Genomic DNA, 56059 nt, shown 5'->3' with positions numbered 1-56059 from the left:
ATTGCACTATCGCCTGTATTCTTCGGCGCAGGCCTCTGACAATTTAATTGTGCTTTTGCACGGCTCTGGCTGGCATGGGCTTGCTTTTGACCAGATGGCCAAGGGGCTAAGTCAGGCCGGGGTTGGAACCGTTGTGGTGCCCGATCTAAGAGGGCATGGGGGCGATCCCGCTGTGCGCGGAGACCTGTCTTATATCGGTCAGTTCGAACAAGACGTGCATGATCTGATCGTTAAGCTGCGCCAACCAGAGCAAAAAGTTACCTTGATCGGTCATTCCTCCGGTGGAGGGCTGGCGATCCGCTATGCGGGTGGGGCATTCGCATCGGATGTGGCGCAGACAGTGCTTTTGGCACCGTTTCTAAAATACAATGCACCGACAATGCGCGCCAATTCCGGTGGCTGGGCCAGACCGCTGACACGGCGGATCGTTGGGTTGTCGATGTTGAATACCGTTGGAATTACCCTGTTCAACCATCTGCCAGTGATCGACTTTGCTTTTCCACAGGAGATTTTGGACGGGCCGCTGGGGCACACAGCCACCCAAAGCTATTCCTTTCGGCTCAACCAATCCTTTGCGCCTCGAGGGGACTATTTGCTGGACGTCTCGAAACTCCCGCGGTTCTTGCTCTTGGTGGGAGAAAAGGACGAGGCATTTTTGGCGCATGAGTTTGAGCCCACGATGTCAGCGGCATCGGACAAAGGGAACTATGTCGTGCTTGAGGGGCTTTCTCACTTGGACATTCTGTATAGCGATGAGTTCGTCGAACGCATTGGGGAATTTGTTGACGGGGCGGGTGCACAATAGGCCCGGTCCAGTCGATGACGCGGCAGGGCCTATTGGCAAAATTCTGACAGGGGGGCGCAGTAGCCGCAATAATGCAGTCAGGCTGAGCCTACAAAAAAATGCCCTCCCTTTGCCAAATTAGTTGTTGGCAATGCCAAGATCGGACTGGGTCTTGCCAAAGTAAACGTTAAGCATTGTCTCTACGAAGCCGTGAACGGGCTCTCTGGCATCTAGCCACATAGTTTCCTTACGTAGGGTAATTTCAGCGTTTCGTCGGGCTTTGGCCAAATGCACAGCACGACCAAATTGACTGCTGTTTCGGCCGTGAATGAAAACCGTTTCTAATATTTCACATCGTCCGCCAAACTCAGCGATACCAATGCCTTGCATACGAGCGTAAGTGCGCTCTTCTTCCCCATCAATGTGAACAGGACCTTGGCATGCTTGAATCCCTTCTTTGAATAATGACTTGGCACGAGCATCGCCAATCACTGAAATTTTTTGAAGGTCTTTAGCCATCTCAGCGACAAACGGGTTTGCCCTAGACTGAGAGATGAAAATGGCCTCTTGCGCCAACAAATTGACATGCAAAAGGGTTTCCAGTTGCAGGTAGATTTCATCCGATACGTAATCTGGTTGCTCGGTCAGGTAGTGGACCAGCTTTGCGTGGGCGCTTCGGGACGCTGGAAAGGCATCTATGAGCCCCTCTGGTTTCCCGTCGTTTCCCCAGACGGCAATGTGATCGACGATACCTTGCACATCGGCCGACAGTTCAGCCAACGTGTGATTTCCAAGCAGGGCTAGAAATTCAGAGCGCATGGCGCGCATTTCAGCTCTCAAGTCATTTATTTGGTCCTGAAGTATATTGATTTGATCCTGCAGATGACTGGTTGAACTTCTGATGGCTAAAATCGTGAATGCAGCCGAGGCAAGGACAGCAACCGCCACTGTTCCCGCTGCGGCACTTCTGGGCTGAATATCAATGATATTTCGGCAGTTCCTTTGATGTTGTCATTCCAAAATCTCCAAAAAAATAGTTTTGACTAGTCCAATGATCGTAGGGCAGGGGGTGAATTTTTCCCTAGTCTTGAAAAATCGCAAATTTCTAGTAGCGAACACGTCATTTACGACAAAAATCCCGAAACAGTGCGTCTTGCGGGGTGGGAAACCAGGTGAGCGGGCATTGGCGCGTGCTTCACAATCGCTTGAGGTCAGGTTTTCCGGCCTTTGGTGTTGCGCAATAACCCCTATCTTTGTCACAGTGATTAAAGGCAGGTAATGCACGCAAGACGTGTACGAAGACCTGACAACGACAAGGAGTGCCAAGTTGAAACCCCAAACCTTCGCTATGATAAAGGACGATGTGACACCTCTGCGCCTGTTTTGGCTCACGACGCTATCCATGGTTTTGATCTTGTCGCAATCTTTGATGGCCAGTGCGCGCGGTGCCCCCGAAAGCTTTGCCGATTTAGCCGAACGCATCAGCCCATCGGTTGTGAACATCACCACCTCGACAGTGGTGCCGGGCCGGACAGGGCCGCAGGGCATTGTGCCCGAAGGCTCGCCTTTCGAAGATTTCTTTCGCGAATTTCAAGACCGTGGCGGCGAAAACGGTGCCCCTCCGCAGCGCAGTTCTGCATTGGGTTCGGGTTTTGTGATTTCCGAAGATGGCTATGTGGTCACCAATAATCACGTGATCGAAGGCGCAGATGAAATCCTGATCGAGTTTTTCGAAGGATTTGAGCTGCCTGCCAAGTTGATCGGGACCGATCCGAACACCGACATTGCGCTTTTGAAAGTGGAAGCGGAAGAGCCGCTGAAATTTGTCAGCTTTGGCAATAGCGATAATGGCCGCGTTGGCGATTGGGTTATGGCCATGGGCAACCCGCTAGGTCAGGGTTTCTCGGTGTCTGCCGGCATTATTTCCGCCCGCAATCGCGCCCTGAGTGGGTCTTATGACGACTACATCCAGACGGATGCAGCGATCAACCGGGGTAACTCGGGCGGTCCCTTGTTCGATATGGAAGGCAAAGTGATCGGCGTGAACACCGCGATTTTGTCGCCCAATGGCGGGTCAATCGGGATTGGCTTCTCGATGGCGTCGAATGTGGTTTCCAAGGTTGTGGATCAGCTAAAAGAGTTCGGCGAAACCCGCCGCGGTTGGTTGGGTGTGCGTATTCAGGACGTCACCGATGACGTTGCCGAAGCTTTGGGTCTTGAAGATGCCAAAGGGGCGCTTGTCTCTGACGTTCCCGATGGTCCTGCCAAGGATGGCGGCATTCTGGCCGGTGACGTGATCGTTTCTTTTGACGGTGTTGCGGTTGAAGATACCCGCCAATTGGTGCGTGTTGTGGCCAATGCGCCCGTCGGGCAAACCGTGCGTGTGGTTGTGAACAGGGGCGGCGAGACGCAGACCCTGAAAGTGACGCTTGGACGGCGCGAAGAAGCCGAAGGCGCAACGCCTGCTGCGGTTGATGAGCCAGAAGAAGAGCCGTCGAAGCTTGAGCTGATGGGGCTGACACTTAGCCCTCTGACCGATGCGATCCGCGGAGAATTGCAACTGGACGAAAACGCAACCGGTTTGGCCGTGGTTGCGGTTGACGAGACCTCTGCAGCCTTTGAAAAAGGGTTGCGGACCGGCGATCTGATCACCGAAGCGGGTCAAAGCCCGGTGAAGTCGATCGAAGATCTTCAAGCCCAGATTGACGCGGCCAAAGAAGGTGGACGCAAGTCTATTCTTCTGCTGGTGCGCCGTGCGGGCGATCCGCGATTTGTTGCGCTGAGCCTGCAAGAGTAACCTCTTCCACCAGATCAAAATATCAGGCACCCTTCGGGGTGCCTTTTTTGTTGGCCGTAGGTCCATGTTTGGATTGCGGGCTGCGTTGGCCGGTTGTTGTGGCGCAGGGCTGTATGGCCTTGGAGCTTAGAGGTTGGTGCGGTCGATGGCGACCAAACCTAAACTGCGTGCGGTTTCCAATGACATTTGCCCGCTTTCCAACCCGCGCTCTTTTTGGAACTTGCGGATTGCGGCGGTTGTCGGGGCATCTATCTCACCGGTGACATTGCCTGAAAAATAACCGCGCGCTGCGAGGGCTCGTTGAGTCGAAGCCACGAAGTCCGGGGTCATTTGATAGCCGCAGGGGGCTTCAAATTTTAGCTCGCCGCGCGGCGTGACGACGCGGGCGACTGGGGCCTTGCGGTAGATTGGCGGGCGGATGACTGTGCCGTCTTCGGCAATTTCGGCCTGTACAACCTGCAGTTCGCCCATGACCTGATCATAGACCGCAGGGGTGATTTCGCGCGCCCAGCACCGGCCATCTTTGTCGGGTTCAGCTAGGGGGGGCGGGCCGATCGGGGTGGCAGCACGCGTTGCAGGCTGCGATGCGGTGCATGCAGCCAATAGCGCCAACGCGACAAGCGGGGCGGTGAAATGGGTCATTCTGCTCGGGCCTCGTGTCGTGCCTTTGTTGAGCACAGATTAACCGGTTTGGTTGGTTTCGCCAAGCGTTGGGTCCAAAAGCAGGTCTAGCATGTCGGAAATATCTTCGATTGTGTCTGCAATGACATGGGTGACACCATTGTCGCGCTGAATACGCCCGGTGACGCGCAGCATCCGGCCAGCGATGACAGCACGGCGAAAGGCTTCGTATATCTTTCGCCAGACAATAACGTTGACGACACCGGTCTCATCCTCAAGCGTTAAGAAGATCACGCCTTTGGCGGTGCCGGGACGTTGGCGCAAAATGACCAAGCCAGCCACGGTGATACGGGCACCATTTGGTGGTTCAACCAAACGAACGGCTTGCAATGCAGATGGGGGGAGGGGCCAGGGAGGTGAATGTCGCATGGGAACAAATATAGAACATGTGTGAGATTAGGCAAGTTTCCTGTGCAGTGTTCCCCTGGAAGGGCACAAAAGGGGCTGGCAGAGCGCGGGGCGGCAGACTAGATATACCGCGATTGTATATGGAGAGCGGTGAAAATGGCTAAGATCACCTATGTCGAGCATAACGGAACCAAGCATGAGGTCGATGTGGCCAATGGGCTGACCGTCATGGAAGGTGCACGTGATAATGGTGTGCCGGGGATTGAAGCAGATTGTGGCGGGGCCTGCGCCTGTTCAACCTGTCATGTCTATGTGGATCCTGCTTGGGTGGATAAAATCCCGGCCAAGGATGACATGGAAGAGGATATGCTGGATTTTGCGTTTGAGCCAAATCCCGCGCGCTCGCGCCTGACCTGCCAGATCAAGGTTACAGACGATCTGGACGGCTTGGTTGTGCAGCTGCCTGAAAAGCAGATCTAGTGATGGACGCGTTTCGGATTTGGGCGGCAATGCCTTTGGCGAGGCGCGCAAAACGGGTTTTGAAAAGGGCGCCGCGTCTGCCGCTGCGCCCTTTGGTAGGTCTGACAGGCGGCGCAAGTCTGGTGGTGAGCCTGTGTCTGGCCGGGGCTGTCGCGGCCGAAATCTCAACGGCGCGATTTGCCGATCCGACCACGCGATATCAGCACGGCGTTTTGGGAGATGCGGTTGAGTGGGGGGCATTGAAGGTTGGTGTCAAAGGCAAGACCATCACGTTTACACTGCCACAAAGCCTCGTGTTTGAAGATATAGCACCACGTCTTGTCGACGTTGATGGCGCCAGTGGGCCGGAAATTGTGGTGGTCGAATCCCATCAGGACAAAGGCGCGCGACTGGCTGTTTGGAATGAAGGGGGCCGCGTTGCTTCAACGCCCTTTATCGGCCGCCGCAACCGTTGGCTTGCCCCGATAGGTGCGGCTGATCTGGATGGCGACGGCCATGTCGAGATCGCTTATGTGGATCGCCCCCATCTGGCCAAAACCCTGCGGGTCTGGCGTTTCAAAGACGGCAATCTTTCGGAAGTGGCGTCGGAACCGGGGTTCAGCAATCATCAGATCGGATGGGACTACATCCAAGGCGGTATCCGCGATTGCGGCCTGGGGCACGAGATGATCGTGGCAAGCGGCGATTGGCAAAACGTGATGGCGGTCCGTTTCGAGGCCGGACAATTGCAAAGCAAGACACTGTCACGCTACAGTCCAAAGGCTATAACCCAAGCGATGAGCTGCCCGAAATAGCGCGTTTTTCGGGTTTTATGTATCACCGAGTGCCCGGCCTTACACGTCTGTGCGGGGGTGCGGCTGTCGCAGCTTGTCGAATAGGGCTTTGCATTTGCTGTCGAGCGGACTAATTCGGCGCTTATGCGTATTCTCTTTCTAGGCGATGTGATGGGCCGCGCAGGGCGCGCCGCTATCACCGATAATCTTTCCAAGCTGCGCGATGAATGGCGGCTGGATTTCGTTGTGGTCAATGGCGAAAACGCCTCGAACGGGATGGGCCTGTCGGGCGAACATGCCCGATTGATTCTGGATGCGGGGGCCGATGTGGTCACGTTGGGGGATCACGCCTTTGACCAAAAGGACATGCTCAGCTTTATCGAAAGCGAGCCGCGTGTTCTGCGCCCGATCAACTTTGCCAAAGGGGCACCGGGGCGCGGGGTCGGTTTGTTTAATGACCGGCGCGGGCGCAAAGTCCTGGTGTCTCAGGTTCTGGGGCAAGTGTTTATGAAGCGCGCCTTTGACGATCCGTTTTCGGCCATGGATGATGTGTTTCGCCGGCATCCCTTGGGCGGTCAGGCGCAGGCGATCTTGGTGGACATGCATTGCGAAGCCACGTCGGAAAAGATGGGCATGGGCCATTTCTGTGATGGAAAAGCCAGTCTGGTTGTCGGCACCCATACGCATGTGCCAACCGGCGATGCACAAATATTGCCCAGCGGCACCGGTTATATGACCGACGCGGGCATGTGCGGTGACTATAATTCGGTCATTGGCATGGAAAAGGCGGAACCGATGCGCCGCTTTGTCACCGGAATGGTCAAGGGACGCTTTACCCCTGCTACGGGCGAGGCAACCTTGTCCGGGGTGGTGGTCGAAACCGACGACAGGACCGGCAAGGCGACCAAAATAACAGCCGTGCGCCATGGCGGCCGATTGCAACAGGCTGGTCTATGAAATCAGTGCTGCCCTTTTTGGCCTTGATAGCCATTGGGGCCGCTTGGGGGGCAACGCAACCCTTGGCCAAAATTGCGGTCTCGGACGGCTATCGCCATTTCGGCCTCATTTTTTGGCAATTGGTGATTGGCGGCGCTTTGTTGGTTCCTTTGTGTCTGCTGCGTGGAAAACCGGTTGTTTGGGGCCGCGCCCAGATTGGCTTGTATGTCTTTGTAGCCGTTATCGGAACAGTGCTGCCGGGCATTGCCAGCTATTCGGCGGCCATCCACCTGCCCTCTGGCGTTTTGTCCATTTTGCTTAGTTCGGTCCCGATGCTTTCTCTACCAATCGCCTTGGCGATGGGCCTCGAAGGGTTTAGCCGGCGCCGGTTTTGGGGCTTGGCCCTTGGTTTGGTTGGCGTTGCCCTTTTGGTATTGCCACAGGCCAGCCTACCTGACGGCGTGCCCGTTTTTTGGATCGGTGTCGCGCTTTTGTCGTCCATTTTTTATGCGCTTGAAGGCAATGTGATAGCGAAATGGGGCACCATTGGATTGGATGCCATGCAGGTCTTGGCCGGTGCATCGTTGGTCGGTATTGTGATCAGCGCGCCACTGGCGATTTACACCGGTCAATTTATCAACCCACTCGGGCCGTGGCAGGGCCCTGACTACGCGCTTGTGGCGGCGGCGATTTTGCATGCAGGGGCGTATAGTGGGTATGTCTGGTTGGTTGGGCTTGCCGGCTCAGTGTTTGCGGCGCAAGTCAGCTATTTAGTGACATTGTTTGGCGTCACCTGGGCGATGATATTTTTGGGCGAAGGGTATTCTGGTTGGATTTGGGCAGCTTTGACGGTCATGATGGCGGGGGTTTCGTTGGTTATGCCGCGCCGTCGCGGTCTTGTGCAGGACAGGGCTGTCCGGCAAACTACGACCGTTTAAGGAACTATTGGGCACACCATGCATTTCATTGAGTTAAGTCAATCCGGTCAAGCCGGCGTCGCAATCACGGTTGTATTTGTGATGTTTGCGTTGTTTGTGCGTGAAACCTATCCGACCGAGGTTACGGCCATTGGCGGAGTCGCGGTGCTGCTGTTGACTGGCGTGCTGCCCAGTGACGTTGCGGTGGATGTGTTTTCCAATCCGGCACCATGGACCATTGCAGGTATGTTTATTGTCATGGGTGCGCTGGTGCGAACCGGCGCGTTAGATGCCTTTACCAACGTTGCACAGGCGCAGGTCCTGATCCGGCCACGCGCTGCAATGGCGGCGATTCTAGCAGTTGTTGTGGTTGCCTCGGCGTTTATGAACAACACGCCGGTTGTGGTTGTCATGCTGCCAGTCTTTGTGCAATTGGCAAAAGCCTTGGGCGTTTCCCCGTCCAAGCTATTGATCCCGCTTAGCTATGCTGCGATTTTGGGCGGAACACTGACGCTGATCGGAACGTCGACCAACCTGCTGGTTGACGGTGTTGCCAGGGCGCAAGGGATTGAGCCGTTCACGATTTTCGAGGTCACGCCGCTTGCGATCATCTTGATCATCTTTGGTCTGGCCTATTTGGCCGTTGTGGGGCGCTATTTACTACCGGACCGGACTTCGATGGCGGGCATGCTATCGGACAGAAGCCAAATGAAGTTCTTTACCGAGGCTGTCGTGCCCCCGGAGTCAAACCTGATTGGCCGCGATGTGCAGAGCGTTCAGCTGTTCAAACGCGAAGGTGTGCGCCTTATTGACGTTATTCGCGGGGATGAATCGCTGCGCCGTGATCTGAAATCTGTTGTTCTTCAGGTCGGGGATCGGGTGGTTCTACGCACACAGATGACCGAACTTTTGTCCCTGCAGCGGGACAAATCTCTCAAACGCGTGGATCAGGTTTCCGCCAAAGAAACCACTACGGTCGAGGTGCTGATTTCGCCGGGGTGTAAAATGATTGGCCGCAGTCTGGGCGCGCTGCGTTTGCGCCGCCGCTATGGCGTGTATCCTTTGGCTGTGCATCGCCGGAACCAGAATATCGGACGCCAATTGGATCAACTCGTTGTGCGGATTGGGGATACCTTGTTGCTGGAAGGTAACCCCGAAGACATCCAACGTCTGGCCGAGGACATGGCGCTTGTGGATGTGTCTCATCCTTCGGCCAGAGCGTTTCGTCGGGGACATGCCCCTGTGGCCCTGTTGGCCTTGGCTGCGATTGTCATCTTGTCCGCCTTGGGGGTCGCGGATATCTTGCCGCTGACAATCATCGCCGTTGCAGTTGTTTTGCTGGCCCGATGCATTGATGCCGAAGAGGCATTCTCCTTTATCGAAGGCCGTTTGTTGGCCCTGATCTTTGCAATGCTGGGGATTGGCGCAGCACTACAGGCGTCAGGCGCGGTACAAATGATCGTCGAAGCAATCGCGCCGCATTTGATGGGGTTGCCGGGGTTTGTATTGCTTTGGGCGGTGTATCTTATGACGTCTGCCCTGACAGAGGCGGTCAGTAACAATGCGGTTGCTGTGGTGGTGACGCCGATCGCCATCAGCCTTGCCAGCGCGATTGGTGTTGACCCCCGGCCTTTGGTTGTGGCGGTTATGGTGGCGGCATCATGCAGCTTTGCCACGCCCATCGGCTACCAGACCAACACATTGGTTTATGGTCCCGGTGGTTATAAATTCACCGATTTTGTCAAAGTGGGCTTGCCGCTGAACATCAGCATAGGCCTGCTGGCTTCTTTGCTTATTCCGGTATTCTGGCCACTCTAGGCGTTACCGATACTGCTGGACGAAATTTGACAGGATTTGCTGCGGCCAAGTGACATCGGCAGAATGGCACATGTCTATCAGTTGATCCGCGTCTTCGGGGGCGAAATAGCCTTTGTGGCGATAGAACTTGATCCGGGTCTCAAATTCCGCGCCATCCGCTTCGGGGTGGAATTGCGTGGCGTAAACGTTTTGCCCGTAGCGGATCATTTGAAACGGGCAGGGACCGGATGACAGCAAGTGCACCGCGCCATTGGGCAGGTTTTGCAATGCCTCTTTGTGGCCAACAAAGGCATCAAACTGTGCGGGCATTCCGGCCAGCATCGAGTCTTTCGCGCCATCTTGGGTTTTGATGCAGGTGGTGGGACCAACCGCTTCGCCAAACTGGTCCTTAGACACAACGGCCCCCAGATGATGACCCAAAATGCCGATACCATAACAGCAGCCCATAAACGGCACATCTGCCGAAGTAACGGCTGGCATCAAGGACAGACAGGCGGCTTCGATCCGCGCTTCGACGGCGGTTTTCTTTTCGGGCGCGTCAGAGACACAGCCCGGGCCGCCGCCAACTATCACCCCGGCATAATCGCGGGGGTCCAAACCGTCCGGCAGGTCTTCGCGGTCAAGGCAAATGCGATGCACTTGCGCGCCGTCCAGCCCGCTTTTGTCCAAGATGGCGCGATATTCGCTATCGCTGACTTCGGGTTCGGGGCGCAGTTGCAGAAGTAGAAATTTGCTCATGGCACCGTGCTTAAAACAGCCCCCATGTCTTGCCAAGCCTACAAGAGCTTGGACTGGTCTTGGAATAGCCGGTTCAATGGCCTATAGAGTGCGCCAGACACGTCAGATACCAAAACGAGGCAAGACCATGGCCGGCCATTCCAAATGGGCAAATATTCAGCACCGCAAAGGCCGTCAGGACAAATTGCGGGCCAAGCTGTTTTCGAAATTCTCTAAAGAAATCACCATCGCTGCGAAGATGGGCGACCCGGATCCGGACAAAAACCCGCGTCTGCGCTTGGCCATCAAAGAAGCCAAAGGGCAATCGATGCCCAAGGACAACATTGATCGCGCGATCAAAAAGTCTGTGGCCGGAGAAGGCGATGACTACGAAGAAATTCGCTATGAGGGCTACGGCCCCAACGGCATCGCGGTGATCGTCGAAACATTGACAGACAACCGCAACCGCACCGCCTCGACCGTGCGGTCGACCTTTGGCAAACACGGTGGAAACCTTGGCGAAACCGGGTCGGTTGGCTTTATGTTCGACCGGGTTGGCGAAATCGTCTACCCCGCCGAAGTCGGCGACAGTGACACCGTCATGGAAGCCGCAATTGAGGCGGGTGCCGAAGACGTGGACAGCAGCGAAGATGGTCACGTGATTATTTGCGGCGACACTGATCTGAACGATGTTTCAAATGCTTTGGAAGCGGCGCTCGGCGAAAGCCAGTCCACCAAGCTGATCTGGAAGCCGACCACAACCACCGAGATGGATCTTGAGGGTATGGAAAAGCTGATGCGCCTGATTGATGCGTTGGAAGATGACGATGACGTGCAGCGCGTTACCGCTAATTTTGAAGCCTCTGACGAGGTGATGGAACAGCTTTAAGCTTTTTCAGGTACGAAAGGGGCCCCGTGTCATTTCAGATGGCGCGGGGCCTTTGTGTTTTGGTGGATCGTTCAACGGCGGCCTGGCTTCATGGGTTTGACTTGAAAAAGCGGATCAGATGAGCGGCGGTTTCATCAGGTGCCTCTTCTGGAAGGAAATGACCGCAAGGCAGGGCATTTGCATCCAGCGTCTCGGCATAGCGCCCCCAAACTTCGGGCACATCATATAGCCTGCCAACCACTCCGCGATCCCCCCAAAGTGTTTGCACCGGCATCGCCAGCTTGGTGCCCGCATCAGCCGCGTCATGGGTCAGATCGATCCCCGCCGAGGCGCGGTAATCCTCACAGGTGGCGTGAATGCAATCTGGATCACGGTAACAGCGCTGATACTCTGCGACCGCCTCGGCGGTAAAGGCATCGGGAATGTCCTTGCTCCATGCTTTGAGTTTGGACGTCAGATAGTAGTCGGGATCATGCCCGATCAGTGTTTCGGGAAACGGTGCCGCCTGAATCAAAAAGAACCAGTGATAATAGGCGGTGGCAAAACTTTGATCTGTTTGGGCATACATGTGCTCTGTCGGGGCGATATCCAAAAAGGACACTGCCGCTATCCGGCCTGCATAATCGCGGGCCAACCGATGTGCGACCCGCGCGCCGCGGTCATGGCCTGCGACGCCGTAGCGGTCATATCCAAGTTTCGCCATCAACTGCGCCTGATCCGTGGCCATGGCCCGTTTGGAATAGGGGGTGTGATTGTCGTCAGACGGCGGTTTGTCGCTATCACCGTAGCCGCGCAGGTCGGGTAAAACGACAGTGAAACCGGCTGAAACCAACTGAGGCGCAACTTTGTGCCAACACAGGTGGGTCTGAGGATAACCGTGTAGCAACAACAAAGCAGGGCCATCCCCCGCTTTGCGGACACGCAGCGTGACACCCGATGGCAGGCATATCCGGTGATCATCAAATCCGTTCAGCATCGCACTACTCCCCATGGCCTAGGGCAGGGTTGCACCGGCACCGAGGCTTGGCAAGGAACAAGCGAGACGTCCAAGGGGGAAGTTGAAACCAAAGCGGGCCTGACAGCTCCCCTCTGTCAGGCCCTATTTGGTGTCGCGTGCCGGGGCTGGAATGCCTAAGGGCAAACGCCGCCGATGTTCAGGTACTTGCCGTAGACCCAGCCATTGGGGTTTGGTTGCCCCCAGAGCGGGTTTTCGCAGCGACCTGACATGCATTGCACACGGTACCAATTGCCGGACCGGTCCCAGACCGAAACCTCATCACCGCCATATAGCTCACTGATCTGACGATAGTTGGAACTGGGCCCCGTTCGCACTGCTAAAAAGCCGTTGCCTTTGGCGTGGTTGTATTGGCTGATTGGACGCAAGCCAGTCACATAGCCCGTACAATCACCCGCAACAGCGGTCTGCGCGGCCAAGGCCAGCAATCCGGCAGCGGCCAGTGTGATGACGTGTTTCATGGGTCTTTCCTCCCCTTATCCGGTTGGCTGTCGGCAGGGCCGGAGGCCTCTCTTCCGACATTTGGTATCATATTCTAAAAGTCTTATGTTGACGTTGATCTGGATCACGATTGCTGATGCAGAAGGGCCGGTCGGACGGCGTTCGGATGCTTGCTCTGGCTTTGGGGCTGTCCTATGCACGTCACATGTTGTTTCGCGCTCTTCTTCTTTTGATCGTGGTTGTCGGGCTGTCCGCCGTCGCCTTGCACTATTTTGGCAAGGACGCTTTGATCGCTGGCGGTCTGATTTTTGTGCAACTCAAAATTATCTTGAAAAAGACTGCCAGCTTGGAATGGCCGGTCTTACTGGTCTGGCTGAAAATGCAAGGATCGGCTTTTTTCAAGATCGAGCTGATCAAGAAATGGCTGATGACGACCTTGATGCCGATGGTCTTGGGCAAGGCCTTGCTGCGGCGGTTGGCGGGCGTCTTTACCCGATATATCGAAGCCGTTCGGGCGCAATATGCGCGGATGATGCTGTGGTACGGACAGCTGTCAACGGCGGAAAAGGTCGTGTCGGGTCTGATTTTGCTGTTTGCGTCGATCGCTTTGTCGATCAGCTCCTTTGGGCTGTGGGTGATCTTGTTTACTGTCAAATTGCCGCTTTGGATCATCGCCGCCGGGGCCGCTCTGGGCCGGATGATCTGGGTGACAGTGCAAAAATCCACCTTCAAGGCCGTGGCGTTTTTGCAGCTTGGATTGCTGTGGAAGGGGCTGCAAAAACTGATGCCATCTGCGCTGCTTAAACGGAAACGGGCATTTGACTACAAAGTCGCCCGCGCTGTGATCCGCAAACGGCGGATGACGGTTCGGCAACTGGCTGAAAACAAGGACAGCTTGCCATTTCGTATGGGCTTGCTGGTGGATTACCTGTTCGGGCGCAGTCAGGATGCGGGGGACTGAACCAAGCTGGCACGGGCGGTTTTCACAACCGCTGCGGTCAACGGTTTGAGCGCCGGTGCCAAAATCCGGCTGACTTGCCAGACCAAAGGCACGTCCAGCGCGGCGTCATTGACCAGCGGCACCAATGTGCCCTGCCGGATCGCGCTCCGCACAAGAATTTCAGGGTTCATGCCCCAGCCTATGCCCGCAATAGCCGCATCTACAAAGGCCTGCGTCGACGGCAGGTAGTGGCTTGGCGGCGCAGCACGCGCAGCTGACTGGCGGGTCAGCCATTGCCGTTGCAACCCGTCTTTGGCGTTAAAGACCAGATTGGGGGCTGCGTTCAGTCCGGCAGTGGTGACGCCCTTTGGAAACCAGCGCTGCACAAACGCAGGCGATGCCGTTGCGATATAGCGAAGCGATCCGAGCGGATAGGCCGCGCAGCCGGGAATGGCGAGAGCTGTTGTGACCGCCGCACTGACAGCGCCGCGTTTCAACCAGTCTGCACTGTGATCTTGATCGTCAAGTTCGAGGTCAAACAAGATGTCTGGCACTTGCGCCATTGCCGGAACAAACCATGTTGCCAAACTGTCGGCATTGATGGCCACGCGCACATGTTGGGCCAGATCGCCTCCGTCCAGATGTAAATCGCGTGTCAGCGCAGTTTCCAGCAGGCCGATGTCTTCGGCGTGCTTGGCAATCCGCAGTCCATGCGGGGTGCCTGAACAGGGCGTGGTTCGGTTGACCAGCGCTGACCCCACCCGTTCTTCCAATGCTTTGATCCGCTGCGAAATCGCAGAGGGCGTGACATGGAGCGCAGAGGCGGCAGCGTCAAAGCTGCCATGGCGCAAAACCGCTGCAAGGGCCGCAAGATGGTGGGGGTCAAAATTCATTAGCCTGCCTAATGTCGGTGTAGTCTCTTTAATTTGATTGCAGACGGCTGGCGCGGTAGTCAAGCGTCGCGAATAGGAGAAACACAGATGACCGCATATTTTGCCGGCTTTGCCCTTGGGTTCAGTTTGATTTTAGCAATCGGAGCACAAAATGCCTTTGTTTTACGCCAAGGGCTGTTGCGTGAACATGTGCTGCCGGTGGTTTTGGTCTGCGCCCTTTCCGACGCCCTGCTGATTGCTGCCGGAGTTGCAGGCTTTGGGGCTTTGACCCAAGCGGTGCCGGGGTTGGAATGGGGAATGCGCCTGTTTGGGGCTGCATTTTTGGTGTGGTATGGGCTGCGCACATTGTTGGCGGCATGGCGGGGCGGGCAGGTGATGCGTGCAGGGCCGCAAGCTGGCGGCCTGAAGGCGGCCGTGCTGACATGTTTGGCACTGACATGGCTTAACCCGCATGTCTACCTTGATACAGTTGTGTTGCTGGGGGCGGTGTCTGGCCAATATGAAGACCGTTTGAATTTTGCCTTTGGGGCGATGAGCGCCAGTTTTGCTTTCTTTTTCACGCTGGGCTATGGCGCAAGGCTGTTGGCTCCACTGTTTGAAAAAGCTGTTGCCTGGCGGGTGCTGGACCTGATGATCGGTCTGACAATGCTGCTGATCGCGGCCAGCCTTTTGATGGGGTGATCGGGATCGGCGGAAGGGGTCTTGCCCCCAGTGGTAAATAAGTTAAGCATCTAGGGATGGAACAAGCGCGCCCCGGTATCGGAATTTTCTGGATGGTTGTGACAGGGCTATGCTTTGTCGCGGTCACCGCGCTGGTGAAAACCATGCATGGGCGGGTGCCCGCACCTGAGGCGGCGTTTTTACGCTATGTTCTTGGCTTGGTGTTTTTGATCCCGATGTGGCGCGAATTGCGCGATGTCCGGCCAACCTCGCGTCAATGGAAACTGGTCTGCGTGCGCGGTGTGTTTCAATCGCTGGGCGTTGCGTTCTGGTTCTACGCCATGACGCGCATCCCATTGGCTGAAGTCACCTCGATGAATTATCTCAACCCTATTTTTGTGACTTTGCTGGCGGTCTTGTTGCTGGGGGAACGTTTGGCCCTGCGCAGGATATTGGCCATTGTGGCAGCTATAGTCGGGGCGCTGATCATCTTGCGGCCGGGTTTTCGAGAATTGGACCCCGGCCACTTTGCCATGTTGATCACCGCCAGCTGTTTTGCCGCGTCCTACCTGATTGCCAAAATCCTGTCGGGCGAGACCAGCCCTGCCATGGTGGTGGCCAGTATGTCGATTACCGTGACCATAGGTCTTGCCCCTATGGCGCTGGCAGTTTGGGTCTGGCCCAGCTGGTGGGACTTGTTTGTTTTGTTTGGTGTGGCGTGCTTTGCAACAGGCGGTCACTACGCGATGACTTTGGCCTTCAAGGCCGCGCCTTTGACAGTGACGCAACCGGTGACATTTCTGCAGCTGGTTTGGTCTGTGGCCTTGGGCGCACTGGTTTTCAACGAGGCGATTGACCCTTGGGTGATTGCGGGCGGCGGTCTGATCATGGCGGCGGTTGTCTTTATCACTTGGCGTGAGGCAGTGTTGAACCGGCGCGTCACGCCGGGCGTCATGGAGACCAAACACTAGGCTGCTCTGGAACCGTCCACTTCGCTAAAATCCCTTTGAAGGGCCCTGATCTAGCCGCATTCGCTAAGCAATTTATCAACCATCACCGCTTAGTGTGATTGATGGAGAGTAGGATGTTTGCGGAGACTAAAATGACCGAAAATATGACCGAGATCGTGGCCTTCTTGCTAAAAGAACGTGCCAAAGTGTTGTCCGAAGCCGAATGGCGGTTCCGTATGCGGGGCTACGGCTACAATCTGCGCCGGACTGATGTGGGGGTCGAAGTGGCCCGCCTGCCGCAAAACCAGGTGTTGGGCTTGCTGGAAATTTGATCCGGTGGGCGTGTGATCCGCGCTTTGGATGTGCAGGCCGCAAAGGCTTAAGAACGTCGCATCACAAACCGGGGCCCGATTTGGCACCGCAACTTGGCGGGCAACGGAACATTTCAGAATGCAGACGGTTTGGCAGGCCTCGACTAGGGGGATGAGCCACTCAAAGTGGACGGAGCTTAACGGCATTTCGCGGTGTGTCTGATTTTGATTGACTTGTCAGTCAATAACCGGCAGCAATTCTTGTATGCCTAAGATTGGACAAGAACCAAAACGACGCGCTGCCCTTGTGGCCGCTACAGTCGAAGAAATCGGAGCCGCTGGTTCACTTGATGTGACCGTGGGCCAGATCGCCAAACGTGCAGGAATGTCGAGCGCGCTGGCGCATCACTATTTCGGCGGAAAAGCGCAGATTTTTCTGGCGGCCATGCGCCATATCATGACCGAATATTCGCGCGATGTCCGTGCAGCCTTGGACGGGGCTGCGCCCGGCAAACGGCTTGAGGCGATCATCGACGGCAGCTTTGACCCCAATTGCTTTGATCCGGCGGCGATTTCAGCCTGGCTGAATTTTTATGTTTTGGCACAGCGCGATGCCGAAGCAGCCCGTTTGCTCAACATCTACCAACGCCGCTTGAACAGCAACCTGACCCACGCCTTGCGGGGCCGCTGCGCGGATCCCGAAACCGTGGCTGTGATTGTGGCTGCGCAAATTGATGGTGTGTATTTGCGCTCGGCTTTGGACAAGCGCGACATGGCGAGCGCTGCCGCGCAGGTTCGGGCCGTTGCTCATGCCTTGACGGGAGAGGGCGCAGTATGAAACCCAATATTTTGATCATTATGGTCGACCAGCTCAACGGGACATTGTTTCCGGATGGCCCTGTGGACTGGTTGCACGTTCCCAACCTCAAAAAACTGGCAGCGCGTTCAACCCGCTTTGCCAATAGCTATACTGCCAGCCCGCTATGCGCGCCGGGGCGTGCCAGCTTTATGTCTGGTCAACTTCCAAGCCAGACGCGCGTCTATGACAATGCCGCTGAGTTCGCGAGCGATATTCCAACTTATGCGCATCATCTGCGGCGGGCCGGATACTATACCTGTCTGTCCGGAAAAATGCATTTTGTTGGTCCCGACCAGTTGCATGGTTTCGAAGAACGTCTGACCACGGACATCTATCCGGCTGATTTTGGCTGGACACCGGACTACCGCAAACCGGGTGAACGGATTGACTGGTGGTATCACAATATGGGGTCGGTCACCGGGGCCGGCGTGGCCGAGATTTCCAACCAGATGGAGTATGATGACGAGGTCGCGCATCATGCTAAAATGAAGCTGTACGATCTTGCGCGCGGTAAGGATGATCGCCCTTGGTGCGTAACTGCCAGCTTCACCCATCCGCATGATCCCTATGTGGCCCGCAAGAAATACTGGGACCTTTACGAGGATTGCCAGCATTTGGAGCCCGAGGTTCCGGCCATGGATTACAAGGATCATGACCCGCATTCGAAGCGGATTTTTGATGCCAATGATTGGCGGTCCTTTGATGTGACGGCTGACAACATCCGGCGGGCCCGCCGTGCCTATTTTGCCAATATTTCCTATCTGGATGACAAGGTCGGCGAACTGTTGGCAGTCTTGGAAGAAACGCGGCAAGAGGCCGTGGTGGTTTTTGTGTCGGATCACGGTGATATGCTGGGTGAACGCGGGCTTTGGTACAAAATGTCGTTCTTTGAAGGATCGGCGCGGGTTCCGTTGATGATTGCTGTGCCGGACGGGCAGGGTGCAAAAGTTGAGGCACCTGTTTCGACCATCGATCTGTGTCCGACGCTGACCGATCTGGCCGGAATTGACATGGGAGAAGTTGCGCCTTGGACTGCGGGGGAAAGCCTGCTGCCGGTGATGAATGGCGCTGAACGTACGTCACCCGTTGCGATGGAATACACCGCCGAGGCATCGTATGCGCCGCTTGTTTGTCTGCGCTATGGCAAGTGGAAATATATTGCCTGTAGCCTCGATCCCGAGCAGTTGTTCGATCTGGACGCTGATCCACATGAGCTGACCAATTTGGCGGACACTCCGGTGCACGCCGGAACGCTGGAAGCCATGCGTGCCAAAGCCGAGAAACGCTGGGATCTGGGCCGGTTTGACGGTGAAATTCGCCAATCTCAGGCGCGGCGTCTGGTGGTCTATGAGGCCTTGCGCCAAGGCGGTTATTTCCCGTGGGACTATCAGCCGCTGCAAAAGGCATCGGAACGTTACATGCGCAACCACATGGATTTGAACGACTTGGAAGACAACCAGCGCTTTCCGCGCGGGGAATAACACTTGGATGGGATCGGGCCGCCGGTTTGACACGCCGCCCACCCGCCCACCCCGACGCGTCAAACCGGCGTGTCACGCGACCTGAGATTTTGGAGACGACACATGGCGTATAATACGCAGCCCACTGCCAGCCATTTTGTAAATGGCACCTACCTTGAAGACACCGACGGCGAGTTGATCGAAGTGGTATATCCGGCGACTGGGGCTGTAATCGCCCGTGTTCACGCCGCAACCCCCGCCGTGGTCGCGGCCGCGATTTCGTCTGCCAAAGCCGCGCAAAAAGAGTGGGCTACCAAATCCGGAACAGAACGGGGCCGGGTATTGCGCCGTGCGGCGGACATCATGCGCGAACGCAACCATGCTTTGTCGCAGCTTGAGACCTATGACACCGGAAAACCGATGTCGGAAACGCTGTATGTGGATGCGACTTCGGGGGCTGATGCGCTTGAATACTTTGGCGGTTTGGCAGGGGCTTTGACCGGTGAGCATGTCAATTTGGGTGGGGACTGGGGATATACCGTCCGCGAAGCGCTGGGCGTCTGCGTTGGGATTGGCGCGTGGAATTATCCAACGCAGATCGCTTGCTGGAAAGGCGCGCCAGCGTTGGCTTGTGGCAATGCGATGATATTCAAACCCAGTGAAACCACTCCGTTATGTGCCTTGAAAGTGGCTGAGATTTTGGTCGAGGCGGGGCTGCCAGCGGGGTTGTACAACGTGATCCAAGGAGCCGGCGCAGTTGGGGCGGCTTTGGTGACGGACCCTGATGTCGACAAGGTGTCTTTGACCGGCTCTGTGCCGACTGGTCGTAAGGTCTATGCGGCGGCGGCTGACAGCATGAAACATGTCACCATGGAGCTGGGCGGGAAAAGTCCGCTGATCATCTTTGACGATGCGGACCTGGAGAACGCCGTCGGTGGTGCAATTTTGGCGAACTTCTATTCGTCTGGTCAGGTCTGTTCCAATGGCACACGGGTCTTTGTGCAAAAGGGTATCAAGGAAGCCTTCTTGAAGCGGTTGGCCGAGCGTTTGGCGACTGCCAAGATTGGCGATCCAATGGATGAAACTGTCAACTTTGGCCCTATGACCAGCCAGCACCAGCGAGAGATTGTGATGTCCTACATTGCCAAGGGCAAAGAAGAGGGCGCGCGTCTGGTCTTTGGCGGGGCGAAAATCGAAGGTGATGGGTTTTTTATTCAGCCGACGGTTTTTGCTGATGTCAAAGACGACATGGTGATCGCGCGCGAAGAGATTTTTGGCCCCGTGATGGCCGTTCTGGATTTCGAAGATGAAGAGGATGTGATCGCTCGCGCAAATGATACCGAATTTGGATTGTCGGCCGGTGTTTTCACCAGTGATCTGACGCGCGGTCATCGCGTGATCGGGTTGATGGAAGCGGGCAGCTGTTTTCTCAATTCCTATAATGACGCGCCTGTGGAGATGCCGTTTGGCGGATCAAAAATGTCCGGCGTCGGACGTGAAAATGCCAAGGTTGCCATCGAGCATTATTCCCAAGTGAAGTCGGTCTACGTGCGTATGGGCGATGTGGAATCGCCGTTCTAGGATTGGTTGATTGCTTGTGGGCCACGGCCCCGGCGAGCGGCCCACCCGCCCACCCCCGTCTCGCCGGGGCCGTGGAGATGAAAACAAACGTTTGTAGTGACGCGGTTACGGAGCGCTTTGAGCGCACTGGATTTTTTGCTCGCCTCTTTTGAGGTGCGTTGACCCTTTGGGTGTGTTTGGAGCCCGTAGGATGTCTTGAAGGATGGGATGCCATGAAGGCGGATTATGTAGTTGTTGGCGCGGGCAGCGCCGGGTGTGCGATGGCGTTTCGGCTGGCCGAGGCGGGCAAATCGGTCATTGTGATAGAACATGGTGGCAGTGATTGGGGCCCCTTTATCAATATGCCCGGCGCGCTGAGCTATCCGATGAGCATGAAAACCTATGATTGGGGGTTTGAAAGCGCACCAGAGCCGCATTTGGACGGGCGCCGGTTGGCCTGCCCGCGCGGAAAAGTCATCGGCGGGTCATCTTCAATCAACGGAATGATTTACGTGCGCGGCCATGCCTTGGATTTTGACACTTGGCGTGAAATGGGGGCCAGCGGCTGGGGATATGCCGATGTGCTGCCCTATTACAAACGCCAAGAAGACTGGCATTCCGGCGGCCATGGTGGCGACGCTTCATGGCGCGGACAGGGCGGACCACTTCATGTGACGCGCGGCAAACGTGACAACCCTTTGGTTCCGGCTTTTGTTGAGGCTGGTCGACAGGCCGGATATCCGGTGACCGATGACTACAACGGTCATCAGCAAGAAGGTTTCGGCCCGTTCGATATGACGGTTTGGAAGGGCGCGCGTTGGTCTGCAGCCAAGGCTTATCTTCGTCCGGCAGAAAAACTGGGTGCGCAGGTGGTGCGTGGATTGGCCCGCAAAGTTGTGATCCGCGATGGCCGCGCTGTCGGCGTTGAGGTGCGCCGCCAAGGTCAGATCGAAGAGATCGAAGCAAATTGCGAAGTGATCATTGCCTCGAGCGCCATCAATTCACCGAAACTGCTGATGCATTCCGGCATTGGACCCGCAGCGCAACTGACCGAGCATGGCATCCAGGTCGTCGCGGATAGGCCGGGCGTCGGGCAAAACCTGCAAGACCATCTGGAACTGTATATTCAACAGGCGGCGACGCAACCTGTGACACTGGCCAAATACTGGAACTTGCTGGGTAAGGGCTATGTGGGCGCGCGCTGGCTGTTTGGCCGGTCGGGGCCAGGGGCGTCGAACCAATTTGAAAGCGCCGGATTCATCCGGTCAAAAGCCGGAGTGCAATACCCGGATATCCAATACCACTTTTTGCCAATTGCTGTGCGCTATGACGGCAAAGTTGCATCGGAAGGGCATGGCTTTCAAGCCCATGTTGGCCCCATGCGATCCCCGTCGCGCGGTGAAATTACCTTGAAATCCAGCGACCCCGAGGCGGCCCCGAATATTCTGTTCAACTATATGAGCCATGAAAAAGACTGGGAGGATTTCCGCACAGGGATTCGTCTGACCCGCGAAATCTTTGGCCAAGAGGCGTTTGCACCTTATCGCGGGCACGAAATCCAGCCGGGTGATGCCTTGCAAAGCGATGAGGACCTGAACGGGTTCATCAAAGAGCACGTCGAGAGCGCTTATCACCCTTGCGGAACATGCAAGATGGGGGCGGTCGATGATCCGATGGCAGTTGTGGACCCGCATGGGCGGGTGATCGGGGTAGACGGGTTACGTGTTGCCGACAGCTCGATCTTTCCTCAAATTACCAACGGAAATCTGAATGCACCGTCAATTATGGTTGGCGAAAAGATATCCGATCACGTCTTGGGGCGCAGTCTGCCTGCGGACAATGCCGAGCCTTGGATCCACCCTGAGTGGCAAACCGCTCAGCGTTAACGAAGGTGATCAGAATCGGTTGATATTGGGGGCTGGCATCCCGATATTAACCAAATGTTAATCAATCGTTTCTGTATTGTTCTGATCGCAGCTCTAATTCTTGGCCACAGTGCCAGCGCCGATTTGTCGGGTCCGGTGCATGTGGTCGATGCAGATACGATCAAGGTTCATGGTCAGTCGATAAGGCTGCATGCGATTGATGCCCCTGAAGTCAAACAGCATTGTGGCGGTCCGGGGCAACCTGTTTGGGCCTGTGGCATTTGGGTCAAAACCCGCGCTCAAGAATTGTTCGAAGGTCAGTTTGCCCAATGTGAGGCGCTGGAGACCGACCGATATGGGCGCATGGTGGCGCGCTGTTTGGTCAATGGGCAGGATATGGGGCAGGTTTTGGTCAGTCAGGGATTGGCCTTTGCCTATCGCAAATACGGCTGGGATTATGATCTCGATGAAAAAGGCGCAGCGGTTTCAGGACGGGGATTGCACGGGACCGGCGTGGTAAACCCTGCTGAATACAGGGCGCAGGGCCGCGATGCACGGGCGAAATGGTCGCTGAACAATGCGCCGGACGGCTGCGTGATCAAGGGGAATATCTCGGGCTCTGGCGAGCGGATTTTTCATATGCCGGGGCAGGCGTGGTACAATGTCACGACCATTCGAGCCGACAAAAAGGAACGCTGGTTTTGTACGGCGGACCAAGCCAGAAGCGCCGGTTGGCGTCCAGCGAAAAAATAAGACAAAAAGAGACAGGAATTCACGCGGCTTGATCCGAGTCAAAGTGACAACCGCCGCGCTATGTCACCTTCTTCGTGAAACGAACAGGAAGGAGACAAACATGTCCCATACACCGCATGAGCTGGCCGAAGAATTCCCGGAATTCGTCGAAAAGATGAGCGATCTTAAGCAATCCGACGCACATTTTGCCAAACTGGCTGATGAGTACCATGATGTTAATCGTCAGGTGCACCGTGCAGAAACCAACGTAGAACCAATGAGTGAGCAGGCCGAGGTTGAGCTGCGCAAACAGCGGTCCTCTCTCAAAGACGAAATTTATAGTATGCTCAACGCGTAAAACAGCTTTGAGATTTTGGAAAGGCCGGTCGGGTGTTGCCCTGCCGGTCTTTTTCTTTTTCGACCCTACCAAGGGAATGCGGCATGGTGGGGGACCGCAATGGAAAAAAGGCCGCTTTCGCGGCCTTTTCCAATTCAGTCTTCCATGGCTTCCAGCTCGTCGATGAAGCCTTCAATCATCGACAACCCTTTGTCCCAGAAGCTTGGGTCGGATGCATCCAGACCGAATGGAGCCAGCAATTCAGAATGGTGTTTTGACCCGCCAGCGCGCAGCATTTCAAAGTACTTGTCCTGAAACCCGTCGGGCTGTTCTTGGTAGGCTGCATATAGCGCGTTCACCAAGCCATCGCCAAAGGCATAGGCATACACATAGAACGGCGAATGCACGAAATGCGGGATGTAGGCCCAGAAGGTTTCATAGCCTTCCATGAATTCAAAGGCAGGCCCAAGGCTTTGGGCCTGAACGGACATCCAGAGCGCATTGATATCATCGGGGGTCAGCTCGCCTCCACGGCGGGCGTCATGCAGTTTGCATTCAAAGTCATAAAACGCGATCTGCCGCACCACGGTGTTGATCATGTCTTCGACTTTACCGGCCAACATGATCTTGCGCTCGGCTTGGTCCTTGGCCCCGTCCAGCATCTTGCGGAAGGTCAGCATTTCGCCAAAGACGGACGCTGTTTCTGCCAAGGTCAGCGGTGTCGAAGACAGCATTTCGCCCTGACCGGCGGCCAGAACCTGATGCACTCCGTGACCCAGCTCATGCGCCAATGTCATCACATCACGCGGTTTTCCGAGGTAGTTGAGCATCACATAGGGGTGCACATCGACGACAGTGGGGTGGGCAAAGGCACCGGGGGCCTTGCCGGGTTTGACGGCAGCATCAATCCATCCCTTTGTGAAAAAGGGTTCGGCCAATTCACCCATGCGCGGATCAAATCCGGTATAGGCGTCCATCACCGTTTTTCGGGCGTCTTCCCAGCCGACAATGGTTTCTGATTCCATTGGTAAAGGGGCATTGCGATCCCAAACCTGCATGACATCAAGGCCAAGCCACTTGCGTTTAAGCTCATAATACCGATGGCTGAGGCGCGGGTAGGCGGCCACAACGGCATTGCGAAGCGCTTCGACAACCTCGGGTTCGACGTCATTGGCCAAATGCCGGCCGGCTTGCGCGCTTGGCATGCCGCGCCACCGGTCCACGATTTCTTTTTCCTTGGCTTGCGTGTTGTGAACACGGGCAAAGGTTTTGACATTGTCTGCAAACACCCGTGCCAGTTCGCGCGCTGCGTTTTCACGTTTGCTACGGTCCTGATCCGTCAAGAAGTTCAACGTCGCTTCGATGTTGAGATCTTCGCCTTCGATGTCAAAGGTCAGGCCCGCGATGGTTTCATCAAACAGACGTTCCCACGCGTCGCCAACAACGCCAAGATCATGCAGGAATTTTTCCAACTCGTCGCTGAGCTGATGCGGCTTCATTTTGCGGATTTTGTCAAAGATCGGCTTGTAGCGGGCCAAATCCATGTTTTCAGCAAAAAGCGCGTCCAGTGCGTTGTCCTCAAGCCGGTTCAGCTCAAGCGTGAAGAACACCAAGGGGGTTGAGAAATTGGTGATCCGTTCCTGACAATCAGACAGGAATTTCGCACGCTCCGCATCGGTGGTCAGCTGGTAATAGCGCAGACCGGCATAGGACATGATCCGGCCTGCCACACTGTCGATGCGTTCTTGGCGAATGACCGCGTCAAGCATGCCTTTGGCATCCAAGGTGGCCAGTTTACCCTCGTAATCATCCGCGAATTTCAGGCAGGCTGATTCGAGCCAGTCCAGATCGCGTTTCAGCTCCGGGGCGTCATCGGCCGTATAAAGATCGCTAAGATCCCATTCCGGCAAAGGACCAAGCGCCTCACCTCCGTGTGAGGCATTGATATCATATAGCGGCTTGATCTGCATCGCGTCTCTCCTTGGTGACTTGCGCCAGAGGTAATCGTGCCATGGCGCAAGGTTCAAGGGGGGGAGCGATTTATCCTGTGGAAAGTCCGGAATTCCACACGAAACAGCGGTCTCTCAGGTTTGGGAGGCGGGACGTTTCTTAGGCCCGCATGGCAAAGGCCGAGCCTGCTTGATCAAAAAAGGCGCAGATTTGATTGGTGACTCCGCTGCGGGTTGTCACATCGTCCATCAAAAGTTCATGTTCGCCGCCGGGGACCTGTACCAATTCGCCGCCGGGCCAGTGCTGCATCCGTGATATGACACGGGCCTGATCAACAATCCGTTCATTGGTGCCCATAAACGTGAGGCAGGGCAGGTTCGGAGACGCCCTACGGGCCAGATCTCGGGTTTCGACCAATGCTTCGTGTAACCAGTTGAGCGATGGGCCCCCTAGTTGTAATTCCGGCACCTTCAAAACCTGACGGCGCATATAATCCCACATTTCTTGATCGCGGGTCAGCAAGTTTCCTTCAAATTCGGAAGACAAGATATAGCTTTTGGGTTTGGTGCCGGGTGCAAAATGATGACCAAGGCCTATTTGCTTGCCGCCCCAGGACAGGGCCCAAGCGGCGGGTCGCAGGCTGTCGGAAATCCGAATGCCCCACATCGGGCCACTAAAGACACATGATTCAACCGGCAGCCCATCCATAACAGCGTGCAATCCAATGCACCCGCCCATGGAATGGCCAATCAGATGCAAAGGTTGTGGCAATTCAAGCTCGTCTATGCAGGTCAGCATGGCGGCAACGTCTTGCTGGTAGTCCTGAAAGACATGCACATGGCCAGCCATAGGTTCGTCCAGCATCCTGTCTGCCAGCCCTTGGCCACGCCAGTCGATGGACAGGACATGATACCCGCGTGCGGCTAGATCTACAGCTGTACGGCCATATTTTTCGACATATTCTGTTCTACCGGGAAACAGCAAAACTGTGCCCCGCGCCTGCTCAGCCGGGAAATGAGCCACTCTGATACGGAGGCCATCGTCAGTTTTGACCCACCAGGCAGAGCTGCCAGCGGGTCCTTCGGACAATTCGGCGTGAAATGGCGCGGGGGACAAACTCATTAGGCGAGCACCGCTGCCAAACGCATGGCAGCTGACATATCGCCGTCAATTGTCAGTTTGCCGGACATAAATGCGCCGGTTGGATTCATTTCTCCGCTCAAGATTTGTTCGAAGGTATCCGCATCTGCCGTCAAGGTGACATCGGCGTCGTCATCGCCGGCGCGCACGCCGTTTTCATCGATGATCAAGCTGCCTTTGTCGGCCACAACAAATTTTGCAGTGGCATCAAAACCGTCGCCGCCAAGCTTGTCAGACAGGGCTGCTACAGCAGCATCAATAGTGTCGCTCATTTATTTTCCTCTTCTACATCCAAGTCGCTCTGGAAATCTTGCGCACCAGCGCTAAACTCAGGTAGAGTTATGAACACGGGTTATCATGCTTTTCAAATCTACCCTCACGGCACTTTGCACCGTAGTAATGATTTCCCTACCTTCCGGTTTATGGGCGGGAAGTCGCGCGGAAAAACTTTTAGACGAACTTGCCCAAGCGCAAGACGCTGCTGCCGCGCACCGTTTGGAGACGCAAGTCGTTGGAGAATGGTCGAAATCCGGCTCCGCGGCTATGGATCTTTTGCTGAAACGAGGTGAAGATGCGCTCGAGGTTGGAAAAACCGAGGCCGCGATCGAGCATTTTCGCGCTTTGACGGATCATGCCCCCGATTTCGCCCAAGGCTGGCAGGGTTTGGCCATGGCCTATTACCAAGCCAACCAATTTGGCGTCGCTATGGATGCATTGGAGCGGACACTGGCGATTAATCCGGATCATTTCGGTGCGCTGCGCGGTGTCGGCGCAATTCACGAACAGCTGGGCAAAGCTGCCCTTGCCTATGACGCCTATGCCCGTGTACTTGAACTGCGACCACATGATGCTGATGTAATAAGCGCAATGGCGCGGCTGGAACGTGAAGTTAAGGGCGTAGAGCTCTGATAATAAAGGCGTCCCTATGGACATGAATGCACGGATCGCGGCCGTTCTGGGCCCGACGAACACCGGCAAAACCACCTACGCAATCGAACGGATGCTCAGCTATCGATCAGGTTTGATCGGATTGCCGCTGCGTTTGCTTGCGCGCGAAGTCTATGATCGCGTGGTAGATTTGCGCGGCCCGTCTGTGGTGGCGCTGGTCACCGGAGAAGAACGCATCGTGCCGCCGCGTGCGAAGTACTGGATCTGCACGGTCGAAGCGATGCCTGAAGGGATGGGGGCGGATTTTGTCGCGGTGGATGAAATCCAGCTGTGTGCAGATCCCGAACGCGGACATGTTTTCACAGACCGTTTGATGCGGATGCGCGGCACCCACGAGACATTGTTTTTAGGGTCGGACACCATGCGCGGCCCGATCCGCGAATTGATTCCCGAAGCCGAATATGTCCAGCGTGACCGGATGAGCCAACTGGCCTATTCCGGGTCAAAGAAAATCAGCAGGTTGCAACCACGCACCGCAATTGTCGGTTTTTCCGTCGATAATGTTTACGCAATCGCGGAATTGCTCAAGCGGCAAAAAGGCGGTGCAGCCGTGGTGATGGGGGCGCTTAGCCCGCGTACCCGCAATGCGCAGGTTGAAATGTATCAAAACCGCGAGGTGGATTATCTGGTGGCCACAGATGCCATCGGCATGGGGCTGAACCTTGATATTGACCACGTGGCGTTTTCGTCGCTGACCAAATACGACGGGCACCGCATGCGACCGCTGCAACCCAATGAGCTGGCGCAAATTGCCGGACGGGCAGGGCGCGGCATGTCGGATGGCACTTTTGGTGTCACTGGCGACGCGGGCCAAATCCCGGATGACTGGGCCGAAGCGATCTGTAACCACCAGTTTACTCCGCTGAAAAAACTGAACTGGCGCAACTCAAAACTACAGTTCGGGTCGATTGATGCCTTGGAACGCAGCCTTGATATGGCCCCAAATGACGCGCTTTTTCTAAAAGCTCGCGAGGCAGATGACCTGCGTGCGCTCCGAAATCTGGCGTCGGAGGCGGAAATCCGCGCACGGGCCTCGGATGGGCAATCTGTGCAGTTGTTGTGGAATGTCTGTCGGATACCGGACTTTCGGGGGATCTCGCCGAACGAACATGCGGGGCTTTTGCAGGTGATTTTCCAGCATTTGCATGAAAAAGGCCACGTTCCGGACGATTTTCTTGCCAGACAGGTCAATCGTATTGACCGAACAGATGGCGATATTGACACATTATCGAAACGTCTGGCGTATATTCGCACCTGGACATATGTCGCTCAGCGAAATGGCTGGGTAAAAGACCAAGACTATTGGCGCGACGCAACGCGCACAGTTGAAGACAGCCTGTCAGATGCGCTACACACGCGCCTGACGCAAAGATTTGTTGATCGGCGCACAAGTGTATTGCTGCGCCGGTTGAAACAGAAGGAGGCCCTTTTGGCCGAAGTAAACGATCAAGGTGAAGTCACCGTCGAAGGCGAATTCGTCGGGCGACTTGAGGGTTTCCGGTTCCGTCAGGATAAGGATGCAACTGGGCAAGAAGCCAAAACGCTGCGACAGGCGTCGCTTCAGGCTTTGACTCCGCATTTCCACCTGCGGGCGGACCGGTTCTACAATGCACCAGACAGTGAAATTGATTTCACCGAGCAGGGTGGCCTTATGTGGGGCGATCAGGCAGTGGGCAAGCTGGCCAAAGGGGATGATCCCCTGAAGCCGCGCGTTGTTGTCTTTGTAGACGATGAGGCCGGTGCCGATGTGGCGCAAAAGGTAGAACGCCGTTTGCAGCATTTCATGGATCGCAAGATCGCCGCTCAGTTCGAGCCGCTGATCAAAATGCGGGACGACGAGGCGCTGACAGGATTGTCACGCGGATTCGCGTTCCAATTGGTCGAATCGATGGGTATCGTGCAGCGGTCTGACGTGGCCGACGACGTAAAAGCGCTGGACCAGGATTCACGCGGGGCCCTGCGCAAGCATGGGGTTCGCTTTGGTCAGTATACGATCTTTATGCCGTTGCTTTTGAAACCTGCGCCGACCCGCCTGCGTTTGGTTCTATGGAGCCTCGCAAACGATCTGCAAGAATTCCCTGAAGCACCGCCTCCGGGCCTTGTGACCGTACCAAACGTCGAAGCCGTGCCTGCTCGCCACTATTCATTGGCAGGTTACCGCAAGGCAGGCACCCGTGCGATCCGCATTGATATGCTGGAACGTCTTGCGGATATGCTGCGCACCGAAGACAGCCGTGCCGGATTTGAAGGCAAGGCCGACATGTTGTCGATCACTGGCATGACGCTGGAACAGTTCGCCGACCTTATGGGCGGTTTGGGCTATAAAGCCGAAAAAGGTGAGCGCCCTAAGGTCAAGCCATCTGCAGTCGTCGAAGCCGCAGCCGAAGTGGCCCCCGCCGACTCCACCTCAGAGGCCGAAACGCCGTCTGAATCGGAGACAACGGCGGAAACTCCGGCTGAGACATTGGTCGCAGAAGGTGAAGCTGAAACATCCGAGGCACCGGCTGAATCCGCGGCTCCAGAGCCAGAAGTTGAGGTTTTCTATACCTTTACTTGGGGCGGAAACCGCGGTGGTCAGCGTCGTGGCGGCGGCGGGAAACCGCAGCGCAACGCGCGTGACGGTGGCGGCGAAAACCGCAACGAGCGCGGTGATCGTCCTCGCGGCGGCAAAGGTAAACCCCGCGGTAAGGGCGGCCCGAAACCGGGCGGTGATCGCGGCGCAAAAACCTTCCAGGCGCGCCCTCCCAAGCGTGAAAAGCCGATTGATCCCGATAATCCCTTTGCAGCAGCGCTGATGGGGTTGAAGGACAAGACCTAAGTGGCTGAGACGCCAGAACGAATCCGAATCGACAAATGGTTGTGGCAGGCGCGGTTTTTCAAGACACGCAGCCTGTCCGCCAAGCTCGTTTCCGGGGGACATTGCCGCGTCAACAGTATGCCGGTTTCGAAGCCGGCCTATGGGGTCAGCACAGGCGACGTGCTGACCTTTTCCAAAGAAGACGATGTTCGTGTTATCAAAGTGCTGGCCTTGGGCACACGCCGCGGCCCTGCGGTAGAAGCACAGACGCTGTACGAAGACCTTGCCCCACCTCAGCCCCGCGAACGACCGCCAAGCGCCCCCAAATTTGATGGAGGTGGGCGACCAAGCAAACGTGATCGTCGGGCTCTGGAACAGTTGCGCAGGGATGTGCTTGAATGATGGCGCGTCGTGGTCTAGTCACGCGTCAAGCTTTTTGAAGGATCGAGATTCATGACCTACGTGGTGATCGACAATTGCATCGCCTGCAAATACACCGACTGCGTCGAGGTGTGCCCTGTAGATTGCTTCTACGAGGGGGAAAATATGCTGGTGATCCACCCCGATGAGTGCATCGACTGCGGGGTTTGTGAACCGGAATGCCCGGCGGATGCGATCCGTCCGGACACAGAGCCAGACATGGAAAAATGGGTTGAATTCAACCGTAAATATTCCGAAGCTTGGCCCGTAATCATCGAGAAAAAAGATCCGTTGCCGGACTACGAAGCCAAAGACGGTGAGGCTGACAAATTGACTAAATACTTCTCGGAAGCGCCGGGCGAAGGCAGCTAAACGAATCAGTTTTGTCAATATCATGGCTTCGAGGGTTCGGCCCTAGAGCATTGAAAGATATTGTTAAAAGCGCCTTTTCCACAGCCTATGGGAAAGGGCGCTTTTTTGTGTTACACTATGGGTTCACAATACGTCATTTCGTTATGGGAATTTCGGCGCGACACCTCAGCGCGCCGCTATCGTCTAATCAGATGGTCGGGAGCCAAGTTGGCCTCCGCCTGTTTTTTTGTCGCCCACTGGAATTGGCTTGCAAGGAATGAGACTTAAATGACCAAAGCGAAGAAACCAGATTTCCGTCCAGATGAATATGTTGTCTATCCTGCACATGGTGTGGGCCAGATCGTTAATATCGAAGAACAGGAAATTGCCGGCATTGTGCTGGAGCTTTTCGTGATCTCTTTCGAAAAGGACAAGATGACTTTGCGGGTGCCCACTCACAAAGCCACGGAAATTGGTATGCGTTCGCTCAGTTCGCCCGACGTCATCGACGCGGCGATGAAAACTCTGCGCGGTAAGGCCAAAGTGAAGCGCGCCATGTGGTCGCGCCGTGCTCAGGAATATGAGCAAAAGATCAATTCGGGCGATTTGATCGCGATTGCCGAAGTGGTCCGCGATTTGCACCGTGCCGATGATCAGCGCGAACAATCCTATTCGGAACGTCAGCTTTATGAAGCGGCGCTTGAACGTCTGACCCGTGAAGTGGCCGCTGTGGCTGGCGGCGACGAAGTTGCGGCTGCGAAGCAGGTTGGTGATGTGCTGAGCCTACGCGTCGCGGCCTAATACCGGATCAAACAGACAAAAGGCGTGCCACCTGATTGGGGCGCGCCTTTTTTTGTGGCGAATTCCTAGGCCGCGTCGTCGTTTCCGCGGGCTTCCAAAGCGGAGAACAATGCGGTTTCCAGCTCTTTTTCCAGTTCTTGCGCCCGTTCAATATAGGCGTGATTGTCGGCAGGGGCGATTGTTGGATCCCACAATTGCGCCAGTTCGTGGATGGTGTGGCGGTCGTGGTGGTAGAATGTTTCTTCGGCGATGGCGGCCTCGTATTCGCTCATCCCGACATTTTCGAGCACATAGCGCCCTGCGCGCAAAGAACTGTCGAACATTTCGCGGACGATGTCGTTGGCTCCGGCTTGATAGAGCATGAAAACGCTGGTGCGGTCACGTGCCCTTGCGACGATATGCAAGTCTGGGCGCAAACGCCGCGCATAAGATATCAGCTTCAGGTTCGCTTTTGGATCATCCAAAGCTGCCACCAGAACCTGCGCAGATTCGATACCCGCTGCATGCAGCAATTCGGGGCGGGTTGGATCGCCAAAGAAGCCTTTGTAGCCAAACCGGCGCATCAGTTGAATCGTTTGCATGTCGTGGTCCAATACAACGGTGCGGTAGCCCGAGTTTTGAACAAGACGATTGACGATTTGGCCAAAACGCCCAATTCCGGCGATGATGACCGGGCCAGTCGTATCTATGACGTCGGATTCAACGGTCTCTGTGGTGTCTTTGACCCGCTGCGACAGCCACTCATAGATCAGGTACAGCAAGGGTGTGATCAGCATCGAAAGCGCAATGATCAGGAGCAGCTGTTCGCCCAGCGGCTCTGGCAGAACCTTTTGTTGAAAGGCAAAAGAGATCAGAACAAAGCCAAATTCGCCAGACTGCGCCAACCCCAAGGTAAACAGCCACTGCCCACGTTTCGTGAGGTTGAAGAACCGGCCAATTCCGTACAGGATTATGGCCTTAACACTGATTAACAACACCGTCAGTGCCAGCACGTTTGCGGGTTCTTGCAAAAGCCGCTCGACGTTAATTCCAGCACCGACAGTGATAAAGAACAGGCCTAAAAGCAGCCCCTTGAACGGGGCAATATCGGATTCCAGCTCATGCCGGAATTCAGAGTTGGCCAGGACCACTCCGGCTAGAAAGGTACCCAAAGCGGGAGACAAACCCAACATCATCATCAAAAAACCGATTCCAACCACGATCAGCAATGACACTGCTGTGAACATTTCCGGCAAATGGGCAGAATGGATGTAGTGAAACAGCGGCCGCGCACCGTAGACGCCTGCCAAAACAATCCCGATAATCACACTGAATGTGACCAGTGCGGCCCCCCAGCCCGGCAATCCTTCGACCAAAGACATGGCTTGGTGTGCTTTGTCGGCGTGTTCACCGGCGGCCTGTGCAAGCTCGGGCACCGAGGGGAAAACCAGTGGGCCAATGGCCAGCAAAGGCATCACAACCAGCATGGGAATAACGGCGATGTCTTGGGTCAATAGCACGGAAAAAGAAGCCCGCCCGCCATTGGATTGCATCAGCTGTTTTTCATTGAGGGTTTGCAAAACAATCGCAGTGGACGACAGCGATAAGATCATCCCGACCGCCAAGGCTGTTTGCCATGGTAAATCCATCGCCATGGCAATCAAGGTGATTGCGGCGGTTGTTCCGACGATCTGCAATCCGCCAAGACCAATCAAGCGATGGCGCATGTCCCAAAGGGCACGCGGTTCCAGCTCAAGCCCGATCAGAAACAACATCATAGCAACGCCAAATTCGGCGAAATGCTGAATATCCGCATTGTTTTCAACCAGTCCAAGACCAGGACCAATGATCAATCCGGCAAACAAATACCCCAAGACCGACCCAAGCCCCATCCGGGATGCAAAAGGCACCGCAATAACTGCGGCGGCCAAAAAAATGGACGCTTGAAAAAGGAAGGATTCCATATTTGGGGGGCCTTATTTTGGATACCCTATGATGGGGGGCGGAGGGGCCAGATGCAACACGTCTCATACCCGATGGCATAGGATTCTATTGGCTGAGCAAACGCCCGCCGGTTCCGCCGCGAGGGGGACCAAACAGACCGGACCGAAGCGAGAAACGCGCCCATCTCGGTTCAATCTCGGTGGGAAGCACTGCGCGTAGATGCGGCACAGGCAGCTTGCCGGTTAGAAAAGCGCGATACAGCGGAAACACACCCGGACGCAGATAAGGCGACCAATGGCACACGCGGCGCTGCGGTGGGGCGATCGGATAACCGGCCTGTCGCAACGCCGCAATGCTGCGCAAATCATCGAGTTGCAGCGTGGCCATATTGGGCAGCCGCGTACAGCCATGGCCCAAGGTGCGCCGATTTGGCCCTTCGCCGCGTACCAACCGCTCTAGCATAAAATCATACAGATCATTTTCGCGGCTCGTCACGTTTAAAACCGCGACTTGCTGACCGGCTTTTGTGGTCAGTGCAGCCTTGGCGACACTGCCAAATTCGGCTGCAGCCAATAGAATGGCGTGGCTGACATCACCGGGTTGGCTTTGCTTTACGGCTTTTAATGCAACACGGCCGCCCAAAGAATGGGCAATCAATTGCACGCAGCGCCCCGGTGCAATGCGCTGAATGTCGGCCAGCAACAGGGCCAATGCGTTGCCGGCAGAGTCGGCCTGATCGTAGGCTGCCCAAATCTTGCCGCGCGCAGCCCATCCAAAGGAAATCCCTAACCCTTCGCCTTGTTGTCCGCGCAATCCCAAATGTCGGGGCCAGCTTACGACGCGTGGGCCTTCGCGCCGGGGCGCGCGCGACAAAATCCCGTCATGGGGGCAAAAAATCGGGTGACCCGGCAGGTATTTATATCCGTGGATCATGATTTTGACAGGGCCGGGGTCGCAGCTCAGGGCATGGCGCAATGTCGGTCCCAAAGGGGTCGAGGACCCGTGTAGCCGGGGGTGATCGTCTTCGACAGAAATGCGCAGCATGGGCATGGCAGCGATCCACAATATCCGTTGGTTTGGGCCTAATCCAAGGGTGCGACGGATTCGTGAACGCTTTGTTACACATGCGTGACGCCCTTGACCGGCGCGCGCAACAGGCGTAATTGGCAGCTCGTGGCGATTTGTTACCTGATTGCGGGCCACGTTAAACACACCGCTAAAGAGGTCAGACGAAGGGCTCCTTTCGCTTGACCGCGAACGGGGCTTTTTTGTTGTGGAGAACACACATGTCGGAACGTGGAAAACGCACCAATCTGGTGCATGGCGGAACAAAACGCAGCCAGTGGAACGAAGTCAGCGAAGCGATCTTCCTGACCCAGGGCTTTGTCTATGACAACGCCGAGGCCGCCGAAGCGCGGTTTTTGAACACAGGCCCGGATGAATATATCTATGCGCGTTATGGCAACCCAACGGTCGCGATGTTCGAAGAACGCATGGCGCTGCTGGAAGGCGCAGAAGACGGGTTTGCCTGTGCATCCGGCATGGCGGCGGTCAACGGCGCATTGACATCCATGCTGAAAGCCGGAGACCATGTTGTCTCGGCTAAGGCGCTGTTCGGGTCGTGTTTGTACATCCTCGAGGATGTGCTGGGCCGGTTTGGCGTTGATGTCACCTTTGTCGATGGAGCGAATTTGGACGAATGGCGCGCAGCGATGCGCCCGGACACCAAAGCGGTGTTCTTTGAATCCATGTCCAACCCGACGCTTGAGGTGATTGATATTGCGGGTGTGGCCGCCATTGCCCATGAAGTTGGCGCTTTGGTTGTGGTGGACAACGTGTTTTCGACACCGGTTTATTCCAAAGCCATCGAGCAGGGCGCAGACGTCGTTGTCTATTCCACCACCAAACATGTGGACGGGCAGGGGCGGTGCTTGGGCGGAATTATTCTGGGCACCAAAGACCATATCCGCGGTGTGGTCGAACCCTACATGAAGCATACCGGTGGTTCGCTTAGCCCGTTCAACGCATGGGTCATGCTCAAGGGTTTGGAAACCGTTGCGTTGCGTGTGAGGGCCCAGACCGAAGGGGCCGTCGCCATTGCAAAGGCCTGCGAAGGCCACCCGAAGCTTGAGCGCTTCATCTATCCCGGCCTGAAAAGCCATCCGCAATACGATCTGGCCATGCGCCAGCTTGGAGCGGGGGGCACAATGCTGTCGCTTGTTCTGAAAGGCGGCAAAGAAGCCGCGTTCCGGTTCCTGAATGCACTGGAAATCGCGATCATTTCCAACAACCTTGGGGATGCGAAATCCATCGTCACCCATCCTGCGACCACAACCCACCAACGTCTTTCGGATGAAACACGTGCTGATTTGGGTATCAGTGACGGGTTGGTCCGGTTCTCGGTCGGGATCGAAGATCCGGCGGACCTGGTTGCAGATGTATTGCAGGCTTTGGACGCGGTTTAACGAAAAAGGCGCCCTTGTCGTAATTATCAATCTATGCTGCGCGAATGGACTTCGCGTGGCATCCACCTAAATATAGGAGGAACAGGGATGAATAAGGGGGCCAAGCCCATGAATATTCAAGTTGATATTGCACAAAAGCCCAGCCGCGAGGAGGCCGAACAAGCGCTTGCGCTGTTGCGCAACTACGCGGGCAGTGAGGCGGCCTTGGCTGAATTGACGGGTGCCTATCCCGATCTGCACAATATCTACCCTGATAATTTCATCGTTGATCCAGCTTACAAAGACACTTTACCCGATCTGCAAAATGGCCCGGCCTCGCTGATCCGCGGGGCTCAGCGGGTGATTCAGCATGTTGGAATTTCCAACTTTCGGCTGCCGATCCCCTATCACACCCGCGACAACGGGGATTTGACGCTTGAAACCTCGGTCACGGGGACTGTCAGCCTTGAGGCTGATAAAAAAGGCATCAACATGAGCCGCATCATGCGGTCGTTTTACACACATGCTGAAAAAACATTTAGTTTTGAGGTCATGGAAGCGGCGCTCGATGATTACAAAACAGATCTAGACAGCTTTGATGCCCGCATCCAGATGCGGTTCAGCTTTCCGATGAAGGTGCAAAGCCTGCGATCTGGCCTCACCGGCTTTCAGTATTACGACATTGCTCTGGAGCTGGTTGAAACCGCCGGCACGCGCCGCGAAATCGTGCATCTGGATTATGTCTACAGCTCGACCTGTCCTTGTTCGCTTGAGCTGTCTGAACATGCCCGCCAGACACGCGGCCAGTTGGCAACGCCGCATTCGCAACGCTCTGTCGCGCGTGTATCAGTCGAAGTTTTGCCCGGAAAATGCCTGTGGTTCGAAGATCTTATCGATATGTGCCGCCGCGCGGTTCCGACCGAAACGCAGGTCATGGTCAAACGCGAAGACGAACAAGCCTTTGCCGAATTGAATGCCGCCAACCCGATATTTGTCGAAGACGCCGCGCGCCTGTTTGCACAAGTGCTGGAAGATGATGCCCGCGTTGGAGATTTTCGCGTTGTCGCCAGTCACCAGGAAAGCCTGCATAGCCATGATGCCGTGTCCGTTTTGACCGAAGGGACGTTGTTCGCGGATCAAAGTCTGGATCCAAAACTATTCTCTACGCTGTTTCATGTCGGGTGATACACGGCGATAGCCGTGGAAGGCGCGAAAATTGCCTCAAATTTGAGCATTGGACTAAATACTTGTTCGGTTGGTGCCGCCTTCACACAAATTACATCCCCAGTGTGGCAGACTAAACGACAGGGAGGAAACCATTTGAGTTTTGAAAGGTTTCCTAAATGCCAAGCAATAATGTTCAATTGGCCATGGGGCATGTCTCCCTCGGCTTGAAGATCGATAGTTTTTTTGCAGCGCAGGGCATGGGAATGAACCCCTATGGATTGCGGCGCGCCAGATTGCGACAAATCATTCAATTGGAATCGCAAAGCGACGGCGATTTGGCACGTCTTGGTCTAACCCGGGACGGCATTCTACCACATGTTTTCAGGGACATTTTGCACAGCTAGTTCACCAAACGGTCGCGCCAACTTGACATGGCGGGCCGCTGCATCCAACCCTGCGTTCATGTTTGATATTCGCCCCGTCGCCTACGTCATTGGCCTGCTTGTTGCATGTCTCGGAGCCACAATGCTTTTGCCGATGCTGGTTGATCTGGCAGAAGGCAGGGGTGAATGGCATGTGTTTTTGGAAAGCGCGCTGATTACCATGTTGACCGGCGGCTTGATTGCACTGGCTTGTGCCAATGCGGTCAAACAGGGATTGTCGATCCAGCAAACCTTTTTGCTGACAACCGGCGTCTGGGTTGCCCTGCCGATTTTTGGTGCTCTGCCGTTTGTATTGGGGGAAACCCAAAGCACCTATACCGACGCCTTTTTTGAAGCAATGTCTGGCCTTACAACAACGGGTTCCACCGTTTTGTCCGGCTTGGACACCTTGCCCAAGGGGTTATTGTTGTGGCGCGGGTTGCTGCAATGGATCGGCGGGATCGGTATCATTGTTGTGGCCATGGTGTTTTTGCCTGAACTGCGGGTCGGCGGGATGCAAATCTTCCGATCCGAAGGCTTTGATACCTTCGGGAAAATCCTGCCGCGAGCAACGCAGATTTCATCCTCTATTTCAACGATTTATGTTTCTCTTACCTTGGTCTGCGCAGGGGCATATATCGTGGCGGGGATGGATCCGTTTGACGCCACCGTGCATGCGATGACCACGGTCGCAACCGGCGGATTTGCAAATTATGACGCCAGCTTCGGTGCATTTTCGGCAGGGGCAGAATATGTCTGCGTGGTGTTTATGATGCTGGCAGCCTTGCCATTTGTGCGGTTTGTCCAGGTGACGGCTCTGCGCGATGTCCGGCCTTTGGCCTTGGACAGTCAGGTGCGCACGTTTTTCATGACCGCCGTGGCCATTGTCGCATTGGTCACGATTTGGCGGTTTTCGACCGGCGACGCATCAGGCGAACCGGCCTTTCGCAAGGTACTTTTCAACGTCGTCTCGATCCTGACCGGGACGGGCTATGCCAGTCAGGATTACGGTCTTTGGGGCGGCTTTGCAGTGGCGCTGTTTTTCTTTGTCGGCCTGATCGGAGGCTGCGCGGGTTCGACAGCATGCTCAGTCAAAATCTTCCGCTACCAACTGTTGTTTGCATCCATCAAAACCCAGTTGAAGCGTATCCGTTCGCCTTCGGGCGTTTTCACGCCGCGTTATGCCGGAGTTCCGGTCACGAGCGAAGTTATGTCTTCTGTCATGTCGTTCTTCGTATTCTTCATCGTTTCGATGGGGGTTTTGTCTGTTGCGCTCAGCCTGACCGGACTTGATTTTATCACGTCGGTTTCTGGCGCAGCCACCGCCTTGGCCAATGTCGGACCGGGGTTGGGGGACCAGATCGGCCCTGCGGGCAATTTCGCAGGGCTGGGGGAGACGGCAAAGTGGATGCTTAGTTTTGCCATGCTGGCAGGGCGTCTGGAATTGTTGGCAGTCTACGCCATTTTCACCACTCGCTTTTGGAGGGCGTGATGCAAAGACCATTGGGATCGCAGATTTCACACATGTTGAAAGCGCGGGGGGTGGATGTCATCTTTGGCATCCCCGGTGTGCACAATGTCGAAATGTATCGCGGCATCGAAGAGGCGGGGATTGCCCATGTATTGGCGCGCCACGAACAAGGTGCCGGTTTTATGGCCGACGGGTATTCGCGGGCCACAGGCAAACCGGGTGTGTGCTATTTGATCACGGGTCCGGGGCTGTGCAATGCAATGACTCCGCTGGGGCAAGCCTATAGCGATAGCGTTTCTGTGCTGGCTGTCACGTCGTGTCTGGACAATGTCACCGGCAAGCGGGGGCAGTTGCACCAGATGCTGGATCAACGTGCGGCGGCGGCGACGGTTTGCGAATGGTCAGAAGAGGCGCGTGATCCGGCAACCGCCTATCATTTGGTCGATCGGGCTTTGGTTGGGTTTAAATCCAAACGCAAGCGGTCGTGCCACATTCAGGTGCCGATCGCCAGCCTTGGGGCCTTTGCGGATCCTGCACCTGAGGCGGTGCCTTTGCCTAGTTTACCCAAGGCAAGCAGCGATGATCTGCGGATGATCGTAGACCGTGTACTGGCGGCGCAAAAACCTATCTTTATCTTTGGCGGCGGTGCTCTTGGTGGCGCGGATGTTGCAACGGATGTGCTGCGCATGACCGGAGCGGCCTCGTTTTGCACCTATGCCGGACGCGGAATCGTAGCTCCGGAATATCCACTGCATTTCGGATCTTTTTTAGCGCGGCCAGACAGCGCGTCAGCCCTTGCCGAAGCAGATTTGGTTGTCGCTTTGGGGACGGAACTATCTGAATGTGATATCTGGCGGGATGAGTTGGGGCAGACAGCCCCGATGATCCGCGTGGACATTGACCCGTTGATGCTGGCGCAATTGCGGGCCGGTGATACGGCGGTGCTAGGGGACGCCGGTGCGATTTTACAGGCGATGGCAGTGGCCATTCCCGCGCGTGTTGAAGATCAAACGTCCAAGTGGGATGCCCAAAAGGTTGCTACAGCCAAATCCCGCTGGCGGAGCGAAGTGATGACGGAACGCCCCGGCATTGTCGAAGTCGCAGATGCGTTGAAAGCGATTTTGCCGGATGATTGCATGATCTATTCGGACATGACCCAATTTGCATATGCGGCAAATGAGGTGTGGGACATGTCGCGCCCCGGTCATTGGCATCACCCCTCGGGGTTCGGGACGCTTGGCTACGCCCTGCCTGCTGCAATCGGCGGGGCTGTGGCGCGGCGAGGGTTGCCGACGCTGGCGATTTTGGGGGATTATGGGTTTCAATACACCGTCCAAGATCTTGGAACCGCTGTGGAACTTGGGCTCAGCCTGCCAATATTTGTTTGGGATAATGGAAAATTGGGCGAAATCGAAGCCAGCATGATCCAAAGCCAGATTGCCCCCAACGCGGTGGTGGCGCGAAATCCGGATTTCCTTGCTTTGGCACGGGCCTATGGGGCCGAAGCGGTGGAGCCGAAAACGGCTCGAGACATGCAAGCCGCTGTTCTGGCTGCATTTGATGCTCCGGTTCCAACCGTGATCCGTGTGACGCCGCAGATGGATTTGTAGTTGGGTCGAGGAGGCCAGTCCCTTTCGTCACATCAGCCCGGAACAGTCGCGTAGGTTGGGACCATCAGGTACAAAAAAAGGCCCCCTATTGCTTGTTAGCAATCGGGGGCCTTCGTTTTGACTATTATGCGGCACCCTTTAGTCGGGCACACGCAGTGTCATCGTTTTCAACCGATTTCGGCTAGACGGGCAAGCGCTTCGTTCAGTTTGGCTTCCTCGCCTTCACGGGCCGCAAGGTTGGCTTGTGCCTCTTCAACGACTTCTGCCGGAGCCGACGCCGCGAATTTGGGGTTGTTCAAGCGTCCGCGCAGACCTCCAAGTTCCTTGGCCAGCTTGCCAAGTGACTTTTCAAGACGGGCTTTTTCAGCGCTGACGTCGATGATGTCAGCCAGCGGCATTCCAAAGGTCGCGCCGCCCACTGGAACGGTCACGCAGCCTTTGGGAAAGCTGTCGACCTCACCAAGGGTTTCAATCCGCGCCATGCGCTTGATGATCGCCTCGTTGCGGCCCCACGCAGCCCTTTCAGTGTCGCCAAAACCGGTGACCAGAAGCGGTACAAACAGTCCGGCAGGTACGTTCATCTGGGCGCGGGCAGAGCGCACGCCTTCGATCAAGCTTATCACCCAAGACATTTCCGCCTCGGCCTGTGGGTCGACCAAATCGGTGCCATATTCGGGCCAGTCGCCGTGAACCAGCATCTTGTCGCGCTTGGCGGTGTTGTCCCACAGCTCTTCGGTGATGAAGGGCATAATGGGGTGCAGCATGATCATACATTGATCCAGCACCCACGCCATGGTGTCACGGGTTTCTTGCGCAACCGCCGCGTCGTTCGAGCCATAAAGCGGCTTGGAGAATTCGACATACCAGTCGCAGACCTTGCCCCAGACAAAAGCATACAACCCAAGCGCCGCGTCGTTGAAGCGGTATTCGGACAGCGCTTTGTCAGTGCTTTCGCGGACCTTGGCGGTTTCGCCAATGATCCACTTGTTGAGTGTTGCTTGCGGATCCACGGGCATGGGTTTTGCAGCCATATCCGCCCCCACAGCGCCGTTCATTTCGGCAAAGCGCGTGGCGTTCCAGATCTTGGTGCCAAAGTTGCGGTAGCCTGCGATACGGTCGGTGGACAGTTTCAAAACACCGCCGATGGAAGCCATGGCAGAGTTGGTAAAGCGCAGTGCATCCGCCCCGTATTCGTCAACAATCTCCAGTGGATCAATGACGTTTCCGGTGGTCTTGGACATTTTCTTGCCCTTCTCGTCGCGGACGAGCTGGTGCAAATAAACGGTGTCAAAGGGCACTTGGCCAACCACAGCCAGCTGCATCATGATCATGCGCGCAACCCAGAAGAACAAGATATCCTGACCGGTGATCAAGGTGCTAGTGGGGAAGAACCGCTGCATCTCATCTGTGTCTTCGGGCCAGCCGAGCGTCCCGATTGGCCACAGTCCCGAAGAGAACCACGTGTCGAGAACATCGGCATCACGGAACATCGGAATAACCATCGGGCCTTCGAACTGGCGGATTGCGCCTTCGTCTCTGGTGTCCATCAACTCGATGTCGGCTTGCAACACGGTTGCGGCCTCTTGGGCATCTGCAACGATGCGGAAATCAGTGCCATCCGGGAACCGAAGAGCAGCCTCTTTCAAGGCTTCTTCTTCGTTGGCCGCGCAGATGGCGTACCAGTCTTCTTCGCCCGGCACATACCAAACGGGAATCTGGTGACCCCACCAAAGTTGGCGCGAAATGCACCAAGGTTCGATGTTTTCCAGCCAGTGATAATACACTTTCTCGCCGCTCTCGGGCATGATCTTGATGTCACCATCGCGCACGGCGTCCAGTGCAGGGCCAACGATCTTGGCCGCATCGACATACCACTGATCGGTGTGCATCGGCTCGATCACAACTTTGGACCGGTCCCCAAAGGGCTGCATAATCGGTTTGGATTCAACCAGCGGAACCGCAACAACCTCAGGGGCTTCTTCGCCCTTTTTCAGCTTTTTCGGGGCACCAAGGCGGGGATCGTCTGACAGAGTCATGACGGCCAGACCTTCGGCGGTGATTTCGGCAACAACCTTTTCGCGGGCGTCGAAACGATCCAGTCCGCGCAAGTGCGTTGGGACGAGGTTGATGGCGTCTGCTTCGGCTTCACCCAAAGTGCGTTTGCCATTGGCGACCTCGCCGGAAATCGCTGCGTCGTTGTCGTAGTCGGCCCCATCGGCCCGCATCGCGCCGCGGGTGTCCATCAGGCGGTACATCGGAATGCCGTTGCGCTTTGCCACTTGGTAATCGTTGAAATCATGCGCACCGGTGATTTTCACCGCGCCCGAGCCGAAATCCATATCCGGATATTCGTCGGTGATGATCGGGATCAAGCGGCGATGCTCTTTGGGACCAACCGGAATTTCGCACAGCTTGCCCACAATCGGAGCATAGCGTTCATCATCAGGATGCACCGCAACCGCACCATCGCCCAGCATGGTTTCGGGGCGGGTGGTCGCGATCGAGATATAGTCGCGCTCTTCTTCAAGCGTGACGTTCCCGTCTTCGTCTTTTTCGATGTAGGTATAGGTTGCACTGCCCGCGAGCGGGTATTTGAAGTGCCACATATGACCGGCGACTTCGATGTTTTCGACCTCAAGATCGGAAATCGCGGTTTCAAAATGCGGATCCCAGTTGACCAAACGCTTGCCGCGATAGATCAGGCCCTTGTTGAACATATCAACAAAGACCTTGATGACCGCGTCGTGAAAATTCGGCGAATTTTCGTGGCCCACGCGCGGGTCGCCCGAGGCACCCGCCATGGTAAAGGCGTTGCGATCCCAATCACACGAACAGCCAAGACGTTTGAGCTGCTCGACGATAGTACCGCCGTATTGGCCCTTCCATTCCCAAACTTTGTCGAGAAAGGCCTCGCGGCCCAGTTCAGCGCGGGTCGGCTGGCCGGTTTTGGCCAACTCTTTTTCAACCATCAGCTGGGTGGCGATACCCGCATGGTCCTGACCGGGCTGCCAGAGCGTGTCAAAGCCGCGCATCCGGTGCCAGCGTGTCAGAATATCTTGCAGCGTGTTGTTGAACGCGTGGCCCACATGTAGCGCACCCGTCACATTGGGTGGCGGGATCATCACGCAAAAGCTTTCGTCGCGCGACTTATTGGCTCCAGCGGCAAAGGCCTTTTGGTCCAGCCATTTCTGGGTGATCCGCGGTTCCGCCTCTGCGGCATTGAACGTCTTTTCCATGGGCATCGGAAATTCCTCGTCTTGGGTTGCAGATCGTCTAACGAATCTAGGTGCAAAGGGGAAGGTGCACTGGGTCGTTGCAAGCGGGTTTCTCTACCAAAGCAAGGGGCTTTGCATGTCTTTGCTGGAAAACGATCTGGTCAAATCCGTCTCCGGTGGCCGGACGCTCTCTTGGCGAGTCTTGGATTTGCATCAGTGTCATCCGAATATATAGGTGACGTCACGGTGCCCGATGGGGGCGCTCCCAATCCAAGACGGGGCCTCTTCCAACTTATTCGCCGAGGCTGGCCGCGTTCTCATTAATCGATGGACGAACCACGCCCAGAATGTGCCGTAGTGAAAAAGCTTCGAAATACCCGCTAAGCCGGTTAGAAGGATGATAGACGCTTTCCGACAGTGTTGAGTTTCAGCTGATGTGGAGGCATCTCATGATTTCGAAAACGCTCATTTTGACTGTATTCTTGACCGGTATGGCCAGCTTTGCGGCCGCCTGTATCGATGATTTTAACGAAGGGAAGGCTTTCCACAATCAAGGCGTGGCAAATAACAATGAGGCTTCGAAGCTGTACCAATGGGTGACAGACAACGACAGTGACCTCAGTAGCAGCCAATATTGCGCGCATATCACCGATATTAGGAAGTTTTACAGCGAGGCCAGCTACAGTTTTCGAAGAGCGGTCGAGACCCTAGACAAGGCGGCTTCCCAGTGTCGCGGAGATAACCGTACTGTTGTGATTAACACTCGATCCTTGTCTGCTAATAATCTTCAACATACGCTCACGGACGGAGAGATGATCCAAGGTCTTTTCTATGAATACTGCAGTTAGTTTGGATGGTTTTCGCGGTCTCTTTACCGCGGAAATCTGACACCATGGCGGGTTGATCCGTGCGGTTAGTCACAATTTTGAAAGCGTGAGGCTTTGCAAACGCGTGCGCGCTCTTGGGCCGTTGAGACATCTTCGAGCGTCATTTGTTGGACAAGCTCGTCCCTATATCCACCGGCTTTTGAAGACCCTCCGGCTGAAGCCAAATTATACCACATATGAGCGGTTTGAATGTCTTGAATAGTCCCATACCCGAATTCAGACATGAAGCCCAAGTAAAGCTGGGCACCGACATGGCCCTGTTTCGCGAGTGGCCTGAATACTATTATTGCGGGTATATAGTCGTTAGCGTCGAACGCGGCGACAGCAGCCTCATAGTCCTGCGCTACAGCAAGTGACGGGGTGAACAACGCAGCAATGATTGCGACTTGTAGTAGCTTTTTCATGTGCTGTCCGGTCTTGTTGCTAGGATGTTCAAGCTACCCCAGCCCAGACCGTTGCACAATCATTTTGGAGTAACGCTATTGGTGCGATACACTGGCTCTGGTATCGGACTAGTGCGGATCGAATAACAGCCGCCTTTAGTCAGTCGTTTCTTGCCTCCCCAAAGGCAGCCTCATCACATCTGATACAGCCCAAGTGTGATTGTAATTTGTGAAACCCCAAGTGTCATCAGCGGCCATTTTTCTATTCTTTGCGTGTCAAAAGGCATGAACGGCACTGGAGGTGGCAGGGAAAGTAGTGCCCAAACCGAGAGGGCACTTTCATGGCGTATGCAAAGGTCACGATTGCCCATCAAAAAACAAAACGGCGCTGCTCAGGGAGGTGAGCAGCGCCGTTTCCAGTTTTTGACGCCCCAGGGAGGAGGAGAGGGACTCCAAATCATACGAGCCATGCGGCCCCGAATTTTGTTGCGGTGGCTCCAGGGAGGAGGAGAGGAGCCACCGCGATCATGAGAGGCCCAGGGAGGAGGAGAGGGCCAGTCATCACGTGTGGGCCAGTTGGCCCGAAATAGCGTTGCGGTGATGCCAGGGAGGAGGAGAGGCATCACCGCGGGCTTTGAAGGGTCCAGGGAGGAGGAGAGGACCCAGCAAGGCGGTTGGACCTATTGGTCCGAATGAGGTGCGGCAGCTCCAGGGAGGAGGAGAGGAGCCGCCGCGATCATGAGAGGCCCAGGGAGGAGGAGAGGGCCCGTCATCACGTGTGGGCCGGTTGGCCCGAAATAGCGTTGCGGTGATGCCAGGGAGGAGGAGAGGCATCACCGCGGGCTTTGAAGGGTCCAGGGAGGAGGAGAGGACCCAGCAAGGCGGTTGGACCTATTGGTCCGAATGAGGTGCGGCGGCTCCAGGGAGGAGGAGAGGAGCCGCCGCGATCATGAGAGGCCCAGGGAGGAGGAGAGGGCCCGTCATTCTGATGGACCATTTGGCCCGAAACTTGCTGCGGTGCCCCCAGGGAGGAGGAGAGGAGGCACCGCTGTGATGAGAGACCCAGGGAGGAGGAAAGGGTCCGTCATGCTGTGTGGGCTTTTGCCCGAATTAGGCGGCGGCGGTATCTGGGAGGAGAAGCGATACCGTCGCCGAAGTCGCAAGAGACAGGGAGGAGGAGAGCCCCTTGCGGCGTTCTATGTTTAAGCTTCGTAAGCAGCCTGATAGGCTACACGGCGGATGATCGAACGGTTCAGACCCAGATCCGCCAATTCGCGGTTCGACAGGCTGCCCAGTTCGCGCAGCGTCTGGGTGTAGACTTTGCGACGTGCGATGCCGGCCCGAAAGTTGGTGAGCAGCAAAGAGAAACGTGCGCTCAAACCGCTGTGGGATCCGGTAGTAATCTGTGTTGCGTATGCCATGATCGTCTTGCCTCGGTGGCTGTGTTGTTGCTTGCCCTAAACATGAGGTAATTGCTGCGGGTGCACAATGGCTGCCAAAGCAATGCTGCTATGCAGCATGTGCATGCGAAACGCAGCGGAACATTCTCAAAACGCTCTGAATTTGTGCAAAATGTCGATCTGGGTTGCAGTGCCGTTCGGTCATCACCAGTTATTGGTGTAAATCAGATGGAGTTTTTAAATGACACAGACAAAGGACGCGATTCGAGACGCGCTTGCCCGGCTTGAATTGCCCGATGGCGGAAACCTGATTTCCAGAGACATGATTCGTGCATTGACGGTTGAGGGCGGTGCAGTGCGCTTTGTTATCGAGGCCCCGAGCGCCGAAATCGCCAAACACATGGAGCCTTTGCGGCTGGCTGCCGAAGCTGCCGCGGCACAGGTGGCCGGTGTGACCTCGGCCAGTGCGGTTCTAACAGCTGAAGCCAAGTCTCCTCCGCCGCAGTTGAAAATGGGCGGGCATCCCAAACCGCAAGAGGGCGCGATGAACCCGAAGGGCGTAAAAACAATTTTGGCGATCGGGTCGGGCAAGGGCGGCGTCGGCAAATCCACGGTTTCGTCAAATCTGGCGGTTGCATTGGTTCGCGCGGGTAAAAAAGTTGGCCTGTTGGATGCCGATATTCACGGCCCGTCGCAGCCACGTATGTTCGGCCTGACCGGCAAACCGGCCAGTCCTGATGGCAAGACGATCATTCCACTCAAGGCACATGGCGTCACTGTTATGTCCATCGGGTCGATGTTGGCCGAAGACAAAGCCGTTGTCTGGCGTGGCCCTATGCTTATGGGCGCGCTTCAGCAAATGTTGATGCAGGTCGAATGGGGCGATCTGGACGTGCTGATTGTCGATCTGCCGCCCGGAACCGGGGATGTGCAATTGTCGCTGTGTCAGAAATCGGATGTTGCAGGCGCAATTGTCGTTAGTACGCCTCAAGACGTGGCACTTTTGGACGCGCGTAAAGCACTGGATGCCTTCGCGACCCTAAAAACGCCCGTTCTGGGGCTGATTGAAAACATGGCCGTCTTCACCTGCCCGCATTGCGGCAAGGACAGCCATATCTTTGGCCACGGCGGTGTCGCGGATGAAGCCCAGAAGCTGGGGATCCCGCTATTGGCCCAATTGCCCATTGATCTTGATACCCGTCTTGGCGGCGACAGCGGTGTGCCAATTGCCACCAGCGGAAGTGCGATGGCGCAGTCCTACGCAACATTGGCGGACCGTTTGATCCAGGGCGGCGTCGTTTAATGTGTCCGGCATGCAGGGGCCTGTATCCCCTGCATGCCGCAAACTCTTGGGCTGGGGTCTAAGACTTCAACTGCAAGAAAAGGTCCGTGACCAAGGCGGCCGGATCGACATTTACACCGCGGGCGTGGCGGGCACGATCGCTGGCTTGGCTCGCAAGGGTTGCCCAGTGGCGACCGGTATGTGCATCCGGGGACAGGCGGGCCAGGATGCCTGCCTCGTGCGGGGCGGCCTCATGCACTGGGGGCTGCCCTGTGACACCGGTTCGGGCCAAACGCGCCGTCACCTGATCGACCAAAGCCAAAAGCAGATCCAACCGGGCTTCCTTGCCCTTGCCCGCACAACTGTCAGCCAGCGCCAGCATTCTTGGGCGGTCAAACTGTGGAAGACTGCCAAGTACTGTCACGATATCTGAATAAAGCTGCAACCCGCCCAAATTGGTCAATCGCAATGCTTCGCCCACCGACCCTTGGGACAATTCCGTCAAAGCGGGGGCATGGGCTGGATCAATATCAGCCTCGGCTTGGGCCAGTGCTTCTGTCATGGCCTGAGGCGCAAGCGGTGAAAGGCGCAATTCACGGCACCGCGACCGGATGGTCGGCAACAAACCGGCAGGTTGATGGCTGATCATCAGCAAGGTTGTTTTGGCAGGCGGCTCTTCTAGCATTTTCAAGATGGCATTGGCAGCTTGGGTGTTCAGCTCATCCGCACTGTCGATAATGACCACCCTGCGGCCGCCATCCGCAGCAGACAGTGAAAAGAAATGGCCAAGTTTGCGCACCTCATCCACCAAAATTTCTGTCGCCAGTTTGTCGCCCTTCTTGTTCGGGCCGCGACGTAGCAAAAACAATCCGGGTTCGGACAGCGCCATCATCCGATGTGACACTGGATGTTCGGGGCTGATGTTCAGGTCTGTTGGTTCAGGTGGGGCACCAAACAATCCATCGTCGGCGGGCGGGGAAGCCAAAAGAAATCGGGCAATACGCCAGGCCAGTGTTGCCTTTCCCACACCGCGCGGTCCGGTGATCAGCCAGCCATGATGCAGCCGCCCGGTGTTATAGGCGGTCAAGAAGTCCTGTTCAGCGCGGGACTGTCCAAACAGCTGCAAGGTTTCGCGCGGGTGCGGGGCCCCTTCGATCCGGTCGGGTTCTGGAAGGGCGTCACTCATGCAAGTTTGGCCAAAACACAGGCTTGAACATCAGCCGCGACGACGTCGATGTCGCGGTTACCATTAATAATGCGAAAGCGATCTTTGAATTCATCAGCCAGTGCCAAAAACCCCGCGCGCATTTTTTCTTGTAGTCCAAGGCCAAAATCTTCGAACCGCTCTTCAACCGTTGCGCGGGATTTCGCGCGCGCCAAACCGGCGCTGGGGTCCATGTCAAATAGCAAAGTCAAATCGGGTTCAACGCCGATCATCAAGTCATGCAGCGCATCCACCTGAGCGCGCAGATTTCCACGCGACAACCCTTGATACATGCGGGTGCTGTCGGCAAAGCGATCACAGATCACCACCTTGCCTGCTGCCAAGGCAGGGCGAATGGTGCGTTCCAAATGATCGCGGCGCGCTGCTGTAAACAACAGCAGTTCGGTTTCCGCTGACCAGCGATCGGGATCGCCCTGCAAAACCAGCGCGCGAATTTCTTCGGCACCGGGACTGCCGCCGGGTTCCCGTGTCAAAACGACATCGCGCCCTTCGGCGCGCAGGGCCTGCGCAAGCATCCTCGCCTGAGTTGATTTCCCGGATCCGTCAATACCTTCGAAGCTGATAAATAGCCCCTTCGCGCCGTTTTTATCGGTCACATAGTTTCCTTTGGGCCATCTTGAAGCCGCTTCAAAAGAACTTGGCTCACGGTCATCATACGGTCAACAAAACCACCACCTGGCACGGCTTTTTCGGCCAGTAGCGGCACGCGAGTTTCCGGCAGCCCTTCCGGACTGATGATCAGCTCGGCCAGTTTTTGCCCCTGTGCAACCGGTGCTTCGATGGGGCCGGTATAAACAACTTCGGCCTTGACGCCGCCCAATGTATTCACCGGCAGCAAAAGCCGGACATCCTTGTCCGAGACAAGCCCGACTTTTTCTTCTGCCCCCAGCCAAATGTCGGCTTCGGCGACAGCTTTATCTTTGGTTACAATGGTTTGTTCGGCAAATTGGCGAAAGGCCCAGTTAACAATGGCTTCGGATTCCTCCGCGCGGGCGCGTTCGCTCTCAAGTCCGGTGATCGCAAAGACAATCCGACGGTCGTCGTTTCGGGCGGATCCGACCAGACCATAGCCAGCCTCGCTGGTATGGCCGGTTTTCAAACCGTCCGCGCCAATACCAAGTGCCAGCAAGGGGTTGCGGTTCTTGACGTTGCCGGGCGCACGGCCATCAAACTCAAAGGTCTTTTCCGAAAAGATCGAATAGTGTTCGGGAAAGTCCTGAATCAGTTTGGTCGCCAAAAGAACCAAATCGCGCATCGACATGACATGTCCTTGGGCAGGCCAGCCCGATGCATTTCTAAAACTGGAACTGGTCATACCCAATTGCTGGGCGCGCTGCGTCATCAGCTTGGCAAAGCCCTTTTCGGTGCCATCTGGCGATAGGGTTTCAGCCAGAACTGCACAGGCGTCATTGCCCGAAAGAACAATGATCCCGCGCAACAAATCTTGGACTTTGACCCGATCGGTGGTGTCCAAAAACATGGTCGAGCCGCCATAAGACATGGCATGACTGGACACTCGCAGTTTTTCGTCCAGTTTCAGACGCCCGTCACGGATAGCTTCGAAGGCAATATAGAGCGTCATCAGCTTTGACATCGAAGCAGGAGGCAATGCCTCATCCGCGCGTTTGGCAAGCAGCACCGTTCCAGTGGTCTGGTCAAGCACAAAAGCCGCTTTGGCGCGGGTGTCAAAGGCCGAAGCGGGCAGGGCGAGCACTGCGAAAACCGCGGCACTGGCCAAAAGGCGACGGGGCAAAAAGCTCATGAAAGCGCTCCTGTCCAAAAGGTCTGGCCCAAAGCAGGGGCCGTTTCCCCGTTTATCGCTGGAAAGGGCGGGGCTGTCATCCCTTTGCGCCCCACAAGCTTGCGTTTTTCCGCCTATTTGACGGTCTTTTGATTATTAGGCCCTAGTTGGAAACCGCATAAGCATCTGAAAAGCCGGACCCCTTGATCGTGGTGAGCAAGGTATTCAATTCTGGCTTGGTCTGGGCTGGTCCCACAACCACGCGCCAAAAGGTTTTGCCGTTTGAACTTTGTTTTTTGACGGATGGCACCATACCGGCCTGACGCATCGCAGTCGCAGTGTTGTTGGCGTTCTGCTCAACGCTAAAAATCCCGAGCTGTACGTATGGTTTCGCCAAGCCTGAACTTGCGGGGGCGGGGCTGGCTACAGGGGCGGGCGCAGCGACGGCGGGTGCAAGTGACGCAGTTTCAATGGCCTTTTCTGCGCCATCCAGCACCGGATCCAAGGCAGCTTCGCTAACGTCGGGTGCGGCGGGCAATGCGGCTGAATCAGTCATTAGTGCCGCCGGTTCCGGAGCGGCAACTTCTTCGCGGCGCAGGGCAACAACATTCAGGTTTGTGGGCTGCCCAGCAAGGATGCCAAGCGCGGCGGCAGCTTCGGAGGAGATCTGAAGGCGCGGACCGGGGGATTCGCGTTCGCGGCGAAACAATGCCCCGATTACAAACTTACCGTTGGATTCATTGCGGACAATCGCGCGCTCTGGATCCGTAACATCTGGGTGAGCGATCCAGACACCGCCAAGAGATGGGCGTCCGTCCCACAGGCCGGCTTCGGTCGCTTGAAAAATTTCGGGGGCCTCAACATCGCGTTCCTCGGTCGCACCAGAGGATGCGGCGCGGGCCACAACGTCTTCGCTTCCGGCCGAAGGTTGAAGAAACCCGGGCATTTGGACGTCGGCGCATGCCGAAAGCATCAAAAAGCTGGTTAGCGCAACCGCCGTACGCTGAATCCTGTTTCGATTGGGCGAAATAATAACGCTCATGCCATGCCTCATGCCTGTGTCAGCGCGAACGTTGCCGCGCAATTTGCCGGATTTTCCGGTCGATACCGCCTCAGTCGGGCACTTGCAGGCCCGTTTTCGGTCAGAGTAACGTGTTGAGGGCCATATGAAAAGCCTGCAGTTCAAGAATGCGCAGTTTTTCGACTTTATGGACTTTAAGAATCGAAAAGGGCGATATAAAGGTGGCCGAACCGGAGATTTGGCAGAGTGGTCGAATGCGGCGGTCTTGAAAACCGTTGGGCGTGAGAGCGTCCCCAGGGTTCGAATCCCTGAGTCTCCGCCAAACACCCTTCCCAAAAATCTACAAACCCCTGTAAATCAAGAATTTTGTGTCTTGGCGTATGCCATGCATTGCCATGTGTAACCATAACGCACCGCGCTTCAGGTGGGTTACAGGTGGGTAGGAAATGAGAGTCGGAACGCTTCACGAGTTGTATGCCAAAGCGGTCAAGGCCGCTGGCAATACGATGCACTCGGGAAGGGAAAAAGCAGGAAACGGGACTTGGCTCAGGTAGCACAGGCTTTTTGGCCGCAGCCCGAGCAAAGGCAGCGGCGGCGCGTGAACAGTTAGGGCAGGGGATCAACCCGCGTGATGCCGCAAAGCCGCAGGTGCAAGCAGTGACCCGCAAGTCACTTACCATTGAGCAGGCCATGCACACTTTTATCACATCCCATCACGCAACATGGTCAAACGCAAAACATAGCGCCCAATGGGAGACCTCACTCACACGTCACGCCAGCGTCCCAATGCGGCGCGATGTGTCCGGCAACGGATTGAACGTATCTTGTGCGCCTCAATCGCGCGAGGTGACAGAGATGGACCGAACCCCGCTGGGTGGCGCGACAATTTAGAACACATTTTGCCCGCTCAAAAGAAGGTGCGGGTAGTGAAGCATCACGCCGCCATTGAGGTAGCAGACGCCCCCGCCGCATTTGCAGCGGTATGGGCCAAGCGTCACGCAGGCATTGGATATGGTGGGCATGTGACGCTCTACCTGACGCCTGCCGATCTGGCGAAGTACGGCACATGGAATGGGGCGACATTGACGCAGGCGGCGCATTGATCGCCTTGTCAGCAGAGCGCATGAAAGCACGTAAGCAGCATCGCGTACCGCTGACATTGCCGCTGGCACTTTGGTTGGCAGAGTTGCCGAGGGTGGCAGGTTGCGCGCTCATACATGACGGTAGGGGGGGCAGGCCAATGAGCGACATTGCATTGGCAAAGGCGCTCCGCAACGCTTGATATGCAAACGCGACTCCACATGGCTGGCGCTCGACATTTAGCGATTGGGCATATGGTGCAGGATGGCCGCGTGAATTGATTGAAGATCAGCTTGCACACCAAATCGGCAATGATGTTGAGCGTGCTTACCGGCGCGGTGATTATTTGGAACGGCGGCGCGCGCTCATCTGTGCTTGGACCGTTTATCTGGTGTCAGCGCTATGATGCCACTCGCTACGCTCATCGACACGCTGCCTGAACAGGTGGACAGTTTGCCCCGCGATTGGTTGCGGTTGAGTGTTTTTTTTTGAGGCAGGCCGGGTTGATGTGATGACCTGCCAAACAGCCTTGGACGCGGCGCAAAAGCGTTTGATGTAGGAAGCGAGGCACGGGCCGCATTGTTGTTGAGGCATAAGCAGCATGGTCACGTGCGCTCACAATGCCATTGCCAGCCGGTAACTTGCGCAAGCTGACTACACGACCAAGCACCGATGGCAGGCCAAACCGGAGGGCGCATGATGTCGCCCCTTATCGGGCAGCGAAGGGGAACAAGGGTAGGATTGCCGCGCGTTGTCATGCTGCGATTGCTGCTGATCCTGTGCGGTTTGGTGGGTTGGCTGGATTGACAAAGGATGGGTTGCGAAAGGCATATAAACGGGGCGAATCTGAACTAAAACGCGAATAAAGGATCGGGTGGGTGTTTTGGCGCGTCTTCATGCTCTTAATCGGGTGTCAGGACGAACCAAAAGGAGCCTGACATGCCCAAACCAGATCGGACTGCGCTTGATAAAACAGCGCATCAATCTGCATACATTGACCTCTCAACCCGCATTGATCCTTTCCTGTGCCGCCCCGATGTATTGCGCATAACTGGTTTGAGACGGTCGGCGCTTGACCAGCTTATGCGGGCCAATGAGTTTCCATCGCCTGTAGCAATTACAGAGGCCACGAACGGATGGCGTCAAAGCGAGATTGTTGGGTGTATCAATAAGTGCCCGCGCGTGACAGGCGGTGCGCTATGAAGCCGCCCGCACTGATCCAGCGCGACGGCTGGCTTTACACCCGCACAACCATGCGCGTGGCCCTGCCTGAGTTTGTCTAAACCGAGGCCGCGCGGGTACAAGACGCGTATGAAGAGACGGTTGACCGTTGCCATGCATCTTCGTTTGTTTGGGATTTGGCAGCGGTTCGTTTGCTGATCGTAACTGGCGCGGTTGACCATGCTCGATTGCATCTGGAGGCGGTAGCCGAAAAAGGTCGCACAGCGGGCCTATGAGCCTGCGCTTGTCAGTATGGGTGAGTTGCTGGCACCGCCGGTCAAACCTCTTCCAGTGCCAATGCCAGACAGCCGCTATGCCGCTTATTGCGAGTGGTGCCAGCACGAACATAGCCGCGCAATGTTCCTGAATTTGCTGGTGATAAAATACCTCTTGACCGTGGCCCGCGTGGCAGATGCGAGCCGTGACTTGCAGGCCGTTCTGGAGAGTGTCCAATGAGACCGCTCAAGGGTATCCCCCGCCCGTTCATGGACAGTGAGCCGGATAGCGCGCAATGGCACCGCAGTATGGCAGACTCCGCAACGCTCGACTTGAGCAGATGTGAAACAAATGCTGGCAGTACGGCTCGTGGTTTTGCTGAAACCCTACAAATGGCTCTGGACGCGGGCACCCACAAACGCTGGCCCAACGATGACCCAGACCGCTCAGAGATGCAGTGGTTGACCGAGGTCACGGCGGGGATGCAGGACCGCGCGATCTTCTGGCTCAAGAGTGTTGGTCAGGATGATCTGGCACGGCGTTTCGAGACAGGCGTGGGTGTTGCTGCGCCCGCTGGTCGTGATCGCAAGTCAGAGGAATATCAAGGTCATAATATGCCTTTGATCGCTGATACCAATGAGAAGGCAATGCGCCGGTTGAACCGTGATCGGACAGACCTCGCACAGTTGGTTCGTGATGGCGAAATGAGTCTGAATGCAGCGGCGATTGAAGCCAGATCCCGCAAGCGCAAAGTACAGGTGGAACCGACTGTTGAGGGCATGGAACAGGCGTTGGAGAAACACCTGCCGCACTACCAACTGGTGCGGCGCACATAAAAAACCGTGCCAATGCATCTGCATGAGGGACAGCCAAATCACTTGACTACGGCTAAATAGTCGATACCGGGACAATAGAGAAATCGGATGGACTTCGAAAGAAATAGGAGTCTTACCGATATGAAAATCGGCATCTTCACGAACACTGACATAGCCCCTTGCGGGAAGCAATTTTGGTTGGACCAGGGCCAGTTACAAAAGGCGACCAATGGGTCATTTGTGTCTGGCAACTATCAGACCGTCGATTTCCCGATCGCTGATCGATCTGGCCGCATGGTTGCCGCTGGCGACCAGCCTCAATTTCATGACGTCCGGCGTAAGCAAGCACTATGTGGCAACGGGTATCGGATACGATCCGCAGGCCACCCATGACGCAAATGGGAACCCATACATCCGGCGCACCGTTGCTGACCTGCCGTGCGAAGGGGAACCCGCCCTCATGTGCATCGATATTGATGGTGGCCCTTGGCGACACCTTGGAGCAAGTACATGCGGCGATCACAGGCGCACTGCCCGCCTTGGCGGGGTACAGATGTGTTGCGACATCCAGCACATCTTCACACTGAGCTACCCCCCGAAATTCGGACACTGCCGTAAGCTGCGATTTGTAGTCTGCTGATCTTCAATACGAAGGAGATGAGATATGTCGAAACGGAAAAACATCACCCTGAGTTTAAGGCCAAGGTCGCATTGGAAGCGCTGAAGGGCGAGGAACCGGTCAGCGAACTGGCTAGATATCTCAAGCCCTGGACCGGCAAGTTAGGCGCAAGATGATTGAACCGAACCTGCCAGGCCTGTCGGTTGGCAAGCAATGTGCCTTGCTGTCGATCTCATGGTCCTCGTTTTTCTTTGAGCCGAAGGGCGAGAGTGAGGTGAACCTCGATCTGATGCGCCTGATCGACAAGCCGTTTCTGGAGATCCCATTTTACGGTGTGCGTCAGATAA

At 56.0% G+C, this 56059-nt stretch carries 55 protein-coding genes, 1 tRNA gene, 1 pseudogene and 1 riboswitch (1 of these 58 cut by a window edge); of the genes and pseudogenes, 38 read left to right on the top strand and 19 right to left on the bottom strand.

Annotated elements, in window-relative coordinates; translation table 11 throughout:
- A protein-coding gene (locus C8N36_RS16995) for an alpha/beta hydrolase (protein WP_211318248.1) crosses the window boundary here: on the top strand, nt 1-805 show its 3' portion. It extends 200 nt beyond the left edge of the window; the window shows 805 of its 1005 coding nt (coding positions 201-1005); its start codon lies off the left edge, out of view; its stop codon occupies nt 803-805.
- Nucleotides 806-922: 117 nt separating this feature from the next.
- Here the strand turns inward: C8N36_RS16995 and C8N36_RS16990 are convergent, their stop codons facing one another.
- Nucleotides 923-1732 carry a hypothetical protein gene (locus tag C8N36_RS16990; RefSeq protein WP_097806022.1) on the bottom strand — a complete coding sequence of 270 codons (810 nt, stop codon included), beginning with the start codon at nt 1730-1732 and terminating at the stop codon, nt 923-925.
- Between the two features lie 400 nt (nt 1733-2132).
- Here C8N36_RS16990 and C8N36_RS16985 point away from each other — a divergent pair, with 400 nt between their 5' ends.
- Nucleotides 2133-3581: a DegQ family serine endoprotease gene (locus C8N36_RS16985; protein WP_097806021.1), complete on the top strand. Its 1449-nt coding sequence runs from the start codon at nt 2133-2135 to the stop codon at nt 3579-3581.
- A 126-nt stretch (nt 3582-3707) separates the two neighbouring features.
- Here the strand turns inward: C8N36_RS16985 and C8N36_RS16980 are convergent, their stop codons facing one another.
- Complete coding sequence (locus C8N36_RS16980) at nt 3708-4223, bottom strand: peptidoglycan-binding domain-containing protein (RefSeq protein ID WP_097806020.1); 516 nt, start codon at nt 4221-4223, stop codon at nt 3708-3710.
- Between the two features lie 39 nt (nt 4224-4262).
- Nucleotides 4263-4631 carry an OB-fold nucleic acid binding domain-containing protein gene (locus tag C8N36_RS16975; RefSeq protein ID WP_097806019.1) on the bottom strand — a complete coding sequence of 123 codons (369 nt, stop codon included), beginning with the start codon at nt 4629-4631 and terminating at the stop codon, nt 4263-4265.
- Nucleotides 4632-4766: 135 nt separating this feature from the next.
- Here C8N36_RS16975 and C8N36_RS16970 point away from each other — a divergent pair, with 135 nt between their 5' ends.
- From C8N36_RS16970 to C8N36_RS16950, 5 genes are all read left to right on the top strand, one after another.
- Nucleotides 4767-5090, top strand: coding sequence for a 2Fe-2S iron-sulfur cluster-binding protein (locus C8N36_RS16970; protein ID WP_097806018.1), 324 nt, complete (start codon nt 4767-4769; stop codon nt 5088-5090).
- Nucleotides 5091-5092: 2 nt separating this feature from the next.
- Nucleotides 5093-5884, top strand: coding sequence for an FG-GAP repeat domain-containing protein (locus tag C8N36_RS16965; protein WP_245910930.1), 792 nt, complete (start codon nt 5093-5095; stop codon nt 5882-5884).
- A gap of 123 nt (nt 5885-6007) precedes the next feature.
- Nucleotides 6008-6820, top strand: coding sequence for a TIGR00282 family metallophosphoesterase (locus C8N36_RS16960; RefSeq protein WP_097806017.1), 813 nt, complete (start codon nt 6008-6010; stop codon nt 6818-6820).
- Nucleotides 6817-7737, top strand: coding sequence for a DMT family transporter (locus tag C8N36_RS16955; RefSeq protein WP_097806016.1), 921 nt, complete (start codon nt 6817-6819; stop codon nt 7735-7737). Before C8N36_RS16960 ends, C8N36_RS16955 begins: the two co-directional genes overlap by 4 nt.
- Before the next feature lie 18 nt (nt 7738-7755).
- Complete coding sequence (locus tag C8N36_RS16950) at nt 7756-9534, top strand: SLC13 family permease (RefSeq protein ID WP_097806015.1); 1779 nt, start codon at nt 7756-7758, stop codon at nt 9532-9534.
- A gap of 3 nt (nt 9535-9537) precedes the next feature.
- On the opposite strand, the gene C8N36_RS16945 is transcribed toward C8N36_RS16950, so the two are convergent.
- Entirely contained in the window at nt 9538-10272 is a 735-nt protein-coding gene (locus tag C8N36_RS16945) for a glutamine amidotransferase (RefSeq protein ID WP_097806014.1), read from the bottom strand.
- A 127-nt stretch (nt 10273-10399) separates the two neighbouring features.
- Here C8N36_RS16945 and C8N36_RS16940 point away from each other — a divergent pair, with 127 nt between their 5' ends.
- Nucleotides 10400-11140 (top strand): YebC/PmpR family DNA-binding transcriptional regulator, encoded by a 741-nt coding sequence (locus C8N36_RS16940; RefSeq protein WP_097806094.1) that lies wholly within the window; start codon nt 10400-10402, stop codon nt 11138-11140.
- A gap of 88 nt (nt 11141-11228) precedes the next feature.
- On the opposite strand, the gene C8N36_RS16935 is transcribed toward C8N36_RS16940, so the two are convergent.
- Together C8N36_RS16935 and C8N36_RS16930 are read right to left on the bottom strand one after the other, a co-directional pair.
- A complete protein-coding gene (locus tag C8N36_RS16935; RefSeq protein ID WP_097806013.1) occupies nt 11229-12116 on the bottom strand; it encodes an alpha/beta fold hydrolase in 888 nt (295 codons plus the stop codon).
- Nucleotides 12117-12271: 155 nt separating this feature from the next.
- Entirely contained in the window at nt 12272-12616 is a 345-nt protein-coding gene (locus C8N36_RS16930; protein WP_097806012.1) for an SH3 domain-containing protein, read from the bottom strand.
- Nucleotides 12617-12726: 110 nt separating this feature from the next.
- On the opposite strand from C8N36_RS16930, the gene C8N36_RS16925 reads away from it, so the two are divergent.
- The gene (locus C8N36_RS16925) at nt 12727-13557 is read left to right on the top strand and encodes a hypothetical protein (RefSeq protein ID WP_170125901.1); all 831 of its coding nucleotides are present in this window, start codon (nt 12727-12729) and stop codon (nt 13555-13557) included.
- Here the strand turns inward: C8N36_RS16925 and C8N36_RS16920 are convergent.
- Nucleotides 13539-14429, bottom strand: coding sequence for a LysR family transcriptional regulator ArgP (locus C8N36_RS16920; protein ID WP_097806010.1), 891 nt, complete (start codon nt 14427-14429; stop codon nt 13539-13541). The two genes, C8N36_RS16925 and C8N36_RS16920, sit on opposite strands and share 19 nt — an antisense overlap.
- A gap of 87 nt (nt 14430-14516) precedes the next feature.
- Between C8N36_RS16920 and C8N36_RS16915 the strand changes: the two genes are divergently transcribed.
- The 9 genes from C8N36_RS16915 (at nt 14517) to C8N36_RS16875 (ending at nt 23184) form a co-directional block, all read left to right on the top strand.
- A complete protein-coding gene (locus tag C8N36_RS16915; RefSeq protein ID WP_097806009.1) occupies nt 14517-15110 on the top strand; it encodes a LysE/ArgO family amino acid transporter in 594 nt (197 codons plus the stop codon).
- Nucleotides 15111-15166: 56 nt separating this feature from the next.
- Entirely contained in the window at nt 15167-16060 is an 894-nt protein-coding gene (locus C8N36_RS16910; RefSeq protein ID WP_245910913.1) for a DMT family transporter, read from the top strand.
- 131 nt (nt 16061-16191) lie between these two features.
- Nucleotides 16192-16371: a hypothetical protein gene (locus C8N36_RS16905; RefSeq protein ID WP_245910912.1), complete on the top strand. Its 180-nt coding sequence runs from the start codon at nt 16192-16194 to the stop codon at nt 16369-16371.
- A 244-nt stretch (nt 16372-16615) separates the two neighbouring features.
- Nucleotides 16616-17188 carry a transcriptional regulator BetI gene (gene betI, locus C8N36_RS16900; RefSeq protein WP_097806007.1) on the top strand — a complete coding sequence of 191 codons (573 nt, stop codon included), beginning with the start codon at nt 16616-16618 and terminating at the stop codon, nt 17186-17188.
- Nucleotides 17185-18690 carry a choline-sulfatase gene (betC, locus tag C8N36_RS16895; RefSeq protein WP_097806006.1) on the top strand — a complete coding sequence of 502 codons (1506 nt, stop codon included), beginning with the start codon at nt 17185-17187 and terminating at the stop codon, nt 18688-18690. The genes betI and betC overlap by 4 nt, the downstream gene beginning before the upstream one ends.
- A gap of 102 nt (nt 18691-18792) precedes the next feature.
- Nucleotides 18793-20250 (top strand): betaine-aldehyde dehydrogenase, encoded by a 1458-nt coding sequence (gene betB, locus C8N36_RS16890; protein ID WP_097806005.1) that lies wholly within the window; start codon nt 18793-18795, stop codon nt 20248-20250.
- Nucleotides 20251-20462: 212 nt separating this feature from the next.
- Nucleotides 20463-22115, top strand: coding sequence for a choline dehydrogenase (gene betA, locus C8N36_RS16885; protein WP_097806004.1), 1653 nt, complete (start codon nt 20463-20465; stop codon nt 22113-22115).
- Nucleotides 22116-22169: 54 nt separating this feature from the next.
- The gene (locus tag C8N36_RS16880) at nt 22170-22847 is read left to right on the top strand and encodes a thermonuclease family protein (protein ID WP_097806003.1); all 678 of its coding nucleotides are present in this window, start codon (nt 22170-22172) and stop codon (nt 22845-22847) included.
- A 100-nt stretch (nt 22848-22947) separates the two neighbouring features.
- Nucleotides 22948-23184 carry an HP1242/YdcH family protein gene (locus C8N36_RS16875; protein WP_097806002.1) on the top strand — a complete coding sequence of 79 codons (237 nt, stop codon included), beginning with the start codon at nt 22948-22950 and terminating at the stop codon, nt 23182-23184.
- 134 nt (nt 23185-23318) lie between these two features.
- On the opposite strand, the gene C8N36_RS16870 is transcribed toward C8N36_RS16875, so the two are convergent.
- The 3 genes from C8N36_RS16870 to C8N36_RS16860 all read right to left on the bottom strand — a co-directional run bounded on the left by C8N36_RS16870 (nt 23319) and on the right by C8N36_RS16860 (nt 26525).
- Nucleotides 23319-25133: a M3 family oligoendopeptidase gene (locus C8N36_RS16870; protein ID WP_097806001.1), complete on the bottom strand. Its 1815-nt coding sequence runs from the start codon at nt 25131-25133 to the stop codon at nt 23319-23321.
- Between the two features lie 139 nt (nt 25134-25272).
- Nucleotides 25273-26235, bottom strand: coding sequence for an alpha/beta fold hydrolase (locus C8N36_RS16865; protein ID WP_097806000.1), 963 nt, complete (start codon nt 26233-26235; stop codon nt 25273-25275).
- Nucleotides 26235-26525 (bottom strand): SCP2 sterol-binding domain-containing protein, encoded by a 291-nt coding sequence (locus tag C8N36_RS16860; RefSeq protein ID WP_097805999.1) that lies wholly within the window; start codon nt 26523-26525, stop codon nt 26235-26237. Before C8N36_RS16860 ends, C8N36_RS16865 begins: the two co-directional genes overlap by 1 nt.
- Before the next feature lie 85 nt (nt 26526-26610).
- Here C8N36_RS16860 and C8N36_RS16855 point away from each other — a divergent pair, with 85 nt between their 5' ends.
- The 5 genes from C8N36_RS16855 to C8N36_RS16835 all read left to right on the top strand — a co-directional run bounded on the left by C8N36_RS16855 (nt 26611) and on the right by C8N36_RS16835 (nt 31570).
- Nucleotides 26611-27162 (top strand): tetratricopeptide repeat protein, encoded by a 552-nt coding sequence (locus C8N36_RS16855; protein ID WP_245910910.1) that lies wholly within the window; start codon nt 26611-26613, stop codon nt 27160-27162.
- Nucleotides 27163-27178: 16 nt separating this feature from the next.
- Nucleotides 27179-30019, top strand: a complete 2841-nt coding sequence (locus C8N36_RS16850; protein WP_097805997.1) for a helicase-related protein — start codon at nt 27179-27181, stop codon at nt 30017-30019.
- On the top strand, nt 30020-30400 hold the full coding sequence (locus tag C8N36_RS16845) for an RNA-binding S4 domain-containing protein (RefSeq protein WP_097805996.1): 381 nt from the start codon (nt 30020-30022) through the stop codon (nt 30398-30400).
- A 51-nt stretch (nt 30401-30451) separates the two neighbouring features.
- Nucleotides 30452-30790: a ferredoxin FdxA gene (fdxA, locus tag C8N36_RS16840; RefSeq protein ID WP_097805995.1), complete on the top strand. Its 339-nt coding sequence runs from the start codon at nt 30452-30454 to the stop codon at nt 30788-30790.
- Between the two features lie 267 nt (nt 30791-31057).
- Nucleotides 31058-31570 carry a CarD family transcriptional regulator gene (locus C8N36_RS16835; RefSeq protein ID WP_097805994.1) on the top strand — a complete coding sequence of 171 codons (513 nt, stop codon included), beginning with the start codon at nt 31058-31060 and terminating at the stop codon, nt 31568-31570.
- Nucleotides 31571-31635: 65 nt separating this feature from the next.
- Here C8N36_RS16835 and C8N36_RS16830 read toward each other — a convergent pair whose 3' ends face one another.
- On the bottom strand, nt 31636-33513 hold the full coding sequence (locus C8N36_RS16830) for a cation:proton antiporter domain-containing protein (RefSeq protein ID WP_097805993.1): 1878 nt from the start codon (nt 33511-33513) through the stop codon (nt 31636-31638).
- Nucleotides 33514-33598: 85 nt separating this feature from the next.
- A complete protein-coding gene (locus C8N36_RS16825; RefSeq protein ID WP_110767936.1) occupies nt 33599-34543 on the bottom strand; it encodes an alpha/beta hydrolase in 945 nt (314 codons plus the stop codon).
- Nucleotides 34544-34656: 113 nt separating this feature from the next.
- Nucleotides 34657-34734: riboswitch (SAM riboswitch) on the top strand.
- A 45-nt stretch (nt 34735-34779) separates the two neighbouring features.
- Between C8N36_RS16825 and metZ the strand changes: the two genes are divergently transcribed.
- The 5 genes from metZ (at nt 34780) to C8N36_RS16800 (ending at nt 40607) form a co-directional block, all read left to right on the top strand.
- Entirely contained in the window at nt 34780-35958 is a 1179-nt protein-coding gene (gene metZ, locus C8N36_RS16820) for an O-succinylhomoserine sulfhydrylase (protein ID WP_097805991.1), read from the top strand.
- 108 nt (nt 35959-36066) lie between these two features.
- Nucleotides 36067-37122, top strand: coding sequence for a GTP cyclohydrolase FolE2 (folE2, locus tag C8N36_RS16815; protein ID WP_097806092.1), 1056 nt, complete (start codon nt 36067-36069; stop codon nt 37120-37122).
- Between the two features lie 158 nt (nt 37123-37280).
- The gene (locus tag C8N36_RS16810; RefSeq protein ID WP_097805990.1) at nt 37281-37508 is read left to right on the top strand and encodes a hypothetical protein; all 228 of its coding nucleotides are present in this window, start codon (nt 37281-37283) and stop codon (nt 37506-37508) included.
- A gap of 58 nt (nt 37509-37566) precedes the next feature.
- A complete protein-coding gene (locus C8N36_RS16805; protein ID WP_097805989.1) occupies nt 37567-39018 on the top strand; it encodes a TrkH family potassium uptake protein in 1452 nt (483 codons plus the stop codon).
- Nucleotides 39018-40607, top strand: coding sequence for a thiamine pyrophosphate-binding protein (locus C8N36_RS16800; protein WP_245910908.1), 1590 nt, complete (start codon nt 39018-39020; stop codon nt 40605-40607). Before C8N36_RS16805 ends, C8N36_RS16800 begins: the two co-directional genes overlap by 1 nt.
- A 167-nt stretch (nt 40608-40774) precedes the next feature.
- On the opposite strand, the gene C8N36_RS16795 is transcribed toward C8N36_RS16800, so the two are convergent.
- A complete protein-coding gene (locus C8N36_RS16795) occupies nt 40775-43849 on the bottom strand; it encodes a valine--tRNA ligase (RefSeq protein ID WP_097805988.1) in 3075 nt (1024 codons plus the stop codon).
- Between the two features lie 422 nt (nt 43850-44271).
- Here C8N36_RS16795 and C8N36_RS16790 point away from each other — a divergent pair, with 422 nt between their 5' ends.
- Nucleotides 44272-44670: a hypothetical protein gene (locus C8N36_RS16790; RefSeq protein WP_141468158.1), complete on the top strand. Its 399-nt coding sequence runs from the start codon at nt 44272-44274 to the stop codon at nt 44668-44670.
- Nucleotides 44671-44735: 65 nt separating this feature from the next.
- Here C8N36_RS16790 and C8N36_RS16785 read toward each other — a convergent pair whose 3' ends face one another.
- The gene (locus C8N36_RS16785; RefSeq protein WP_097805986.1) at nt 44736-45113 is read right to left on the bottom strand and encodes an SEL1-like repeat protein; all 378 of its coding nucleotides are present in this window, start codon (nt 45111-45113) and stop codon (nt 44736-44738) included.
- A gap of 1181 nt (nt 45114-46294) precedes the next feature.
- The gene (locus C8N36_RS16775; protein ID WP_097805984.1) at nt 46295-46513 is read right to left on the bottom strand and encodes a DUF1127 domain-containing protein; all 219 of its coding nucleotides are present in this window, start codon (nt 46511-46513) and stop codon (nt 46295-46297) included.
- A 220-nt stretch (nt 46514-46733) separates the two neighbouring features.
- On the opposite strand from C8N36_RS16775, the gene C8N36_RS16770 reads away from it, so the two are divergent.
- On the top strand, nt 46734-47795 hold the full coding sequence (locus C8N36_RS16770) for an Mrp/NBP35 family ATP-binding protein (protein WP_097805983.1): 1062 nt from the start codon (nt 46734-46736) through the stop codon (nt 47793-47795).
- Between the two features lie 58 nt (nt 47796-47853).
- Here C8N36_RS16770 and C8N36_RS16765 read toward each other — a convergent pair whose 3' ends face one another.
- From C8N36_RS16765 to C8N36_RS16750, 4 genes are all read right to left on the bottom strand, one after another.
- Nucleotides 47854-48960 (bottom strand): DNA polymerase III subunit delta', encoded by a 1107-nt coding sequence (locus C8N36_RS16765; protein WP_097805982.1) that lies wholly within the window; start codon nt 48958-48960, stop codon nt 47854-47856.
- Complete coding sequence (gene tmk, locus C8N36_RS16760) at nt 48957-49595, bottom strand: dTMP kinase (protein WP_097805981.1); 639 nt, start codon at nt 49593-49595, stop codon at nt 48957-48959. The genes C8N36_RS16765 and tmk overlap by 4 nt, the downstream gene beginning before the upstream one ends.
- The gene (locus C8N36_RS16755; protein WP_097805980.1) at nt 49592-50761 is read right to left on the bottom strand and encodes a D-alanyl-D-alanine carboxypeptidase family protein; all 1170 of its coding nucleotides are present in this window, start codon (nt 50759-50761) and stop codon (nt 49592-49594) included. Before C8N36_RS16755 ends, tmk begins: the two co-directional genes overlap by 4 nt.
- Before the next feature lie 142 nt (nt 50762-50903).
- A complete protein-coding gene (locus C8N36_RS16750; RefSeq protein ID WP_097806090.1) occupies nt 50904-51782 on the bottom strand; it encodes an SPOR domain-containing protein in 879 nt (292 codons plus the stop codon).
- A 211-nt stretch (nt 51783-51993) separates the two neighbouring features.
- Here C8N36_RS16750 and C8N36_RS16745 point away from each other — a divergent pair.
- From C8N36_RS16745 to C8N36_RS24895, 8 genes and pseudogenes are all read left to right on the top strand, one after another.
- Nucleotides 51994-52083, top strand: a tRNA-Ser gene (locus C8N36_RS16745).
- A gap of 152 nt (nt 52084-52235) precedes the next feature.
- The gene (locus C8N36_RS16740; RefSeq protein ID WP_342769580.1) at nt 52236-52652 is read left to right on the top strand and encodes an integrase arm-type DNA-binding domain-containing protein; all 417 of its coding nucleotides are present in this window, start codon (nt 52236-52238) and stop codon (nt 52650-52652) included.
- 35 nt (nt 52653-52687) lie between these two features.
- Nucleotides 52688-52864, top strand: a complete 177-nt coding sequence (locus C8N36_RS24210; RefSeq protein WP_170125900.1) for a hypothetical protein — start codon at nt 52688-52690, stop codon at nt 52862-52864.
- A 916-nt stretch (nt 52865-53780) separates the two neighbouring features.
- Complete coding sequence (locus C8N36_RS16730) at nt 53781-54044, top strand: helix-turn-helix transcriptional regulator (RefSeq protein ID WP_097805977.1); 264 nt, start codon at nt 53781-53783, stop codon at nt 54042-54044.
- Nucleotides 54045-54314: 270 nt separating this feature from the next.
- A complete protein-coding gene (locus tag C8N36_RS16725; RefSeq protein ID WP_097805976.1) occupies nt 54315-54518 on the top strand; it encodes a hypothetical protein in 204 nt (67 codons plus the stop codon).
- Nucleotides 54515-55114, top strand: a complete 600-nt coding sequence (locus tag C8N36_RS16720) for a hypothetical protein (protein ID WP_141468156.1) — start codon at nt 54515-54517, stop codon at nt 55112-55114. The genes C8N36_RS16725 and C8N36_RS16720 overlap by 4 nt, the downstream gene beginning before the upstream one ends.
- Before the next feature lie 208 nt (nt 55115-55322).
- Nucleotides 55323-55733 (top strand): hypothetical protein, encoded by a 411-nt coding sequence (locus C8N36_RS24370; protein WP_141468153.1) that lies wholly within the window; start codon nt 55323-55325, stop codon nt 55731-55733.
- Between the two features lie 142 nt (nt 55734-55875).
- Nucleotides 55876-56059, top strand: a pseudogene (locus C8N36_RS24895) (IS3 family transposase); the annotation flags it as partial.

The organism is Pelagimonas varians (assembly GCF_003208435.1).
In the GTDB taxonomy this organism is placed as follows: Bacteria; Pseudomonadota; Alphaproteobacteria; order Rhodobacterales; family Rhodobacteraceae; genus Pelagimonas; species Pelagimonas varians.
Note: the sequence above shows the minus strand (reverse complement) of the source record. Positions and strands in the feature narration are given on the sequence as shown.

Coding starts and splice junctions, on each gene's coding strand:
- C8N36_RS16985 (WP_097806021.1), top strand. CDS start 2,133: ATGATAAAGGACGATGTGACACCTCTGCGCCTGTTTTGGCTCACGACG.
- C8N36_RS16980 (WP_097806020.1), bottom strand. CDS start 4,223: ATGACCCATTTCACCGCCCCGCTTGTCGCGTTGGCGCTATTGGCTGCA.
- C8N36_RS16975 (WP_097806019.1), bottom strand. CDS start 4,631: ATGCGACATTCACCTCCCTGGCCCCTCCCCCCATCTGCATTGCAAGCC.
- C8N36_RS16970 (WP_097806018.1), top strand. CDS start 4,767: ATGGCTAAGATCACCTATGTCGAGCATAACGGAACCAAGCATGAGGTC.
- C8N36_RS16965 (WP_245910930.1), top strand. CDS start 5,093: ATGGACGCGTTTCGGATTTGGGCGGCAATGCCTTTGGCGAGGCGCGCA.
- C8N36_RS16960 (WP_097806017.1), top strand. CDS start 6,008: ATGCGTATTCTCTTTCTAGGCGATGTGATGGGCCGCGCAGGGCGCGCC.
- C8N36_RS16955 (WP_097806016.1), top strand. CDS start 6,817: ATGAAATCAGTGCTGCCCTTTTTGGCCTTGATAGCCATTGGGGCCGCT.
- C8N36_RS16950 (WP_097806015.1), top strand. CDS start 7,756: ATGCATTTCATTGAGTTAAGTCAATCCGGTCAAGCCGGCGTCGCAATC.
- C8N36_RS16945 (WP_097806014.1), bottom strand. CDS start 10,272: ATGAGCAAATTTCTACTTCTGCAACTGCGCCCCGAACCCGAAGTCAGC.
- C8N36_RS16940 (WP_097806094.1), top strand. CDS start 10,400: ATGGCCGGCCATTCCAAATGGGCAAATATTCAGCACCGCAAAGGCCGT.
- C8N36_RS16935 (WP_097806013.1), bottom strand. CDS start 12,116: ATGCTGAACGGATTTGATGATCACCGGATATGCCTGCCATCGGGTGTC.
- C8N36_RS16930 (WP_097806012.1), bottom strand. CDS start 12,616: ATGAAACACGTCATCACACTGGCCGCTGCCGGATTGCTGGCCTTGGCC.
- C8N36_RS16920 (WP_097806010.1), bottom strand. CDS start 14,429: ATGAATTTTGACCCCCACCATCTTGCGGCCCTTGCAGCGGTTTTGCGC.
- C8N36_RS16915 (WP_097806009.1), top strand. CDS start 14,517: ATGACCGCATATTTTGCCGGCTTTGCCCTTGGGTTCAGTTTGATTTTA.
- C8N36_RS16910 (WP_245910913.1), top strand. CDS start 15,167: ATGGAACAAGCGCGCCCCGGTATCGGAATTTTCTGGATGGTTGTGACA.
- C8N36_RS16905 (WP_245910912.1), top strand. CDS start 16,192: ATGACCGAAAATATGACCGAGATCGTGGCCTTCTTGCTAAAAGAACGT.
- betI (WP_097806007.1), top strand. CDS start 16,616: ATGCCTAAGATTGGACAAGAACCAAAACGACGCGCTGCCCTTGTGGCC.
- betC (WP_097806006.1), top strand. CDS start 17,185: ATGAAACCCAATATTTTGATCATTATGGTCGACCAGCTCAACGGGACA.
- betB (WP_097806005.1), top strand. CDS start 18,793: ATGGCGTATAATACGCAGCCCACTGCCAGCCATTTTGTAAATGGCACC.
- betA (WP_097806004.1), top strand. CDS start 20,463: ATGAAGGCGGATTATGTAGTTGTTGGCGCGGGCAGCGCCGGGTGTGCG.
- C8N36_RS16880 (WP_097806003.1), top strand. CDS start 22,170: ATGTTAATCAATCGTTTCTGTATTGTTCTGATCGCAGCTCTAATTCTT.
- C8N36_RS16875 (WP_097806002.1), top strand. CDS start 22,948: ATGTCCCATACACCGCATGAGCTGGCCGAAGAATTCCCGGAATTCGTC.
- C8N36_RS16870 (WP_097806001.1), bottom strand. CDS start 25,133: ATGCAGATCAAGCCGCTATATGATATCAATGCCTCACACGGAGGTGAG.
- C8N36_RS16865 (WP_097806000.1), bottom strand. CDS start 26,235: ATGAGTTTGTCCCCCGCGCCATTTCACGCCGAATTGTCCGAAGGACCC.
- C8N36_RS16860 (WP_097805999.1), bottom strand. CDS start 26,525: ATGAGCGACACTATTGATGCTGCTGTAGCAGCCCTGTCTGACAAGCTT.
- C8N36_RS16855 (WP_245910910.1), top strand. CDS start 26,611: ATGCTTTTCAAATCTACCCTCACGGCACTTTGCACCGTAGTAATGATT.
- C8N36_RS16850 (WP_097805997.1), top strand. CDS start 27,179: ATGGACATGAATGCACGGATCGCGGCCGTTCTGGGCCCGACGAACACC.
- fdxA (WP_097805995.1), top strand. CDS start 30,452: ATGACCTACGTGGTGATCGACAATTGCATCGCCTGCAAATACACCGAC.
- C8N36_RS16835 (WP_097805994.1), top strand. CDS start 31,058: ATGACCAAAGCGAAGAAACCAGATTTCCGTCCAGATGAATATGTTGTC.
- C8N36_RS16830 (WP_097805993.1), bottom strand. CDS start 33,513: ATGGAATCCTTCCTTTTTCAAGCGTCCATTTTTTTGGCCGCCGCAGTT.
- C8N36_RS16825 (WP_110767936.1), bottom strand. CDS start 34,543: ATGCCCATGCTGCGCATTTCTGTCGAAGACGATCACCCCCGGCTACAC.
- metZ (WP_097805991.1), top strand. CDS start 34,780: ATGTCGGAACGTGGAAAACGCACCAATCTGGTGCATGGCGGAACAAAA.
- folE2 (WP_097806092.1), top strand. CDS start 36,067: ATGAATATTCAAGTTGATATTGCACAAAAGCCCAGCCGCGAGGAGGCC.
- C8N36_RS16810 (WP_097805990.1), top strand. CDS start 37,281: ATGCCAAGCAATAATGTTCAATTGGCCATGGGGCATGTCTCCCTCGGC.
- C8N36_RS16805 (WP_097805989.1), top strand. CDS start 37,567: ATGTTTGATATTCGCCCCGTCGCCTACGTCATTGGCCTGCTTGTTGCA.
- C8N36_RS16800 (WP_245910908.1), top strand. CDS start 39,018: ATGCAAAGACCATTGGGATCGCAGATTTCACACATGTTGAAAGCGCGG.
- C8N36_RS16795 (WP_097805988.1), bottom strand. CDS start 43,849: ATGCCCATGGAAAAGACGTTCAATGCCGCAGAGGCGGAACCGCGGATC.
- C8N36_RS16790 (WP_141468158.1), top strand. CDS start 44,272: ATGATTTCGAAAACGCTCATTTTGACTGTATTCTTGACCGGTATGGCC.
- C8N36_RS16785 (WP_097805986.1), bottom strand. CDS start 45,113: ATGAAAAAGCTACTACAAGTCGCAATCATTGCTGCGTTGTTCACCCCG.
- C8N36_RS16775 (WP_097805984.1), bottom strand. CDS start 46,513: ATGGCATACGCAACACAGATTACTACCGGATCCCACAGCGGTTTGAGC.
- C8N36_RS16770 (WP_097805983.1), top strand. CDS start 46,734: ATGACACAGACAAAGGACGCGATTCGAGACGCGCTTGCCCGGCTTGAA.
- C8N36_RS16765 (WP_097805982.1), bottom strand. CDS start 48,960: ATGAGTGACGCCCTTCCAGAACCCGACCGGATCGAAGGGGCCCCGCAC.
- C8N36_RS16755 (WP_097805980.1), bottom strand. CDS start 50,761: ATGAGCTTTTTGCCCCGTCGCCTTTTGGCCAGTGCCGCGGTTTTCGCA.
- C8N36_RS16750 (WP_097806090.1), bottom strand. CDS start 51,782: ATGAGCGTTATTATTTCGCCCAATCGAAACAGGATTCAGCGTACGGCG.
- C8N36_RS16740 (WP_342769580.1), top strand. CDS start 52,236: ATGCCAAAGCGGTCAAGGCCGCTGGCAATACGATGCACTCGGGAAGGG.
- C8N36_RS16730 (WP_097805977.1), top strand. CDS start 53,781: ATGCCCAAACCAGATCGGACTGCGCTTGATAAAACAGCGCATCAATCT.
- C8N36_RS16725 (WP_097805976.1), top strand. CDS start 54,315: ATGGGTGAGTTGCTGGCACCGCCGGTCAAACCTCTTCCAGTGCCAATG.
- C8N36_RS16720 (WP_141468156.1), top strand. CDS start 54,515: ATGAGACCGCTCAAGGGTATCCCCCGCCCGTTCATGGACAGTGAGCCG.
- C8N36_RS24370 (WP_141468153.1), top strand. CDS start 55,323: ATGGGTCATTTGTGTCTGGCAACTATCAGACCGTCGATTTCCCGATCG.